General features: G+C 41.1%; 54 protein-coding genes and 1 riboswitch. Of the genes, 46 read left to right on the top strand and 8 right to left on the bottom strand.

The features are described from left to right. Window positions 1–186: 186 nt before the first annotated feature. The 13 genes from DW005_RS13850 to DW005_RS09975 all read left to right on the top strand — a co-directional run bounded on the left by DW005_RS13850 (window position 187) and on the right by DW005_RS09975 (window position 13042). Window positions 187–357: a hypothetical protein gene (locus DW005_RS13850; protein WP_022377843.1), complete on the top strand. Its 171-nt coding sequence runs from the start codon at window positions 187–189 to the stop codon at window positions 355–357. A gap of 88 nt (window positions 358–445) precedes the next feature. Further along, the gene (locus tag DW005_RS10030; RefSeq protein WP_022377842.1) at window positions 446–721 is read left to right on the top strand and encodes a hypothetical protein; all 276 of its coding nucleotides are present in this window, start codon (window positions 446–448) and stop codon (window positions 719–721) included. A gap of 420 nt (window positions 722–1141) precedes the next feature. Continuing rightward, on the top strand, window positions 1142–3286 hold the full coding sequence (locus tag DW005_RS10025) for a carbohydrate binding domain-containing protein (protein WP_117479201.1): 2145 nt from the start codon (window positions 1142–1144) through the stop codon (window positions 3284–3286). A gap of 67 nt (window positions 3287–3353) precedes the next feature. Further along, window positions 3354–4679 carry an MATE family efflux transporter gene (locus DW005_RS10020; RefSeq protein ID WP_242989417.1) on the top strand — a complete coding sequence of 442 codons (1326 nt, stop codon included), beginning with the start codon at window positions 3354–3356 and terminating at the stop codon, window positions 4677–4679. A gap of 30 nt (window positions 4680–4709) precedes the next feature. Next, entirely contained in the window at window positions 4710–5567 is an 858-nt protein-coding gene (locus tag DW005_RS10015) for an NUDIX domain-containing protein (RefSeq protein ID WP_117479200.1), read from the top strand. Between the two features lie 75 nt (window positions 5568–5642). Next, on the top strand, window positions 5643–6119 hold the full coding sequence (locus DW005_RS10010) for a TspO/MBR family protein (protein ID WP_117479199.1): 477 nt from the start codon (window positions 5643–5645) through the stop codon (window positions 6117–6119). Between the two features lie 91 nt (window positions 6120–6210). Beyond that, window positions 6211–6399, top strand: a complete 189-nt coding sequence (locus DW005_RS10005; protein ID WP_117479198.1) for a response regulator — start codon at window positions 6211–6213, stop codon at window positions 6397–6399. A 3-nt stretch (window positions 6400–6402) separates the two neighbouring features. Further along, entirely contained in the window at window positions 6403–6630 is a 228-nt protein-coding gene (locus DW005_RS10000; RefSeq protein WP_117479197.1) for a hypothetical protein, read from the top strand. Beyond that, window positions 6627–6755, top strand: a complete 129-nt coding sequence (locus DW005_RS14355) for a hypothetical protein (protein WP_278286517.1) — start codon at window positions 6627–6629, stop codon at window positions 6753–6755. Before DW005_RS10000 ends, DW005_RS14355 begins: the two co-directional genes overlap by 4 nt. Window positions 6756–6959: 204 nt before the next feature. Next, window positions 6960–8954, top strand: a complete 1995-nt coding sequence (uvrB, locus tag DW005_RS09990) for an excinuclease ABC subunit UvrB (protein ID WP_022377838.1) — start codon at window positions 6960–6962, stop codon at window positions 8952–8954. A gap of 25 nt (window positions 8955–8979) precedes the next feature. After that, a complete protein-coding gene (gene uvrA, locus DW005_RS09985) occupies window positions 8980–11814 on the top strand; it encodes an excinuclease ABC subunit UvrA (RefSeq protein ID WP_117479195.1) in 2835 nt (944 codons plus the stop codon). A gap of 1 nt (window position 11815) precedes the next feature. Beyond that, window positions 11816–12400 (top strand): 5'-deoxynucleotidase, encoded by a 585-nt coding sequence (gene yfbR, locus DW005_RS09980; RefSeq protein WP_117479194.1) that lies wholly within the window; start codon window positions 11816–11818, stop codon window positions 12398–12400. Between the two features lie 102 nt (window positions 12401–12502). Then, window positions 12503–13042 carry a hypothetical protein gene (locus tag DW005_RS09975; protein ID WP_117479193.1) on the top strand — a complete coding sequence of 180 codons (540 nt, stop codon included), beginning with the start codon at window positions 12503–12505 and terminating at the stop codon, window positions 13040–13042. A 5-nt stretch (window positions 13043–13047) separates the two neighbouring features. On the opposite strand, the gene DW005_RS09970 is transcribed toward DW005_RS09975, so the two are convergent. Both DW005_RS09970 and DW005_RS09965 read right to left on the bottom strand, forming a co-directional pair. Then, window positions 13048–14106, bottom strand: a complete 1059-nt coding sequence (locus DW005_RS09970; protein WP_117479192.1) for a hypothetical protein — start codon at window positions 14104–14106, stop codon at window positions 13048–13050. A gap of 399 nt (window positions 14107–14505) precedes the next feature. Further along, a complete protein-coding gene (locus DW005_RS09965; protein WP_022377833.1) occupies window positions 14506–14964 on the bottom strand; it encodes a ferritin-like domain-containing protein in 459 nt (152 codons plus the stop codon). Between the two features lie 433 nt (window positions 14965–15397). Here DW005_RS09965 and DW005_RS09960 point away from each other — a divergent pair, with 433 nt between their 5' ends. From DW005_RS09960 to DW005_RS09945, 4 genes are all read left to right on the top strand, one after another. Next, window positions 15398–17548 carry a M64 family metallopeptidase gene (locus DW005_RS09960; protein WP_117479191.1) on the top strand — a complete coding sequence of 717 codons (2151 nt, stop codon included), beginning with the start codon at window positions 15398–15400 and terminating at the stop codon, window positions 17546–17548. An 87-nt stretch (window positions 17549–17635) separates the two neighbouring features. Then, window positions 17636–17941, top strand: a complete 306-nt coding sequence (locus tag DW005_RS09955) for a nucleotidyltransferase domain-containing protein (protein ID WP_022377035.1) — start codon at window positions 17636–17638, stop codon at window positions 17939–17941. After that, complete coding sequence (locus DW005_RS09950) at window positions 17928–18317, top strand: HI0074 family nucleotidyltransferase substrate-binding subunit (protein WP_117479190.1); 390 nt, start codon at window positions 17928–17930, stop codon at window positions 18315–18317. Before DW005_RS09955 ends, DW005_RS09950 begins: the two co-directional genes overlap by 14 nt. A gap of 33 nt (window positions 18318–18350) precedes the next feature. Next, the gene (locus DW005_RS09945) at window positions 18351–18989 is read left to right on the top strand and encodes a hypothetical protein (RefSeq protein WP_117479189.1); all 639 of its coding nucleotides are present in this window, start codon (window positions 18351–18353) and stop codon (window positions 18987–18989) included. Here DW005_RS09945 and DW005_RS09940 read toward each other — a convergent pair. Next, window positions 18979–19722, bottom strand: a complete 744-nt coding sequence (locus DW005_RS09940; protein WP_117479188.1) for an IclR family transcriptional regulator — start codon at window positions 19720–19722, stop codon at window positions 18979–18981. The genes DW005_RS09945 and DW005_RS09940 overlap by 11 nt on opposite strands. A 169-nt stretch (window positions 19723–19891) precedes the next feature. Between DW005_RS09940 and DW005_RS09935 the strand changes: the two genes are divergently transcribed. Further along, on the top strand, window positions 19892–20530 hold the full coding sequence (locus DW005_RS09935) for a bifunctional 4-hydroxy-2-oxoglutarate aldolase/2-dehydro-3-deoxy-phosphogluconate aldolase (RefSeq protein ID WP_022377039.1): 639 nt from the start codon (window positions 19892–19894) through the stop codon (window positions 20528–20530). Between the two features lie 32 nt (window positions 20531–20562). Beyond that, window positions 20563–21588, top strand: a complete 1026-nt coding sequence (locus DW005_RS09930) for a sugar kinase (protein ID WP_117479203.1) — start codon at window positions 20563–20565, stop codon at window positions 21586–21588. A gap of 75 nt (window positions 21589–21663) precedes the next feature. Here the strand turns inward: DW005_RS09930 and DW005_RS09925 are convergent, their stop codons facing one another. After that, window positions 21664–23718, bottom strand: a complete 2055-nt coding sequence (locus DW005_RS09925; RefSeq protein WP_117479187.1) for a M56 family metallopeptidase — start codon at window positions 23716–23718, stop codon at window positions 21664–21666. A gap of 15 nt (window positions 23719–23733) precedes the next feature. After that, entirely contained in the window at window positions 23734–24093 is a 360-nt protein-coding gene (locus DW005_RS09920) for a BlaI/MecI/CopY family transcriptional regulator (protein WP_117479186.1), read from the bottom strand. A 135-nt stretch (window positions 24094–24228) separates the two neighbouring features. Here DW005_RS09920 and DW005_RS09915 point away from each other — a divergent pair, with 135 nt between their 5' ends. Beyond that, complete coding sequence (locus DW005_RS09915) at window positions 24229–24726, top strand: hypothetical protein (protein ID WP_117479185.1); 498 nt, start codon at window positions 24229–24231, stop codon at window positions 24724–24726. Here the strand turns inward: DW005_RS09915 and DW005_RS09910 are convergent. Continuing rightward, window positions 24723–25307 carry a class I SAM-dependent methyltransferase gene (locus DW005_RS09910; RefSeq protein ID WP_117479184.1) on the bottom strand — a complete coding sequence of 195 codons (585 nt, stop codon included), beginning with the start codon at window positions 25305–25307 and terminating at the stop codon, window positions 24723–24725. The two genes, DW005_RS09915 and DW005_RS09910, sit on opposite strands and share 4 nt — an antisense overlap. Before the next feature lie 185 nt (window positions 25308–25492). Between DW005_RS09910 and DW005_RS09900 the strand changes: the two genes are divergently transcribed. After that, complete coding sequence (locus DW005_RS09900; protein WP_147324433.1) at window positions 25493–26938, top strand: fibronectin type III domain-containing protein; 1446 nt, start codon at window positions 25493–25495, stop codon at window positions 26936–26938. A 10-nt stretch (window positions 26939–26948) separates the two neighbouring features. On the opposite strand, the gene DW005_RS09895 is transcribed toward DW005_RS09900, so the two are convergent. Then, window positions 26949–27941, bottom strand: a complete 993-nt coding sequence (locus tag DW005_RS09895; RefSeq protein ID WP_181975019.1) for a protein kinase — start codon at window positions 27939–27941, stop codon at window positions 26949–26951. Window positions 27942–28432: 491 nt separating this feature from the next. Here DW005_RS09895 and DW005_RS09890 point away from each other — a divergent pair, with 491 nt between their 5' ends. From DW005_RS09890 to DW005_RS09820, 15 genes are all read left to right on the top strand, one after another. Then, entirely contained in the window at window positions 28433–28957 is a 525-nt protein-coding gene (locus DW005_RS09890; protein WP_117479180.1) for a PD-(D/E)XK nuclease family transposase, read from the top strand. 26 nt (window positions 28958–28983) lie between these two features. Next, window positions 28984–29511, top strand: coding sequence for a hypothetical protein (locus DW005_RS09885; RefSeq protein ID WP_147324432.1), 528 nt, complete (start codon window positions 28984–28986; stop codon window positions 29509–29511). Window positions 29512–29859: 348 nt separating this feature from the next. Next, on the top strand, window positions 29860–31041 hold the full coding sequence (gene fliB, locus DW005_RS09880) for a flagellin lysine-N-methylase (protein ID WP_117479178.1): 1182 nt from the start codon (window positions 29860–29862) through the stop codon (window positions 31039–31041). 133 nt (window positions 31042–31174) lie between these two features. Beyond that, window positions 31175–32689 carry a ribonuclease Y gene (gene rny / locus DW005_RS09875; RefSeq protein WP_347461621.1) on the top strand — a complete coding sequence of 505 codons (1515 nt, stop codon included), beginning with the start codon at window positions 31175–31177 and terminating at the stop codon, window positions 32687–32689. Window positions 32690–32842: 153 nt separating this feature from the next. Further along, window positions 32843–34249 carry a family 43 glycosylhydrolase gene (locus DW005_RS09870; protein ID WP_117479176.1) on the top strand — a complete coding sequence of 469 codons (1407 nt, stop codon included), beginning with the start codon at window positions 32843–32845 and terminating at the stop codon, window positions 34247–34249. 1 nt (window position 34250) lies between these two features. Next, window positions 34251–34919, top strand: a complete 669-nt coding sequence (locus DW005_RS09865) for a response regulator transcription factor (RefSeq protein ID WP_117479175.1) — start codon at window positions 34251–34253, stop codon at window positions 34917–34919. Then, on the top strand, window positions 34906–35913 hold the full coding sequence (locus DW005_RS09860) for a HAMP domain-containing sensor histidine kinase (RefSeq protein ID WP_117479174.1): 1008 nt from the start codon (window positions 34906–34908) through the stop codon (window positions 35911–35913). The genes DW005_RS09865 and DW005_RS09860 overlap by 14 nt, the downstream gene beginning before the upstream one ends. Before the next feature lie 81 nt (window positions 35914–35994). Then, window positions 35995–36678 carry an ABC transporter ATP-binding protein gene (locus tag DW005_RS09855; protein ID WP_117479173.1) on the top strand — a complete coding sequence of 228 codons (684 nt, stop codon included), beginning with the start codon at window positions 35995–35997 and terminating at the stop codon, window positions 36676–36678. After that, window positions 36675–39419 (top strand): ABC transporter permease, encoded by a 2745-nt coding sequence (locus DW005_RS09850; protein ID WP_117479172.1) that lies wholly within the window; start codon window positions 36675–36677, stop codon window positions 39417–39419. The genes DW005_RS09855 and DW005_RS09850 overlap by 4 nt, the downstream gene beginning before the upstream one ends. A gap of 328 nt (window positions 39420–39747) precedes the next feature. Continuing rightward, window positions 39748–40344, top strand: coding sequence for a nuclease-related domain-containing protein (locus tag DW005_RS09845; RefSeq protein ID WP_117479171.1), 597 nt, complete (start codon window positions 39748–39750; stop codon window positions 40342–40344). A gap of 107 nt (window positions 40345–40451) precedes the next feature. After that, window positions 40452–40700, top strand: coding sequence for a hypothetical protein (locus DW005_RS09840; RefSeq protein WP_117479170.1), 249 nt, complete (start codon window positions 40452–40454; stop codon window positions 40698–40700). 12 nt (window positions 40701–40712) lie between these two features. Beyond that, complete coding sequence (locus DW005_RS09835; protein WP_022377021.1) at window positions 40713–40928, top strand: PF20097 family protein; 216 nt, start codon at window positions 40713–40715, stop codon at window positions 40926–40928. Window positions 40929–41139: 211 nt separating this feature from the next. Then, window positions 41140–41763: a DUF6088 family protein gene (locus tag DW005_RS09830; RefSeq protein ID WP_117479169.1), complete on the top strand. Its 624-nt coding sequence runs from the start codon at window positions 41140–41142 to the stop codon at window positions 41761–41763. Then, entirely contained in the window at window positions 41750–42379 is a 630-nt protein-coding gene (locus DW005_RS09825; RefSeq protein WP_117479168.1) for a nucleotidyl transferase AbiEii/AbiGii toxin family protein, read from the top strand. The genes DW005_RS09830 and DW005_RS09825 overlap by 14 nt, the downstream gene beginning before the upstream one ends. Next, window positions 42372–42857, top strand: a complete 486-nt coding sequence (locus tag DW005_RS09820; RefSeq protein ID WP_117479167.1) for an HD domain-containing protein — start codon at window positions 42372–42374, stop codon at window positions 42855–42857. The genes DW005_RS09825 and DW005_RS09820 overlap by 8 nt, the downstream gene beginning before the upstream one ends. A 164-nt stretch (window positions 42858–43021) precedes the next feature. Here the strand turns inward: DW005_RS09820 and DW005_RS09815 are convergent, their stop codons facing one another. Continuing rightward, a complete protein-coding gene (locus DW005_RS09815; protein ID WP_117479166.1) occupies window positions 43022–43483 on the bottom strand; it encodes a DUF2798 domain-containing protein in 462 nt (153 codons plus the stop codon). Window positions 43484–43930: 447 nt separating this feature from the next. Continuing rightward, a riboswitch (FMN riboswitch) is annotated at window positions 43931–44048 on the top strand. A 75-nt stretch (window positions 44049–44123) separates the two neighbouring features. On the opposite strand from DW005_RS09815, the gene ribD reads away from it, so the two are divergent. From ribD to DW005_RS09765, 10 genes are all read left to right on the top strand, one after another. Beyond that, window positions 44124–45221, top strand: coding sequence for a bifunctional diaminohydroxyphosphoribosylaminopyrimidine deaminase/5-amino-6-(5-phosphoribosylamino)uracil reductase RibD (gene ribD, locus DW005_RS09810; protein ID WP_117479165.1), 1098 nt, complete (start codon window positions 44124–44126; stop codon window positions 45219–45221). Between the two features lie 3 nt (window positions 45222–45224). After that, complete coding sequence (locus DW005_RS09805) at window positions 45225–45872, top strand: riboflavin synthase (protein ID WP_117479164.1); 648 nt, start codon at window positions 45225–45227, stop codon at window positions 45870–45872. A gap of 20 nt (window positions 45873–45892) precedes the next feature. Then, window positions 45893–47119 carry a bifunctional 3,4-dihydroxy-2-butanone-4-phosphate synthase/GTP cyclohydrolase II gene (locus tag DW005_RS09800; protein WP_117479163.1) on the top strand — a complete coding sequence of 409 codons (1227 nt, stop codon included), beginning with the start codon at window positions 45893–45895 and terminating at the stop codon, window positions 47117–47119. Between the two features lie 20 nt (window positions 47120–47139). Then, the gene (gene ribE, locus DW005_RS09795; protein ID WP_022377027.1) at window positions 47140–47601 is read left to right on the top strand and encodes a 6,7-dimethyl-8-ribityllumazine synthase; all 462 of its coding nucleotides are present in this window, start codon (window positions 47140–47142) and stop codon (window positions 47599–47601) included. Between the two features lie 31 nt (window positions 47602–47632). Then, window positions 47633–48565, top strand: a complete 933-nt coding sequence (locus DW005_RS09790) for a MoxR family ATPase (protein ID WP_117479162.1) — start codon at window positions 47633–47635, stop codon at window positions 48563–48565. Between the two features lie 5 nt (window positions 48566–48570). Beyond that, window positions 48571–49680 (top strand): DUF58 domain-containing protein, encoded by a 1110-nt coding sequence (locus DW005_RS09785; protein ID WP_242989418.1) that lies wholly within the window; start codon window positions 48571–48573, stop codon window positions 49678–49680. Then, a complete protein-coding gene (locus DW005_RS09780; protein ID WP_117479160.1) occupies window positions 49680–50777 on the top strand; it encodes a hypothetical protein in 1098 nt (365 codons plus the stop codon). The genes DW005_RS09785 and DW005_RS09780 overlap by 1 nt, the downstream gene beginning before the upstream one ends. After that, window positions 50753–52285 (top strand): glycoside hydrolase 43 family protein, encoded by a 1533-nt coding sequence (locus DW005_RS09775; protein WP_117479159.1) that lies wholly within the window; start codon window positions 50753–50755, stop codon window positions 52283–52285. The genes DW005_RS09780 and DW005_RS09775 overlap by 25 nt, the downstream gene beginning before the upstream one ends. Beyond that, window positions 52278–52598, top strand: coding sequence for a BlaI/MecI/CopY family transcriptional regulator (locus tag DW005_RS09770; RefSeq protein ID WP_117479158.1), 321 nt, complete (start codon window positions 52278–52280; stop codon window positions 52596–52598). The genes DW005_RS09775 and DW005_RS09770 overlap by 8 nt, the downstream gene beginning before the upstream one ends. A gap of 133 nt (window positions 52599–52731) precedes the next feature. Beyond that, entirely contained in the window at window positions 52732–53568 is an 837-nt protein-coding gene (locus DW005_RS09765; protein WP_347461618.1) for a DeoR/GlpR family DNA-binding transcription regulator, read from the top strand. The last annotated feature ends 51 nt before the right edge of the window (window positions 53569–53619 follow it).

The following is a 53619-nucleotide window of genomic DNA, read 5'->3' as shown; positions in this document are numbered from 1 at the left end:
TTTAATACGAGAAAAATCCACGACATTTGTCGTGGACTTTGTCTACAGTCTGATAGCATCTAACAGAAATTGTTAGGTGCTATTTTTACAATCAAAAATAAAAAGAAGATAATTGCCCCATTCACCAAAACATGCTACACTAAAACCAAACATTTCAACCCCAAAAGCACTAAGAAAGGAGCGCCTATGCCTACTTACCAAACCTTAACCGAAGGACTATACAACACAGCCGTTGGCAAATCATTTCTCGTGAAAGGAATTGAATACATAAAAATGAACGAAGCACTTCTTATGAGAAAAGACACGGGAACGTATTACACATATGGCATTGATTTTGGAAAAATGCCGGGTTTCTAAAGAAGTTAAAAAAATCTGTTCCGGTCGTTACGTCTGGAAAGTAGCAATATGCAGGTGAGCAATAGTGTATTGAAATTGGAGGAATTTCATGGATACAAGAAAAAGTGACGCAATTTACGAAATACTATTACAAAAAGGCTTTGCCGAAAGTCTGTGCCGGGAGATTGCATACAAATATATGAATACCGATTATACAGCCACACGAATGCTCGGCTATTTGTACCGCATGACCGAGCTAAAAGAAGAACAGCTTGTCGACGAAATGATAGCAATCTTAGAAGACAGAGACCGAATCATAAAAAAACATGAGATGGAACAAGCACAGGCAGCCATCAATCGGATTTATAATGAAGGGCTGGAATAAATTAGTTTCACTGTATGCTTAGCCAGAAAACGAGAATGTTGTTTCACATTCTCATTTTTTGCTAAGCATACAGCGAAATATTAAAAGCGTTGTCATACAGGGCTTCAGGTGGATGTCAGAAAAAGTATGCCCTGCCCCCCCAAAAGGCATTACAAGAACTAGTTTATATACGGTGTTAGATATCAGTTTTTCAGGATTCCAGTAAATCATCAAGAAAACGGTTGCGATAAGTGGGTACAAACACGTGGGTATCGAGCATGTGTATTTAACATGCCGATACCCTTACGCGTTTGTTTAATGGGAGTGCCCACTTAACGTAACCGTTTTCTTGATAATTTACGAAACTTGAAAAAATGCCACCTTGCAAAACTTATACAAATCCCCTATAATATAGACATAAAATTATAAAGGAGGCCAATTATGGGTTGTGCAAAAATGAAGAAGTTACTTTGCCACGGACTGGCTGTGGCGATGGTTGTGTCATTAACGGCCACGGCATCGGACAGCAGTGCGGCAGCAAAGAAAGCAAAACCTGCAAAAAAAACAATTAAGATTGAGCAGGGAAAATCAAAAAAGATTGTGGTAAAGAATAAGAAGAAAAAAGCAAAATACAAATTTACCGCATCAAACAAAAGAATTAAAGTTTCAGCTTCCGGCAAGGTCAAAGCAGTAAAAGTCGGAACTGCCAAAGTTACGGTGAAGGAAAAGTATAAGAAAAAGACAAAGAAAATTGGAACCGTAAAGATTATTGTAACAAAGAAAAAGACAGTTAAAGTGACGAAGGTACCGGTGCAGACGAGTAAACCAACAAATCAGCCGACAAGCACACCATTGGAGAAACCACTGGTGACCAAAGTGCCGATTAAGACGCCGGAACCGGTTGCGTCGGAAGTATACAGTAACTATTTTGAAGACGGGGACCTCAAAGGATTTGCGCCGATTGGTGGCAAACTGGAAGTTTCCAATTCACAGAACTACACAGAAGGCGGTATGAACAGTCTTCTTGTGAAAGACAGAACGAGTGAAACAGATGGTGCAAAACTTCCAATTTCCGCGTATGTGATTGCCGGTGAGCATTATCAGTTCAGCGTTGTTGTAAAGCAGGATACCGGAAAAAGCCAGAAGGTTGCACTTCGTATGACTTATACGGACCAGAATGGAATGGCAAGAGACGTTACGCTGATTACAAACGCAGATGCAGGAAAAACTTGCATAAGCGGTAAATGGACCACGCTCAAAGGTGAAATTACGATTCCGAAAAATCAGGGCGATGTTGCGATGACACTCACCATGACTACCGCGACGGATTCATTCCTTGTGGATGATGTTATCATTAGCGGAAAAGCACAGAATGATGTGTATAAAGTTACAGATGCTCAGTACGAGGAGATGCTTGAAAATAGTGTGTACTCAACCGGAAATAACGCAAGAATCAAGAAAGTAATCCAAAATGCGAGAGACGGAAAAGACGTCACGCTTGCCTACATTGGCGGTTCCATTACTGAGGGCGCATTAGCAAAACCAAACAGCATGTGTTATGCGGAAGTTTCCGCAAAGACGTTTGGAGCAAAATATGGAAAGAACAATGGAGAAAATGTTCACTTTATCAATGCCGGAATGAGCGGAACGCCATCCGATATTGGTGTGGTACGTTACAATCGTGATGTGATTGATCGTTTGCCGGAGGGAAGCGACCATCCGGATGTGCTGTTCATTGAATTCGCTGTAAATGATTATGGTACGGCAACCGCAGGAAAAGGTTATGAAGGACTGATTCGCCAGGCATTGAAATCCGGCTCTGCCGTTGTGCTTGTGTTCTCAGTATTTCAGAAGGCGAGTGGCGGTGTTGTCTGTGAAAACAATTATCGTCCATTTGGTACGCATTATGATTTACCGATGATTAGTATGGGAAATGCGATTTCGTCTTATTTTAATGGAAATGACCAGAAAGCATTTTATAAATGGTACTTTGGTGATTCTCTGCATCCAAACAACACTGGTTATCAGTTGATGGCAGACTGTATTACACGCATGTTTGATAAGATGGATAAAGAAACGGCAGAAGAAGATAATATCACTGATATGGATGCGATGGCACCGGTTAAGTCATCTGCTTACCAGGGAATGAAGATGTTGGATTCTAAGACTGATGTTACAAAGGACAATGCAATTACATCATTTAGCTCCGGCGGATTTAATCAAAATGATAATGCAACGGGCTCTTTTCAGTACGAGTATAAGGGACAAAAAGGCGCGGCATGGTTCCCGGATAACTGGATGCATACGTCAACAAGCGGCACGGACGCTTTGAAATTAAAAGTAAAATGTAAAGCACTTACGTTAATTTATAAATTAAGCAATTCGAAAGAATATGGTTCGGCTGATTTGTATGTAGATGGAAAACTTCAGGCAACCCTGAGTGGTTATGATACCAGTGGATGGAATAATGGTAAAGTATATGTAGCCATCGAAGAGGATGCCGAGGCAGAGCATACAATTGAACTTCGCATGAATGATGAAAGTGAATCAAAGAAGTTCACCCTGATGGCAATCGGATATAACTAGATAGTTGAAGGGAAGAAAAACCTGTGGTACACTATGTTCAGAAATGAGACGTAAGGATATGAGATGAATGATGTACACAGGAAAACAGCTAAGGGCACTTGTGATGCCTCTTATGTTTGAACAGTTTTTAAATGTAATGGTCGGCATGGTGGATACGCTGATGGTTTCTAAGGCTGGAGAAGCAGCGGTGTCCGGCGTAGCACTTACGACCAATATTAATCTATTAATTATTCAGGTTATGGCGGCACTTGCGACAGGAGGTGCCGTCGTTTGCAGTCAGTATAACGGACGACGTGATACAAAAGATGCTACGTATGCAGCAGGACAGTTAGAGACGGTGCTTTTCGTTTTTTCAATGGCGGCAGCGTTTATTTGTGCAGTCTTTGGAAAGCAGATGTTACCGGCAATCTTTGGCAGTGTGGAAGATTCGGTTATGCACAGTGCATGGATTTATATGTTTGTAACGGCACTTTCTTATCCATTTCTTGGAATTTATAATGCGGGAGCAGCCATTTTCAGAAGTGTAGGAAACAGTAAGGTCAGTATGGGACTCAGTGTGTTAATGAATGCGATTAATATTGCGCTGAATGCGGTTTTGGTGGCACTTGGTTATGGGGTGCTCGGGGTGGCACTTGCGACACTTGTAAGTCGAGTTGTCTGTGGTGTTTGTATGACAATTTTGGTTGCCCGTCCTTATAATCCGTTGCAGTTAAAAAGATTTTCTTCTCTTATTCCTAATAAGAAAATGATTCTTCGGATTCTCCGAATTGGAATCCCAAGCGGAATTGAAAATAGTATGTTTCAGGTGGGAAAATTAATGGTGGTAAGCATGATAACAGCATTTGGAACGGCAGCGATTGCAGCCAATTCGGTCAGTTATTCAATTATTGAATTTCCGAATATTCCCGGCATGTCGATGGGACTTGCATTGATTACGGTGGTTGGAACGTGTCTTGGTGCCGGTGAAGTGGCACAGGCAAAAAAATATACGAAAAAGTTGATGTTATTTGCTTATGCAGGGGACTGGATTATGAATATTTTGCTGTTTGTTTTTGCGGTTCCTGTTGTGTCTGTATTTTCGCTTTCGCCGGAGGCGACACAAATGGCAGCAGAGGTGCTTCGCTGGTTTAGTACAATTGCTGTTTTTATCTGGCCACTCAGTTTTACCCTGCCAAATGCATTGCGGGCAGCAGGCGATGTGAAATTTACGATGCTGACAGGAATTATTTCCATGTGGCTGTTCCGCGTGCTTTGCAGTTATTTACTTGCGGTGGTATGTAACATGGGTATTTTAGGTGTGTGGTTTGGTATGTTTATTGACTGGGCGGTTCGCTCGCTGTTATTTGTTGTGAGATATTTGTCCGGGCGTTGGCAGATGAAAAAAGTGATTTAAGATATTTACTGATTTTAAGGAGAACTGGTTATGATACAAGAAATTGCACCAAAAAAGTTTGATAACGCTTATCATGCAAAAAGTCCAAAACCGGATGATTTTGTGCTTGTTTTTCGTGGACATGGGAAACCGGATGACAGGATTTTGTGCCGTATTGAAGATGGAAAAATTGTGCTTCCAACCTATAGTGAATTGGGGTGTGAAAAGCATTTATTACAATATTTATTTTCGATTGATGAAACCTGTTATTTTCTTTATATGCCGGGGGATTTATCAGCGGGTTTGTTTATATCAGACATTTTTTCTTTTTCCTATGAACCAATTCGGAGTCTTCGCAGAAATGCCCCAGTATACACCTGCTTTGCCGGGATGACAGGATATCATTTGTATGTCTGGTACCGCGACAATGTTTTTTGCGGGCGCTGTGGTACAAAAACCGTGCATGATAAAAAGGAGCGGATGAAGAGGTGCCCGCATTGTGGAAATTTGATTTTTCCAAAGATTGCCCCAGCGGTGATTATCGGGTTGATTCATGAGGATTCTATTTTGATTTCCACGTATGCAGACCGTCCCTACAAAGGGCGTGCACTGCTTGCCGGTTTCTGTGAAATTGGTGAGACACCGGAGCAGACGGTCGTGCGTGAGGTGCAGGAAGAAGTGGGACTTCGTGTGAAAAATATCCGTTATTTTGACAGCCAGCCATGGGGCTTTGACTCGAATCTTTTACTTGGCTATTACTGCGAAGTAGATGGCGGTACTTCGATTACAATTGACGAAACGGAACTTGCAACGGCGCGCTTTGTTAAGCGGGATAAAATTGAAGAAGATAAAAATCTATTAAGCCTTACGGCAACGATGATTGACCGGTTTCGTAAAGGCCTGGAATAGCTTTTTATTGCGGTATATTTTCCCGGTTTGACAAATATATTGGTACAAAGAATGTGGTGCTGGAAATGAATATTTATGTTAAAAAAACAAGAGGTTAAGTTGTATCTTGGAACCGTTGTCTTGATTGAACTTTTGGGCGCATTAGGAGCATTTGTAATTCGGGATGGCATAGCAGAATATGGTATGGGAATTCGGCCGGTTATTTCTCCGCCGGCAGTGCTGTTTCCAATTGTTTGGACGATTTTGTATGCCCTGATGGGAATCGGACTTGCCCGTATTTTTAGCAGTGAAGAAAGCATGGCAAAAACAATCGGACTCAATTTGTTTTGGGTACAATTATTCTTTAATCTTATGTGGGGCGTTTTCTTCTTTAATCTGCAGGCCTATGGATTTGCCCTTGTCTGGCTTCTCATTATGCTTTTGTTGATTTTTATGATGATACTTGTATGGCGCCTCATTGACCCGGTGGCTGCATGGCTTCAGATTCCCTATCTTTTGTGGGTGATTTTTGCAGCGGTTTTAAATGCGTCGGTGTGGTGGATGAAAAAATAGTTGTTCATAGTAAATCAAAATAAATTTTCCGCCGATATAATATCTGTACCATAAAAATATTTACAAATAAGATAAGATTAAGGATAAACGAATGAAAACACTTCTTTTAATTGAAGATGATGAAATAAACAGACAGTTCCTTTTAGAAATATTGCAGGAGGACTATGTAGTGCTGACGGCTGCAAATGGGCAGCATGGACTGGATATATTAGAGAAAGAGGCTCAAAGCATATCGGCGATTTTATTAGACATTCAGATGCCGGTTATGAATGGTTTTTAGTTTTTGAAACACGTTGAAAACAATTCTGATTACAACAGAATACCGATTTTGGTTACGACAGTATTAGATGGTGAAGAGGATGAAAAAGAATGTTTAAAACTGGGTGTTTCGGATTTTATTGTTAAGCCGTACAGTCCATTACTTGTAAAAATGCGTGTGGAAAATATTATTCATATGACGGAAAGTGAAGATATGATTTCGGAGCTGGAAATGGATGCGTTGACCGGGTGAAATACCGCATTATATATAAGGATGGTACGGTGAAGACAGTGCTTGACTATGGGCGGTTTGTGCATACAGAGATGTATGGGGATGTCTATTATGTATTTATTAATGATGTTACAGAAGACTTTTAAAGTATGGAACAGTTAGCAGAAAATTTTAAGGGAGGGGAAATTAAGAAAACGAACAAATGTTCATTTTTTTCGTTGCAATACATTTTTCAATGTGCTATACTTGTATCACGAGTAGTGAACGACCTATCGATAGGGAATGAATCATATGATTTGTTCCCTATGTTGTTATACCAATTCATCCAGACGGAGGTGGACAAATAAACGATGGACCATTTCGTATTACATTCCGAATATCAGCCGACCGGTGACCAGCCGCAGGCGATTGATGCTCTTGTGAAAGGCTTTCAGGAAGGAAATCAGTTTCAGACCCTTCTTGGTGTTACCGGTTCCGGTAAAACTTTTACAATGGCAAATGTGATTGAAAAATTGAATAAGCCGACGCTTGTGATTGCGCATAATAAGACACTGGCGGCACAGCTGTATGGAGAATTTAAAGAATTTTTCCCGGAGAATGCGGTAGAATATTTTGTGTCATACTATGATTATTACCAGCCGGAAGCCTATGTGCCTTCAACGGATACTTATATAGAAAAGGATTCGGCAATCAATGACGAAATTGATAAACTGCGCCACTCGGCGACAGCGGCACTGACTGAGCGCAGTGATGTGGTTATTATTGCGAGTGTTTCCTGCATTTATGGACTGGGTAGTCCAATCGATTATCAAAATATGACGGTCTCTCTGCGTCCGGGCATGGAAAAGGATAGGGATGAAGTGATTCGGCGTCTGATTGATATTCAGTACACGCGGAATGATATGGATTTTCATCGTGGCACGTTCCGTGTGCGTGGTGATGTAGTTGAGATTTTTCCGGCATCGGCAAGTGACCGTGCGATTCGGGTTGAGTTCTTTGGAGATGAAGTGGACAGGATTCAGGAAATTGATGTTGTGACCGGAGAGGCGACGGCCGATTTAGAGCATATGGTTGTTTTTCCGGCATCCCATTATGTAGTGGCACCGGATAAGATGGAGCGTGCGATTGCGGGAATTGAAAAAGAACTGGATGAGCGCGTGAAGTATTTTAAGAGTGAGGATAAATTGATTGAGGCGCAGCGGATTTCTGAGAGGACACATTTTGATGTTGAGATGTTACGGGAGACCGGTTTTTGTTCCGGCATTGAGAATTATTCCATGCATTTAAATGGGTTACAGCCGATGGAAACGCCGATGACTTTGATGGATTATTTTCCTGATGATTTTTTGATTATTGTGGACGAGTCGCATATTACGATTCCACAGATTGGCGGGATGTTTGCCGGGGACCAGTCGAGGAAATCTACACTTGTAGAATATGGATTTCGCCTGCCTTCTGCCAAAAGTAACCGCCCTCTGAACTTTGAGGAATTTGAGGGGCATATTAATCAGATGATGTTTGTTTCGGCAACGCCTTCGACGTATGAGACAGAGCATGAGCTGCTTCGTACCGAGCAGATTATTCGTCCGACGGGGCTGTTGGATCCGGAACTTGATGTAAGACCGGTTAAAGGACAGGTGGATGATTTACTCGGAGAGATTCGAAAGGTTACCGAGAAGAAGGGAAAGGTTCTCGTTACGACGCTGACAAAACGAATGGCAGAGGATTTAACAAAATACTTAAAAGAAGTCGGGGTGCGCGTGCGGTATCTGCATTCGGATATTGATACACTGGAGCGTTCAGAAATTATCCGCGATATGCGTCTGGATGTGTTTGATGTCTTAGTCGGAATTAACCTATTGCGAGAGGGGCTTGATATTCCGGAGATTCAGTTGGTAGCGATTCTGGATGCGGACAAAGAAGGTTTCTTACGTTCGGAGACTTCTTTGATTCAGACGATTGGACGTGCGGCACGAAACTCGGAAGGACATGTTATTATGTATGCAGATAAGATTACCGATTCCATGCGTAAGGCAATTGATGAAACCGAGCGGCGTCGCAAGATACAAAAAGAATATAATGAAGAACACGGCATTGTGCCAAAGACAATTCAGAAGGCGGTGCGCGATCGAATCCGTATTTCAAAGAAAGCAGGTACGGATATTACGGAAGAAGAGAAAGATCCGGAATCCATGAGTTTTGAGGAATTGCAGCGTCATATTGCTAAGATGATGAAACAGATGAATCAGGCAGCGGCTGAGTTGAATTTTGAAAAGGCTGCCAAACTGCGTGACCGGATGATTGAATATAAAAAGCATTTAGAGGAAATCCGCAGTGAACTTTAGAAGCAAAAAAGCGATGGAGGTTAGTATGGATACAAAGCGAGAAATACGGATACGAGGTGCCAAAGAGCATAATCTTCAAAATATTGATTTGGATATTCCAAGAGATAAATTTGTGGTGTTGACCGGTTTAAGCGGTTCCGGAAAGTCATCGTTAGCGTTTGACACCATTTACGCCGAAGGACAGAGAAGATATATGGAGTCATTATCTTCTTATGCCAGACAGTTTTTAGGTCAGATGGAGAAGCCGGATGTTGAGAGTTTAGAAGGGCTTCCACCGGCAATTTCGATTGACCAGAAATCGACGAATCGTAATCCACGTTCTACGGTTGGTACGGTTACGGAAATTTATGATTATTTCCGTCTTTTATATGCCAGAATTGGAATTCCTCATTGCCCGAAGTGTGGCAAGGAAATCCAAAAACAGTCGGTAGACCAGATGGTGGATGAAATTATGAAGTTGCCGGAGCGTACGAAAATTATGCTGCTTGCCCCGGTTGTGCGTGGCCGCAAAGGAGAGCATGTAAAAGTATTAGACAAGGCAAAGCGCAGCGGTTATGTGCGCGTTGTCGTGGATGGTAATTTGTATTCGCTGGATGAAGAAATCAAGTTAGAGAAAAATAAAAAACACAACATTGAAATTGTAGTGGACCGACTTTCTATTCGCGAAGGAATTGAAAAACGAATGACCGATTCTATTGAAACGGTGCTTAAGTTAGCCGATGGTTTATTGGTTGTCGATGTGATTGGAGGAGAAAAAATTTCTTTCAGTCAGAGTTTTTCCTGTCCGGACTGTGGAATTAGTGTAGATGAAATTGAGCCACGCAGTTTTTCGTTTAACAATCCATTTGGTGCGTGCCCTGAATGTCATGGAATCGGTTACCGGATGGAGTTTGATGAGGATTTGATTATTCCGGATAAGACGCTTAGTATTGCACAGGGAGCGATTGCAGCACCGGGATGGCAGTCTGTGGTAAATCCGGATAGCTACAGTCGTGCAATTTTGGATGCGATGGCAGAGTTTTATGGATTTGATTTAGATACACCATATGGGGAATATCCGGAGGATGTTCATGACTTAATCTGGTATGGTACCGGCGGTCAGCGTGTGGAAGTTCATTATACCGGCAGACATGGACACGGTGTTTATAATATTGCGTTTGAGGGACTGCTTGGTAATTTACAGAAGCGGTATCGTGAGACCGGTTCGGAGACTACGAAGCAGGAATATGAGTCATTTATGCAGATTACGCCCTGCCATGTCTGCGGCGGCAAGCGGTTGAAAAAAGAATCCCTTGCGGTTACGGTTGGGGATAAAAACATTGCAGAAATTAGTGAATATTCCATTATAGATTTGAAGAAATTTATGGATGAATTGACATTGACCGACAGACAAAAGCAGATTGGGCGTCTTGTGTTAAAGGAAATTCGTTCGCGTCTGGGATTTTTGGTAGATGTTGGTCTTGATTATTTATCACTGGCGCGTGCGACGGCTACACTTTCCGGCGGAGAGGCACAGCGAATCCGCCTGGCGACACAGATTGGTTCGGGACTTGTCGGTGTGGCTTATATTTTGGATGAGCCGAGTATTGGTCTGCATCAGCGGGATAATGACCGGTTGATTGCTACGTTAAAGAAACTTCGTGACCTTGGTAATACGCTGATTGTCGTGGAACATGATGAGGATACCATGCGTGAGGCGGATTATATTGTGGACATCGGACCGGGAGCAGGAAAAAATGGCGGACACGTGGTTGCGTGCGGTACGGCAGAAGATTTGATGAAAGTGCCGGAGTCGATTACAGGTGCTTATTTAAGTGGGAAAAAGCAGATTCCTGTGCCAGCAAAGAGACGCAAACCAACAGGTTATCTGAAAGTAAAAGGTGCCAGCGAAAATAATTTGAAAAATATTAATGTCAAGATTCCTCTGGGGGTAATGACCTGCGTGACCGGTGTATCCGGTTCCGGAAAGAGTTCTCTTGTGAATGAAATTTTGTGTAAGAGTCTGACCCGCACATTAAACCGGGCTCGCTGTATCCCGGGAAAGCATAAAGGAATTGAAGGCGTGGAGCAGTTAGATAAGGTAATTAATATTGACCAGTCTCCGATTGGACGAACCCCTCGTTCAAACCCGGCAACTTATACCGGTGTATTTGATATGATACGAGATTTATTTGCTTCGACACCGGATGCGAAAGCAAAAGGATACAAGAAAGGACGTTTTAGTTTTAATGTGAAGGGCGGCCGTTGTGAAGCATGCAGTGGTGACGGTATATTGAAAATTGAGATGAACTTCCTTCCGGATATTTATGTCCCTTGCGAAGTTTGTGGCGGAAAGCGGTATAATCGTGAGACACTGGATGTTAAGTATAAGGGAAAAAGTATTTACGATGTGTTAGATATGACGGTAGAAGATGCCCTTGAATTTTTCCGAAATATTCCGACGATTCACCGCAAGATTCAGACGTTGTATGATGTGGGATTGTCATATGTCAAATTAGGGCAGCCATCGACTACGTTGTCCGGTGGTGAGGCTCAGCGCATCAAGCTTGCGACAGAATTGAGTAAGAGAAGTACCGGACGGACCATTTATATTTTGGACGAGCCGACGACAGGACTTCATTTTGCGGATGTTCATAAGTTGATTGAAATCTTGCAGCGGCTGACTGAAGGCGGTAACTCTGTGGTTGTTATTGAACACAATCTGGATGTGATTAAGACGGCAGATTATATCGTTGACATGGGACCGGAAGGCGGTGACCGCGGCGGCACGGTTGTTACGCAGGGAACGCCGGAACAGGTGGCAAACTGCGAAGAATCCTATACGGGTTACTATATGAAAAAGATGTTGAAGGAGAATTAGGATGTATTCATTTTTTGCGATGATGGCGCGCATGAAAAATATTGAGCGATGGGCACTTATGCGAAATTCTATTCAGGAAAATATTAGTGAACACTCGCTGGAAGTTGCGATGTTAGCGCACGGACTTTCACTCATAGCCAATGAGAAATGTGGAAAACACGTGGATTTCAATGGAATTGCTCTCATGGGAATGTATCACGATGCGAATGAAATCATTACCGGAGACATGCCTACGCCTGTCAAGTATTATGATGATGATATCAAAGAAGCTTATAAACGGGTGGAGTATGTTGCGAGTAAAAAGATGGTGGATAAACTGCCGGATTATATGAAAAAGCATTATGAGAAATTGTTTTTCCCGCAGGAGGACAAAGCATATGAGTGGCGTCTTGTGAAAGCGGCAGATAAGTTATCTGCACTGATTAAATGTAAGCAGGAATTAAATTCCGGCAATCAGGAATTTAAGACGGCATACGAAACAACGAAAAAAGCACTGCATGATATGAATATGGAAGAAGTTGAAGTGTTTATGCAGGATTTTCTGCCTGCCTATGATTTGACACTGGACGAATTGCAGGCAAAATAATCGGTCACACATTTTACACAGACTAAACACAGAGTGACCATTTCCTTTCGATACAATGTGACCATAACAATAAATCATTTGTATATGAAGTGGAGGTTACATATGGAAGGAAAGAAGATTCGAGCAATAGGCACCAGTCTGATTTTGTGTTTGGCGGCTATGAACATTTCCGGATGTAGCTCAAAGGATAGTGAGAGTTCAACAAATGCAGTAATGGGGCGTGTGACAAGTGTTTCAGACACGCAGATAGTGATGGAAGTTATGGATAAGCAGGATGACAAAAAGCCGGAAGCAGCAAGTGGAGGAGCTGCCGGAATCGAGGGGAATAAACCGCAGGGAACCCCACCGGCTGGTATGCAGCAGGATAATGATGGCAAGAAACCGGAGGGAACCCCACCGGCAGATGCGAAGGATGGTGGCAAAAAGAAAGGTGAGTCAAAGACTTACCAGATTGACAGCGATACCAAGATATATAAGAAATCCGGTGAGGAAAGTACGGAAATCTCGGTAAGTGAAATTAATCCGGGAGAGATGGTCAGTGTGGAGACAGATGGTGAGAAGGCAACAAGTATTACCGTTTCCGATATGTCTGCCATGGGGCAGCCCGGACAAAATTCGCAGGACACTTCTTCCGGTAAATAGCCATGTCAGACCTTTTGTGTAGCATGATTTGACTCGGGATGATTTTGGTCTGAAAGATTTTGGCTTGGAAGATGAATAAGCCGAATGGATTTGCTGCCGTCTGCTTCTTTGATAACGAGGTAGAGAGAATCGGCAGAACCGGAAAACATGGTTAAAATGTTGCTTTGCGGTGGTAATTGTAATTCGCGGAATGCAAGCAGTTTTTGCAGGGAACTGCTTTCGCATTCTCCGCGAAATAAGCCACGAGGTGTCAGAACATAAAGAGTATTTCCAAGATTTGTGATGTGGAAATCCTCTTTTTTTTGTGCAAAACTGCCCAGTGGAAATGTGTGTGTGACCTCACCGGAGCGGATATCATAGTCGCGCAGATAAATTTCTTCGGTCGTTTTTTTTGTTTCAATTGTTAAATAATGCAAATCATAAAAAATATTTTCCCCCGGCATACCGCTTATGGAACTGCCGCCAAATGCCAGTCGTTCTAATAAATTGTATATTGTTACATTTCCGTATTGATAGGTGATGGCGATGGAAGTGCCATTACACCGGATATCTTTGATTTCATCCGTATTTTGTTTGTTGTTTAAGTGGATGAGATTTATATTTTTTATGTTGCCGTTATTTCGCAGACAGACAATGGATTGCTTTGCTAATTTGCCTTTTGACCATTTCTTTTTGCAGGCATAGAGAGCCCCATTCGTATTATACGAAAAATGCTCTAGTGTTTCGGATTTCTTTATTTTCCATGATTCTACGTTAGTCGTCCAACCGGATTTTTCATCCCAGATATTTCGGATATATTGATTTTTTTTGCGAATAAACTGAGACAAAACACGTTCCGTCGGATGATAAACCAATGTCGATTCTTCTTCATCAGAAAGAGAAGTCACACAATAAGAAATGGATGTTGGTTTGTCCGCAGTTGTTTTTGCTGCCGTTTGCTTTTTCTTTGTTATGGGCTTGTCCGATTCTATGTAAAAAATAAGAAGAAAAGCAGTGCAGCATAAAAAAAACAGTAACAAAAATAGTTTTGTGATTTTCTTGTTTCTTTTGAAAATTTGTATCATAATATTCCTCCTTGCTGAATTGCAAACAATGATACGGATTGCTCCGTTGTTTCACAACTTCCGCAATCCTGCAAACATTCGAAATCCGCAGATTTATTGCATAAATCGCTACTTTCTCATGTTTGGCGGGTACCAAGGTCCAATCTCTTATCATGCAAGCATGAACGAGTCTGGACTTTGTGCCTTGCTGAATTGCAAACAATGATACGGATTGCTCCGTTGTTTCACAACTTTCGCAATCCTGCAAACATTCGAAATCCGCGGATTTATTGCATAAATCGCTACTTTCTCATGTTTGGCGGGTACCAAGGTCCAATCTCTTATCATGCAAGCATGAACGAGTTTGGACTTTGGTACCCTTGTATCATTGTATGCGCAGCGAGGGGAAATTATGACAGGCTATGCCATATTGTTTGCCGTTTTGTATTTGTAAATCATCTCTGCGTGATTTTGTTCTTCTGTCTGGATGTGATTTAAGAGTCTTCGGATATTGCTGGCAGAAAAACGGAAAACATCATCATTATAGGTGGATGAAACGAGTTTTTCTGTTGCAATACAGTCGGTACATAAAAATTGGTCATGTTTTTTCTCTTCGGAGTTGTTACCTGCTGCGTAACTTTCGGAAGGCGTGTATCCCTCCATACCGCTGCGGGCGGCACTTACATTTGGTACATCACCCTTGAGCACCATGCCTAAGGAGTCAAAATGTTCCTGCTCCTCATCACCAATGCGGTGAAATAAGTTTTTTAGTTCTTCGTCATGGGCAGACTGCTCATAAAAGCGGTATTTGTCAACACATGCTTTCTCCTGTGTCTGTAAATCTTTGATTACGTTGGTTTCCTGTTCTGTTAATTGCATCGTAATTACCTCCATTTCCTCTGTTAGTATGCACAAAGGATGAAAAAATATTCATGACTGATTGTGATATTAAAGGATGAATTTTACCAGTAAAAATAAGAAAAACTGAGTTTGGAATGACGGGTTTGTGACAAATGTTCGCTGCTGGTTCCTTTGGATTTCAGTAATTCCGTAGAAAAACTTTGCGACTCGTGGGTTTGAGTACGTCGGTATGTGGCACTGGTAGTTTCAGTGCCCATACCGCTACGCACTCAACGAGCGAGAGTGCCCACGAGACGCAAAGCTTTTCTACGGAATTACTGAAAACAGAAAAAGTGCCAACGAACCCTTTACACAAACCCTTGTGTAAATTTAGTTGAAAGCATGGAAATAAACAGATATAATAAGATCATACAGTTTCGTTTTGAAATTATACATAGGAAGAGGTGTTCAAATGAAAAAAATCATGAGACGGTGGGAAGCAGTGTTAATTTGTATGGCACTATTATTTTCCTTGTTTTCACTTCATACAGCAGAAGCGAAAGATGAGGAAACACCGAAAACTATTTTCCCGGTTCATGTGATTCATAAGACAGGTGATGATAAAGAAAATTTTGTCATTGTAATTATGGGAGATGGCTACACGGCAGATGAACAGGACAAATTTTTACAGGATGCGAAGCAGAAAGCACAGGGAATGTTAAGATGGTCTCCGTATAAAGAGTATTCTGACCACATAAATATATATGCAGTGCAGGCTGTATCTAACGAGTCCGGAATTAGTGTGTATGGGGGCAAGAATGCAGATACTTATTTTCACGTTAAAGTCTATGGAAAAGCAGCTGGCTTTTCAAATGGTGGGGATGAGAAGGCAAAAGAACTAAGACAAGATTTGGAGCAAAATTATCTGGACAGGGGGGCTAATGTTGCAACTATTCATGTGCTGTGTAATTCAGAGGGCAGTTATGGTGCTTCAGTAAATTCCTTGTTTTCATTTTCCACTAATTCAGAGGACAATGAAGATGGGATGGTTATGGCACATGAAACAGCTCATAGTATTGGTGGATTGGGGGATGAGTACGAGAGATACACGAATAAACCAAATACTTCGGATACCTCGAATCCGGATACGATTAAATGGAGTAAAATGCTTGGATTTCGAGGAATTGGCGTCACAATGGCAGGAACGGAAACGGCATTTGCACCGAGCCGCGAATGTATGATGAGATGGCTGGGACAGCCTTTTTGTGAAGTGTGTAAAATGGAATTGGCAAGGAAGTTAAATAATACGGATTATGTCAGTAAGCCGGCAGAAATTTATGTCAGTAATCCTGAAATTTCAATTCCGCACAGTAAAACGGGAACATTAGACCGGGATAGTGAAAAATATAGAATCAGCGAGAAAAATATAACAAAGGCAAACAATACGGATTTGGAATTTCGCACCGTGGTACAAAATCTGGTAAACAGAGAGCAGCATTTGAAAATGAGCTTTCAGATTATTGGAGCCGATGGTAAAACAGTTAAGTATCAGGAAGAAAAGACTTACACGATTCCGGCACTCAGTAATTCATACAATCCGGATGAGGCAAGAGAATCACTTTCTATTGTGTTTTCGGATGTGTATGGCTTGTCAAATGGTGATAGGCTGGATGGAAAAGTTATCAATGTGGATACGGGAGAAGTGTTGGCAACGGATAAAACGGCGGAGCAGGAATGGAGCAGAGTTAACATTCATTATCAGGTAAAGAATGCAGACGGGACAAGTACCTTGCTTCCTTGTGCAGATACGGCAACTGTGTATGTACCGAAAAATTCTACCTATATACTGCGAAATCCGGAATTGTCTGGATATATTTTGGCTGGAAACAGCCTGAATCAAGATGAATTGAAAGTGACAGAGGCGGATACCAATATTACATATTACTATCAGGTAAAGTCCGATCAGCCGGAGGAAACGCCAACGATGACACCAACAGTTACGCCTAGTGCGGTGCCAACAGCGACACCAACAGTTACGCCTAGTGCGGTGCCAACGGCGACTCCGACAATAACGCCTACTGAAGCACCGACGGTGACGCCAACAGTTACGCCTAGTGTGGTGCCAACAGTGACACCAACAGCGACACCAACAGTTACGCCTAGCGTGGTGCCAACGGCGACCCCGACAATAACGCCCAGTGAAGCGCCGACGGTGACGCCAACAATGGCACCTAGTGCAACTCCAATAAAGCAGAAGAAGGGCTTGAAAAAAACGACAAATATTGTAGTCGTGGTAAAAGTAACAGGCAGCAAAAATACTTCAAATGTCAGCCGTTCTGTCAAAAAAGCAGTTAAAAAGGCATTGAAAAAGGCAGGCAGACAAAGAAAGAATATTACGGTCAGGCTGAAAAGCAAATCAAAGAAAAACATTACTTTGAAGCTTGATAAGTCAACCATCAGGTTTTTGGCTGCAAAAAAAGTAAAAAGTGTGCAATGGGATAGAGGAAAAACAAGAGTTACCATGAGTTTGAAAAAAATAAAAAAAGTAAACAAACGGATGAAGAAAAATGTTTATCTGCAAGTAAAAAAAGGTGTTTTGGTTACTTATTATACTCGTAAATAAAATTAATTGTTTTTTTATAATGTAAATTAGTGTATAATAATTGTTAAGGTGTTTTCGAAAGAATATTACGCATAGGAGATTGTTAAAATGATGCAGTTATCTGAGAAGACAGGTATCAAACAAAACGTTTTACAGGAAATAATTAGGCTGGCGAAGGAAAATGATGTAAAAAAGTTAATTCTTTTTGGTTCGCGTGCCAGGGGAGATTATAAAGAACGAAGTGATATAGATTTGGCGTTTTATGGAGGCAATAGCAGTCAGTTTATTTTAGCGGTGGACGAAGAAACTCCAACTTTGTTACAGTTTGACGTGCTGGATTTGGATAAACCGATTCAGGCAGAATTGCTGGACTCCATAAAACGGGAGGGAATGGTGATATATGAAAAAGTTTGATAATTTGCAGGCTGCCATTCATAATTTAAAGGACATTTATTCTTATCAGGCACCATATGGAAATGTGGAAATGACAGGGATGGTTGGCTTGTATGAGATATGTTTTGAACAAGCATGGAAAGCAATGAAAGAGATTTTAACATATCACGGTTACGCAGAGGGAGCGACAGGTTCTCCGCGTACAGTACTGAAAACGGCATATAAAGCGGGAATGATAGCAGACGAAGAATTATGGTTAAGTGCACTTACATCAAGAAATAATGTTGCACATGCATATAATCAGGCGATTGCATTAGATATTATACGTCAGGTTAAAACAAAATACTACGATATGTTTGTAGAACTAGTTAATGAGATACAGAAAAACTGGTTATAAAATTAAAAATATATTTATGCAGGAGGGATTTAGATGAACGAAAACCACACAATTACATTGCAGGATAAAAAATGGGGAATGCCGGTGCGTGTATTGACGCTGATTACTTTTTTCCTGGGAGCGTTTACGTTGGTGCAGGCAATTCTTTTGTTAAGTGAATACTATAGCAATTATGATGTATCGATGCCGGTTGTCATTTTGTTTTTGCTGATTACGCCATTTGCCTTTGTGGCGGCACTGATGTTTGCTTTTGGTGTGCACAAAATTGCGCAGGGAAATGGAGCAGATAAAAATATTATCCTTGGATTTGCGATGATGCTTTTGTTAGCAGTGGATAATTTAATTTACATACCGATTCATTACCGCGGAGATAATGGAGACCCATTAAGTTTTATGATATTGGGTGCGATTGAGTTAATCTGTTTGATTATCTTTTTCCTGTATTATCAGAACTGGGGTAATAAGGCGCTGACATTTTGTGCCGGTGTTCTCTTAGTGCTTAGTTTTGGCTTTGAAATGGTTGAAGCCATAAGACTTTTGAGTGCGGCAGATATTACACTTACATTAGATACCTTTTATAATCTAATGAAAAAAGTGCTGAACACGCTGTTAGCAGTTCAGGCACTTCTGTTTGTCTTTGCATTGAACCCATCGGTTCGCGTTAAAGATTGATTTTTTTCATTGCGAGTGCATACTCGGCGATTTCTTTCATACGTTTTTCGTCCATGCGGTGAATGGGAGCTGAAATACTAAATGCGTATTGCGGCTTCTGTTCACCGTGTTTTATACTTGCAGCGATGCATCGCACGCCCAATTCATATTCTTCATTATCCATAGCATAGCCGCGTTTTCTGGTTTCTTCAATTTCTTGCATAAATTTTGAAAAATCCGTGATAGTATGCTCTGTCAGTGGCGTTTTGTTGCTCTTGTCCCAGATGCTTTTGATTTCGTCATTTGACATATCGGCAAGCAGGGCTTTTCCGACACCGGAGCAGTAGAGTGGAATTCGTTTGCCGACCATAGACACTAGCCGCACGGAATTTTCGGATTCTTCCTTGGCGATATAAATCGCATGAATCCCATCAATCTGCACGAGATGGACGGTTTCGCCGGTTTTCGCTGCGAGTTCCCGAAGGCTTGGGCGAGCCTCTTCCACAATATCAATTTTTGAGACAAATTGGTTTGCAATATCCCATATTTTAAAACTTAAGCTGTAGCGGGATGTTTGCGTGTCCTGCCGCACATATCCCATGTAAAGAAGTGAATTTAACAGGCGGTGCACGGTTGTTTTGTTCAAAGAAACTTCTCGGCATAAATCCGACAGTCCAATCGGACCGGTCTTTGCAAGTGTTTCCAGAACAAGAAATAATTTATCAGCAACCTGAATTGGATTTTTGGATTCCATAAAAATTCTCCCTTTGTTTCTTTATATTTTACTGCTTTTTTGTTGACAATAAGAAGAAATGCAGTATAATAAAATCATGGTTCACGATGTGAAATACCGTTTCACAATGTGGAACAATAGTAGAATATCATATGATACAAAAAAAGTAAAGATAAAAATGGAGGCTATTATGAACAAGGTTTTAGAAGAAATCAAAAAAATTGGTATTGTTCCGGTTGTTGTACTTGATGACGCAAAGGATGCAGAGCCATTGGCAAAAGCATTGTGCGAGGGCGGACTTCCTTGTGCAGAGGTTACATTCCGTACCGAAGCAGCTGAAGAGTCGATTCGTATCATTTCTGAGAAGTATCCGGAAATGCTTGTTGGTGCAGGAACAGTTTTGACAACTGAGCAGGTAGACCGTGCAGTTGCTGCCGGTGCTAAATTTATTGTAAGTCCTGGATTTAATCCGAAAGTTGTAAAGTATTGTATCGACCGTGACATTCCGGTTACACCTGGTACACAGACACCAAGTGAGATGGAGCAGGCGATTGAGATGGGACTTGACGTCGTAAAATTCTTCCCTGCTGAGCCGGCAGGCGGTTTGAAGATGATTAAGGCAGTTGCAGCTCCTTATACAATGCTTCAGTTTATGCCAACCGGTGGTATTAATTTGAACAATGTAGAAGAGTACCTTGAGTATGACCGTATTTTAGCATGCGGCGGAAGCTGGATGGTAAAAGGTGATTTGGTAAAAGCCGGTAAATTTGATGAGATTCAGAAAATGACCGCTGATGCAGCCGCATTGGTAAAGAAAATCCGCGGTTAATTATTAAAAAGAATTTTGGAGGATGAATGAAAATGGCAAAGAAAGTAGTTACATTTGGTGAATTGATGTTGAGACTGGCACCGGAAGGATATTATCGTTTTGTACAGGCAGATACACTTGGTGCAACTTTTGGCGGTGGTGAGGCAAACGTTGCAGTTTCCCTTGCAAACTATGGTTTGGATGCAAAATTTGTTTCAAAACTTCCTGCACATGAGATTGGTCAGGCTGCTGTAAATTCTTTGAGAAAATATGGTGTTGACACAACAGATATTGTGCGCGGTGGTGACCGTGTCGGTATTTACTATTTGGAAAAAGGTGCTTCCCAGAGACCATCCAAAGTTATTTATGACCGTGCAGGTTCTTCCATTGCAACAGCTTCTAAATCAGATTTTGACTGGAAAAAGATTTTTGAAGGTGTTTCGTGGTTCCATTTTACCGGAATTACTCCTGCACTGAATGATGAAGTTGCTGAGATTTGTTTAGAGGCTTGTAAAGCTGCAAAAGAAGCAGGTGTTACGATTTCCTGTGATTTGAACTACCGCAATAAATTGTGGAGTAAAGAAAAAGCAGGTAAGGTGATGGCTGAACTTTGCCAGTATGTTGATGTATGTATCGCTAATGAAGAGGATGCCGCAGATGTATTTGGTATTACTTCCAAAGGTACAGATGTTACAACAGGTACAGTAAACCGTGAGGGTTACAAAGATGTTGCCAAACAGTTGGCAGACCGTTTTGGATTTGAGAAAGTTGCAATTACTCTCCGTGAGTCCATTTCTGCAAATGATAATAATTGGTCCGCTATGTTGTATGATGGAAAAGATTATTACTTCAGCAAGAAATATAAAATGCATATTGTTGATCGTGTAGGCGGTGGCGACAGCTTTGGCGGCGGTTTGATTTGTGCCTGCTTGAACGAGTATGGTCCACAGGAAACAATCGAGTTTGCTGTAGCTGCGTCTTGTTTGAAACACTCCATCGAAGGAGATTACAACATGGTTTCCATGGATGAAGTTTTGAAACTGGCTGGTGGCGATGGCTCCGGTCGTGTACAGAGATAATAATTACTTTTTGATTTTCCTATATAATAATGTATAAAGACAAAGGGAGCAGATTTACTGCTCCCTTTGTCATGTTTATTTTCCTTTGGTGTAATAACCGATTTTGTAGTCACTTGTCTTCTCGTTATCTGTCGGATTAAGAAGAAGATAGAAAGAATTTTCGCCTGTGACCCACATGGCGAGTCGATCAATCTGGTAGCGGTCCAAGGTAAGGTAGTAGATGTTATCTGTTTTAAAATCAGTAACCTTTGTAAAGGCTTTGTCGCCATATTCAGCACGAAATACTCCTTTTTTTGAAACAAGAAGAATTTCATCCTCCCATACACCAAGTGCAAAATGGCAATTTGCATAGGATGCAGTGCCATTATCACAGGCTGCCGAACAATCGAGAGAGTATTTATTCTTTTCGTTGTAATCCTGCACTTCTACAGTGACAAGGTCCTCATTTCCTTGATAGGCAACATAACAGAGAAAATCATTTCCGGTCTGAATTGAGGAAATTGCATTGCCCCGGATACGATTCGACATTTTTTTAACAACGGTATCCGTAGATTCTGCAAATACCAATCCTTTTTCCGGGGTGTCGTCGGATAATGAATTTACTAAATAGCGGCCGTCCGAAAGAGGGATAAAAGCAACTGCCAGGTCTTTATTTTTTTCTCCGTTTGGTGAGGCGAGAGCGGATAAATCGATTTCTCTTGCTGTTTTCCCATCTTTTGAAATGTGGAATAACAGTGGATTCAGCTCTTCATACTGTTTTTTATATTTTTCCTGGTTCGCATTATAAATAAGAGGGTTCATGCTTGTTTCCATGATTACGACATAAAGGGATTCATCGGAGGCGTACCAGGAATCATATATGTAGCCGCTTCTGTTTTTCATTGTTTCGTTTAATGTGTCACTCCAATTTGTTTCGACCTCTTCAAATGAATTTTCCTTTTTCTCAAACATCATGTAAGAGACAAATTCATAAGAGTTTTTGTTGTATTTGGAGCCAAGCCACACGAGATTTTTCTTTGGATTCAACATAAGTCTGCTGTAATAATAAACGTAATTGTTGTCATCCATCTGCGGGCAGTTGATGGCATTCTCTACAAATACGTCGGGCGATTTTTGAGAAGGAGCATTGGTAGAGCTCTCTTCCTTTGTAACCGGCGTCGAGCCGACACCGCAGGCACACAGAAAAACCGCGATTACGGTAAAGCATGTGATAAGTTTTGTTGGTTTTTTGAATTTCATAATATGCAAAATCCTTTCTTCAATAATATCAGCGCCAAACGCTGCATTGGTGCAAAGAGGGCGGCTTTTGGCGGCTGCCATTTGCAACAGTAGATGCGAATAAGCTTTTCGTTCTTCAAAAGGCATCTGTTTAATGACTGCTTCATCGCACGAAATTTCCATGTCCTTCTGCATCAGATGCCAGGCAACCCAGCCAAGAGGATTAAACCACAGCAGCGAAAAGGCAAAGAAGGCAATTGGCTTGATACGGAAATCCTGACGGCGGATATGATATTTTTCGTGAGCGAGCAAAAATTTATAAGCGCTGTTTTTTGTGTTTTCCGGTATATAAATGCGTGGTTTGAAAAAGCCAAAGACAAATGGCGTATCAAGTCCCGAATGGATATAGCAGCAGTTTTTTGTTTTTACCGCCGTTTTTAACATTTTTTTATCCCTATAATAAGAATAAAAAAGATGAAAGACACAGACAAAAACCCCGCTAAGCCACAAAATAAATAGAAAGGCGGGAAGTTTATCCGAAAGAGAAAAGTCCCGGATTTCTTCTGGTTGTTTTTCAGGGAGCGAATGTGTCAGAACGGATGGTTCGGTTTGCTGCTTGCTTTGAAACCGTTTTTGCTGCACCGGACTTAGGCGGTATTGGTTCATGGCACCGCCAAAGGAAAGTTCCTGTTTTATTTGGGCGTTCGTGGCATTGGCAGCAGGCAGCAGGTGGTAAATGCCGGTAAAGTTTACCGGACACAATATGCGGAGTACTAAAATGACCCACAGAAAATACATGCCGTTTCTAGGCAGCTTTTTTGCCAGAGGACGGATGGCAAGTAATACTAAAATCGTAATACTGACAAAAAAAGTGCGCTCACCAAGAAAGGTTAAAAATGATGACAAATCCATAAAACTCCTCCCATCCTATTCTTCACAGTGGTCAATAAAATCCTGTAAGGCCTGAATCTGTTCTTTATCTAATTTTGTTTTTGTGGCAAAAGCAGTGACAAAATGTGAAATAGAACCGCCGAAACGCTCATTTACGATTTGCTCACTTTCTCTTGCCAAATAATCTTCTTCGGAAACAAGTACAGAAACCATGGCTTGTTTATTTTCAAAAATACCCGCCTGACAGAGATTTCTCAAAACGGTGTAAGTGGTCGGTTTTTTCCATCCGAGTTCTTCGTTGCAGCGAGTTACCAGTTCACCGGAAGGAAGTGGTGCATTTTCCCATACAATGCGGGCAAATGATAATTCACTCTCCGACATAACAGTTCCTTTCATAAAAATTATCCCCCTTTATTATTTTGTTGGTTTATAAACTATAAACTAAATTAAGTTTATAACATATAAACCAACTTGTCAAGTGAGAAAAAATTGGGTATACTAAAAGGCAGATAATAAATGGAGGAAAGTAATATGAAGTTTCGATGTGTAGATGAATTCGAGCAGTTGTCATTTGATGATTCGCCGATTGTTTCTTTTCAGATGAGCGAGGATGAGGTGACATTTACTTTTGGTGGTGCCACTGTAAAAGCTGGAAATTCGCAGAATGGCAGATTTCAGGATATGTATTGTGGAGAAATAACGCTTACGCTTTTACAGGCGCAGATGAAGCGTCTTGTAAAAGAGGGTATGAAATATTATGATGCGGATGGAAATCTGCAAAGAGAAATTCTGGATGAAGATGTGCCGGAACCGGCGGTGGAATCGGTAGTATCCCGTTTTGAAAAAGGAACGGTGTTTACGGTTGTTCTCGGTGAAATTGATGGCAGAAAAAGTGCCGAGTTTGGCATTGATGTGCCGCAGGAAGAAGACGAAGAGGAAGTTGACACATACTGGTTCTGTGTTGTGTTTGAAAAATCGGAAGCGTCTTGGGAGCGTTACTGCAGTCCGGCAGAAGGGGCAGATTCCTAGATAGTAATCCGATAAAGGCAAAATCGCTCTCTACGGTCTTTGTAAACGGCGTCAGAGGCAGCAATTTCATCTATCCTCTCAAATGTTGTATGACGCTCCAAATAAAAAACAGTGTCATCTTCCGGATAGTAGAGAATGAGTGTGATGGTTCTTGGATATTTTTCAAACGAATCCAAGATACGGTTAATAACACCGTGAAAAATTTCCGGTGAAAACGGATTAAAGAAGTAAAAAACAGTTTCTTCTTTTGAGACAAGATAATCTTCGGCTTTACAATTTACGAAGTGTATCTTGTCTTTGCTTCCGTTATATGTTTTTTTGTTTTCCAGAGCTTTATCATAATAAACGGGCGAATACTCTACGCCTGTAGAACATAGAGAATACCTCTTTTCTATATAAAAGTTCAAACGTCCCATGCCGCATCCGTAGTCAACGAAGACATCTGTTTTATTCGGTGTGTAAAAGGTGAATAACTCATCTAAAACTTCATAAGGTGTTGGTTCGTAACGATGGCAGTAATAGGTATCTTTGCCGTCGGTCTGTATTTCTTCGGTTTCTATGCATAAATCTTTATCTGTCATTGTATATCCTCATTTCTTATAATCGGTAACGCCGTTAAAACAAATTTTTCTTTTTGAGTATAGCGGATTTTTTTCGATATCACAACATTTCTTTTATAATGCCAAAAAAGTGACATTGTTTTTTCATTTGCCTGACAAATTCTTGCGTTATAGTGAGGTCATCAAATTTAAGGGAGGCTACATACATGAAGAAGAAAACATGGATGAAATGCATTGCCGGCTGTCTTACATTGGCACTTTTCGTTACGATGGTACCCGTGCAGGCAGCGGCTAACACGGAAAAAGAGGGAGGAACCGGTACCCCGGGGACAGCTAGCGGAGGTGCTGCTTCGATTGCGACTCCAACTGCAACAGCAAGTGCGACGCCGACTGCAACAGCAAGTGCGACGCCGGCTGCAACAGCCACAGTGAATCCGACATTATATGAATTGGATGCGCCGACAGTGACGGCAAGAGGTGGTTCAAACCGGGTTATGCTTTCGTGGAACAAGGTGACAGGAGCGAGTGGTTATTATATTTATTCTCGTAAGTCCTCCGAATCCGTATATCAGCAGACAGCAGTTGTGAAAGGGGCAGATACAGTTAGTTATTTGATTAAATCCCTGCCACAGAACACGACTTATTATTATCGTGTGGCTGCATACTGTGAAGTATCAGGAACACAAATTGAAGGTAAATTATCCACAGCGGTTTCTGCTAAGACGGCCGCAGTATCAGCGACATCAAAGGGTGCCAAGAAATACAGCACAAAGGCTGCGTTTACGAAATCACCGGCTTATAAGACATACAAAAAAATGAGAAGTGCCATGAATTATAATAAAAGTTTCGCAATACCGGGCATGAAGACGACAAATGTTGCCGGATTTTCCTGTACAACGATGGTACCTCAGGGATTGTGTTTGGCAGGCAGTTATTTCCTCATTACGGCATATGATTACAAAAAAGAGCTGAATTCAGTGGTTTATGTTGTAAGCCGCTCATCAAAATCATATATTACAACCATTGTTTTACCAAGTAAAGCAAAAGTGGGTGGAATTGCCTATGATGGAACGAATGTATGGATTTCTAAAGGAAAGGCGGTTGCCAGTTTCCCATATTCTGTTGTGACAAATGCAGTAAATGCGGGAACTTCTTATACAGAATTGGCAGCATACAAAAGTATTTCAACACTGGATTCAACAGCGTCCTTTATGGGATATTACAACAATGTGTTGTGGATTGGAACATTCCGTCAGGCAACATCGACGATGAAAGGTTACCAGGTTAATAATAAGGCAACATTGCCTTCTCTTTCACCGGCTTATACCATGGATGTACCAAGCAAAACTCAGGGAATCACGTTTGACTCAGCAGGTACGATGATTTTGACGAGAAGTTACCGTACGAAAAAGGCGAAAAGCGGTTATATTTCACAACTTCGCACTTATAAACCGTCCTTTGCTTCGCCAAAGAGTAATGGAAAGGTTCTCAAAAATACGGCGATGAAAGTGACGACGATGCCGCCGATGGTTAAGGGTGCAGCAGTGTATGGAACATACACATATGCCCTATTTTCATCCAGTTATTATAAGAGCTGTAAATATCCGGTTGACCGAGTAATTGCCATGAAAGAAAGTAAACTGGTTGAGTAATGTGTTCTCATTAAAAAATTAAGAAAGGAACAATCTGTGACAGCAAAGCGAGCACAAGAGCAAGAATCAGCAGCGGGAGGGCTTTGCGTGCGGTGCTGATTTGAATGTTTCGTTTTTGGAAAAATGCATGGCGTCTTGCTAAAAAAAGTACAAAATGAATGAAAAAAGCAATAGCAAACAGACACATAGCAGACGTCTGCTCCTTTTTTAAAAAGAAGCAGATAAGAATCCACTCAAAGGCAAGAATGGCTCCTTGAAAAGGAAACGTCAGCGCATAAGGAATTCCGGCGGTTTTTGAAACAATATTTTTTGGCGCACGTTCTTTTGCCTCTTTGAGGTCTTCTTTCAGCTCGGAAATGCTTTGGTAGCGCTGCTCAGGATTTTTCTCTAAGCACTTACGGATGACGGATTCGTATCGTCCTTCGTAAGTGCATTTTTTGTTTGCCGGTGCGCTGCCTGTAAGCATTCGGTGAAAAATCATGCCAAGCAGAGAAATAAGTTTCTTTTCGTGTTTTCTTTTTGGTGTTTTATCATTGACAAAATCAAGCAGTTTTACAGCGCCTGCTGAGGTGATAAAAATGTTACTTGGTTTGATATCGGAATGAATAATTGGCGGATCCGGGCGCAGTAATCCTGCAATACATTCGCAGAGTTTACTCATAATTCGGTAGGCTTCTTCTTCGGAAAAAACAGTGTTATTTTCTTTGTTCTGTTTCAGAAGTTCTTCTAAAGTATTTCCTTCTAAGTATTTTTCTACGACTAAAGTATTTCCATCAAAATATTTCACATTATAAATGTGCGGCCACTCGCTGTAATCAAGCTGATACAACCGTTTGTAAAGTGCTTCGCGGTTCTGCTGGCGGTACATTTTCAAAATGCCGTCCGGTTTGCCCGGCTCACAAAGACATTTCACATGGTAAATAATCGTGTGATCATTCTGCACGATTGGCTCGCCCATAGGGACATATTGTTTGGTTACAAATTTTTCTTTTTCCGATGGCATGATAAAACCCCCTTTGAGAATATTATAGCAGAAATGTTTGGTACAAGCCATTTTTATTTCATATGTGTTTGTGTCAAGTGTTCGTTGGCACTTTTTTGTTTTCCGTAATTCCGTAGAAAAATTTTCCGTCTTGTGGGCGTTCCCACTAATTGAGTGCGTAGCGGTATGGGCACTGAAACTACAAGTGGTCTCCGCTCCGCTTCGGTCGTTGCATAACAGAAGTCCACCGGACTTCTTGCAACACATACCGACGTATTTAAAACCAAGTCGTTTCACGACTTTTTGTGGCGCGAAAAGATACTTGACATAGCACATGTAACAATATATAATACAAATATCTAGAAAAGCAATGGTTCAGACTTAGTATCCAGATTCTATGATTATTTTATTAAAGACTCTTGCTTTATTCCGGAAAAAAAGAATAGGGCAGGATTGTATATAAATGTTCCTGCCTTTTGTGGAAACACCACAGGAAAGGAGGAAATGATTCTATGAATCAGACAATATTTGAAAACCTGCCTCGGAAGATGAATCTCATCAGTGATTTATTTTCCAGAGTAGTGTTCCGTGACAAGGAGGCCTGTCAGGACTTGGTACGGATTATTTTAGGGGAAGGCTATGAGGTCACAGAGGTGACGTCGCAGTACGATATCACCAATCTGCAGTATCGCAGTGTAGTGCTGGATATTCTGGCAGAGACGGCGGGAGAAGAGCCGATTCATGTAGAGTTTCAGATATCGGATGACGACGACCATATGCGGCGCGTGAGATACTGCAATGGAAGTATTGACACACACCTTTTGAAAAAAGGGAAATCATACAAGGAACTGCCGGATGTGTATCATATATATATCACAATGAATGATTTTATTGGAGGTGGTCAGACGGTGTATGAAATTTTTCGCACAGTACGTGACCGGGAGGAAACATACAGCACACAGTATCCTGTGGGAAATGGAGTGCATGAGTTGTATATTATGAACTGCCGGATGTGTATCATATATATATCACAATGAATGATTTTATTGGAGGCGGTCAGACGGTGTATGAAATTTTTCGCACAGTGCGTGACAGGGAAGGAACATACAGCACACAGTATCCTGTGGGAAATGGAGTGCATGAGTTGTATATTAATTTGGAAATTCCATTGGGCGATGACAGTGAATTAGACCATTTACTGCGCTACATAAAAGAAACAACAGAAGAAAATGAAGATGTATGTTTTGGACACATTATAAAAAGTGTGAAAGAGTGCCGGGAAGGAGAAGATGAGATTATGAAATACTACAGTTCACATGAATTTTTTGAGGAAGGAAAAAAAGAAGGTTTAGAGGAAGGCAGAAAAGAAGGACGAGAAGAAGGACGAGAGGAGGGAATAGAACAAGGAGAAAAAAGAACACAGAATAGCATTATTAAAAAGATGTTGTCCATGGGACAACCATTGGAATTTATCAGTGAGTGCACCGATAAACCGATAGAATATATCCGTGACATAGCGACTGAGGAACCAATGCTTGTGAGGGAAGAGAATACTTATGATAGGAATATTGAAAAAAAGAGTTTGGAGTGACGGGTTTGTGACAAATGTTCGCTGCCGGTTCCTTTGTATTCCGGTAATTCCGTAGAAAAACTTTGTGACGGGTGGGTTTTGAGTACGTCGGTATGAGTTGCAAGAAGTCCGGTGGACTTCTGTTATGCAACGACCGAAGCGGAGCGGAGACCACTGGTAGTTTCAGTGCCCATACCGCTACGCACTCAACGAGCGAGAGTGCCCACGAGACGCAAAGCTTTTCTACGGAATTACTGAAAACAAAAAAAGTGCCAACGAACACTTGACACAAACTGCCAGCAATCCTTTTTTGCCTAACTTCCCATTTTCTGCTATACTATTACCAGACAACCAAGGGAGGCATAAAAGATGATATTTCGATACCCGGATTACTATGAAAAATTTTCATGCATTGCCGGTGCGTGTGAAGATACATGCTGTGCTGGCTGGGAAATTGATATTGATGACAAAAGTTATGAATATTATAAAACAGTAGGTGGCGCATTTGGAGAAATGCTGCGTCAGAATATTAAGGAATATGAAAATGACGAGGAAGATGCATATGAAAGCCATGGTTTTATCCTCAAAGAGGACAGGCGGTGTCCATTTTTAAACGAAAATCAATTGTGTGTGATTTATCAGGAATTGGGTGAGCAGGCTCTTTGTGACGTCTGTACGGATACACCACGGGACTTTCTGGAATATGGCGGGGCAAGAGAATTAGCGTTAAGTGCCAGTTGTCCGGAGGCAGGACGTCTTATTTATAGAAATAAAGAAAAAATGAAAGTAGTGGAGAAAGAAATCAGTGAGCCATTTCCGTGGGAAGAAACGGAAGATGAGCAGGTATTAGCAGATGAAATTCAGTTGGCGAGAAATCAGGCGATTGCGATATTACAAAATCGTTCGATTCGTGTAGAAGAAAGGGTTTGTGCTTGTTTAGAATATGCAAAAAAAGTACAGGATTGTTTGAATCAAGATTCGATTGTGGATATTCATAAAATCCCGATAGAACTGTATTTTAATGACACTACTATTGTAGAAATAAAGGCTGTAACAGAAGAAAAACAGTATGGTCTGTTTTTGGAACGGCTGCGCTTATTTAGCTCGTTAGAAAGCATCCGAGCGGAATGGGACGAACTTTTGTTGAGTTTTCAGAAGCGGTATATGGATTCGGAAGTAGGACGGAAGCAATACATATCTGACAGGAAAGCATATGATGATTTGTTAAATAATGAAAATCGGGAATATGAAAAAGAACAATTAATTGTGTATTATTGTTTTTTGTGTCTGGCACGTTGTGTAGACGATTATGATTTTCTTGGAAAAATGAAACTGGCTGTGACAAGCTTTTTGATGGTGCGCGATATGAATACATTGCGGATGGCAGAGCAAAATGGTGAATTTACAGTGGATGACCAGGTGGTTACGGCGCGTATTTATGCTAAAGAAGTAGAGCACTCGGAATGGAATTTAGAGTACATGGCAGATGAGTTCTTATTTGGGGAGGCATACACACCAGAAAATCTATGTGTTGCCTTGACAAGACAGTAGATTCCGTGTAATATACTATATGTTGTATGTATGCCCTAAAGCAGCATGCATGAATAAAATAAGGAGGTGCACCCTAGTGCTTACATTAGAGGTTGCACACGTGATTGTAGCTATTGTAGTCGTTGTTGTTTTGATAGCGGCAGCAGCACTGATTTCATGGAAAAGCGCGATAAATTATCACATCAAAGTGGGAGAAGCTAAGGTGGGAAGCGCAGAGGAGAAAGCCAGAGAAATCATTGACGATGCATTAAAGACAGCAGAGACGAAGAAACGCGAGGCTCTTTTGGAAGCAAAAGAGGAAAATCTGAAAGCAAAAAATGATCTTGAAAAAGAGACCAAGGAGCGAAGAGCCGAGATTCAGCGTTACGAGAAACGTGTGTTAGGTAAAGAAGAGACCTTAGACAAAAAGCTGGATGCACTCGAGAAAAGGGAATCAAAGTTAAATTCGAGAGAAGCAAACTTTGAAAAGGAGAAGGAAAAAGTTGCCGAACTCCGTCAAAGTCATTTGCGTGAACTTGAGAAGATTTCCGGACTCACCTCCGAACAAGCAAAAGAATACTTATTGAAGACTGTAGAAGAAGATGTAAAACATGAGACAGCAGTTTTGGTAAAAGAATTGGAGCGTCAGGCGAAAGACGAGGCCAATAAAAAGGCAAAAGATTATGTGGTTACGGCAATTCAGAAGTGTGCTGCTGACCATGTATCTGAGACAACGATTTCTGTTGTGCCATTGCCAAGCGATGAAATGAAAGGAAGAATCATTGGTCGCGAGGGACGAAATATTCGTACTCTTGAGAATCTGACCGGTATTGATTTAATTATTGATGATACGCCGGAAGCCGTAATTTTGTCAGGTTTTGATCCGATTCGTCGTGAAGTTGCCAGAATTGCACTTGAAAAATTGATTGTGGACGGAAGAATTCATCCGGCCCGCATCGAAGAAATGGTTGAAAAAGCCAAAAAAGAAGTTGAAACAATGATTCGTGAAGAGGGCGAGGAAGCAGCGCTTGAAGTAGGCGTACATGGAATTCATCCAGAGCTGATTCGTCTGTTAGGTAAGATGAAATTCCGTACCAGTTATGGTCAGAATGCATTGAAGCATTCGATTGAAGTGGCACATTTGTCGGGACTTTTGGCTGGTGAGGTTGGCGTGGATGTTCGTATGGCGAAACGTGCCGGATTATTACATGATATCGGTAAATCAGTCGATCATGATATGGAAGGTTCTCATATTCAGCTCGGCGCTGAGTTGTGTCGTAAATTTAAAGAATCAGCTCTTGTTATTAATGCGGTAGAGGCTCATCATGGTGATGTGGAAGCAGAGAGCATGATTGCCTGCTTAGTTCAGGCGGCAGATGCAATTTCAGCAGCACGTCCCGGTGCACGTCGTGAAACATTAGAAACCTACACGAACCGATTGAAACAATTGGAAGATATTTCCAACAGCTTTAAGGGAGTCGATAAGTCTTTTGCTATTCAGGCAGGTAGAGAAGTTCGAGTGATGGTAATTCCGGATCAGATTAATGATGACGAGATGGTATTGCTTGCCCGCGATTTGTCCAAACAGATTGAGGCAGAATTACAGTATCCGGGTCAGATTAAAGTCAATGTGATTCGTGAATCCAGAGTAGTGGATTATGCTAAATAATTTATTTGTCTAATTAAAACGTAAGGAAAGTGTTGAGAACTAAGTATTTTCGACACTTTCTTTTTTTTAGGGTTTTCACTTTTTATTACTTGTGGTAAAATGCTTGCTATAAGAGAAAATTTGAGGGAAAGCAAGTAAAGGAGGATATTAGGAATGAAAAAACAGGCTTTGAATCCATACTTGCCATCTTGGGAGTATGTACCGGATGGGGAACCATATGTATTTAATGGACGAGTTTATGTGTATGGCTCACATGATTTTTACAATGGTTATGTATTTTGTATGGGGGATTACGTTTGCTGGTCTGCACCAGTGGATGATTTGGGTAACTGGAGATACGAGGGTACTATTTATCGAAAAACAGATGATCCGTTAAATCCGGATGGAAAAATGTGCTTGTATGCACCGGATGTAACAGTAGGACCGGATGGTCGATACTATCTGTATTATGTACTGGATAAAGTTTCAATCGTTTCAGTAGCCGTTTGCGATACGCCGGCTGGAAAATATGAATTTTTAGGATATGTCCATGATAAAAATGGTGTACGTCTTGGTGAGCGGGAAACGGATGAACCGCAGTTTGATCCAGGCGTATTGACAGAAGGAGATAAAACTTATTTATACACTGGAGCTTGTGCCTCGGGTGATAAATCGAGAACTGGGGCTTTTGTGACAGTATTAGGATCCGATATGTTGACGATTGAAGAAGAGCCCGTGCGGGTTGTGCCAGGATGTGAATATAGTGAAGGAACTGGATTTGAAGGCCACGCATTTTTTGAGGCTTCCTCTATCCGCAAGAGAGGAAACGCATACTATTTCATTTACTCATCAGAAGTTATGCATGAACTTTGTTATGCTGTAAGCGATAACCCGGTGAGTGGATTTACGTATCAAGGCGTTATTGTCAGCAATTGTGATTTAGGAATTGACTCTTATAAAAAGGCAGACCGTCCTGTGGCCTATGGCGCAAACAATCACGGAAGTATGGTGCAGATAGGCGAGGATTGGTACATTTTTTATCATCGTCACACAAATGGTTCCTGGTATAGCAGACAAGGCTGTGCGGAACTTCTTGAGATTGATGATAAAGGGAATATTAAACAGGCCGAAATTACGTCTTGTGGCTTAAATGGAGGACCATTAAGAGGCGAGGGTGAATATCCGGCATATCTGGCATGTCATTTGTATACAGATAAAGAATCGGTTTACGTTGGGGGTGATGAATTCCCAAAAGTTATGCAGGATGGCAGAGATGGCGATGAAGAAATTGGGTATATTGGTAATATTCAAAATTCAGCTACGGCAGGATTTAAATATTTTGATATACAAGGAGTTAGGAGAATTCGCATTACAACAAGAGGATATGCAGATGGCGATATTGAGGTGCGAAATGAAATTGATGGGGAAGTGCTTGCGAAATTACACATTGTTTATACGAATGTATGGGAAGATTATGAAACGGAAATTTCAATACCGGATGGTGTACAGCCATTGTACTTTACTTTTCGTGGTCAGGGAAATGCAAGTTTGAAGAGCTTTGCACTGCTGAAAGAGGCATAAAATGAGTAAACTATTACTGGTAGAAGATGATAAGACAATTGTAGAAAATCTTTGTGTGTTTTTACAGCAGGAAGGTTTTTTTGTTGAGTCAGTATTTGGACAGAAGCAGGCCATTGAACTATTAGAAGAGAAAAATTATGACCTTGTGTTGTTAGATATTTCACTTGCAGATGGCAATGGTTTTGCAATCTGTTCCTACATTAAGCAGAATACAGATATACCGGTAATATTTCTTACGGCGTCCGGCGATGAATACAGTGTTGTGACAGGACTTGATATGGGGGCGGATGATTATATCAGTAAACCATTCCGCCCACGTGAACTGGTATCGAGAATTGGTGTTGTACTGCGCCGTAGCGGTAAAACATCCGCGGTTTTAGAGTCGGGAGGTATTACGATTGATACTGGGAAAGCAGTGGTAAAGCGTGATGGTAATGAAATATTTTTATCCGCTTTAGAGTACCGGATTTTATTGATATTATTCCAAAACAAAGGGATGGTTCTTTCCAGAGAGAAGTTGTTAGAGGCAATCTGGGACGTGGCAGGTGACTTTGTGAATGACAATACGCTTACTGTTTATATTAAAAGACTTCGGGAAAAGATTGAGAAAGAACCGGCGAAACCGGAGATTATAAAAACAATACGGGGGATGGGCTATGGGGTATTTTAGAAATCCGGAAATAAAAAAAGAGGGAATTATTTGGCTGTTTGCAGTTTTGCTGACAGCCTTTTTGGGGTGGTATTTGGCATCGGTGAGGGGACTTTATTTGTGCCTTTTTTGTGCAGTTATCTTTGCCGTGATACACTTTAGCTCTTCTGTTATCCGGTATCGCAAAATCGCCGGACTGGCAGATGAAGTCCAGCATTTTCTGCATGTATTTGAATACGTCGATGTAGGGGGAGAAAAGGAAGGCGAACTTGCTATTTTGCGGACAGAAATCCGGAAAATGATGAATAAATTAAATCATCAGGCAAATCTTTTGATGGAAGATAAAAAGTATCTGCTGAATTCTATTGCGGATATTTCCCACCAGATTCGAACGCCGCTCACGGCAATAAATTTAATTGTTTCGCGTTTGCGGGGAGAAAAGAATGAGGCGGACAGGCAGAGATTATTACATGAACTGGAGCAGCTCTTAGTTCATATGGACTGGCTGATTGAAGCGTTATTAAAGATGGCGAAATTGGACGCAGGAACGGTGTCTATGAAAAAAAAGACGGTTAATGTGTCGGATTTACTGAAAAAGTCGGTGCAGGATTTCTTGATTCCGATGGAGTTAAGAGAGCAGAATCTGGTTATTGACTGCACGGACATGGTTTCGCTTTGTGGTGATGAATACTGGCTTCGCGAGGCGGTTGGAAATATTGTAAAGAATTGCATGGAACATACGCCGGCCGGTGGGGAGATTTGCATTCGGGCAGCGGAAAATCATTTATATACGGAAATTACAGTTTCGGATAATGGAGCTGGAATTGACAAAGAAGATTTACCGCATATTTTCGATCGTTTTTATAAAGGAAAAAATTCCGCAGACAGCAGTGTGGGGATTGGTCTTGCGTTGGCGCGCATGATTGTTGTGGCACAGGAGGGGACACTTTCCGCAACGAATGGGATAAATGGCGGTGCGAAATTTGAAATTCGGTTTTATAAGGGAACGGTGTAAGTGACGAAATTGTCACTTAAGAGTCACGGCAGAGTCATTCCATCCTGCTACACTAAAGAAGAATTCAAAATAATGAGGAGGATGAATATGATTCAGGTAGAACATTTATCAAAGGTATATGGAAAAGGTGAAAATGAGGTCGTAGCACTAAATGATGTTTCTTTTTCTGTAAAAAAAGGAGAATTTGTTGCAATCATCGGACCGAGCGGTTCCGGTAAATCGACACTTTTGCATATTCTCGGCGGTGTGGACCGTCCAACGAAAGGAAAAGTTTATTTCGACGGTGTCGATGTGTATCAACAGAAAGAAGACCAGTTAGCAATTTTCAGACGCAGGCAGGTTGGACTTATTTATCAGTTTTACAATTTAATTCCTATTTTGAATGTTTTGGAAAATATGACACTTCCGGTTTTGATGGACGGGCGGGAAGTGAATCAGGAATTTTTGACGGAGTTGGTTGCGACACTGGGACTGGAAGGTAAGGAGAAAAAACTTCCCAATGAATTATCCGGTGGACAGCAGCAGAGAACTTCGATTGGACGGGCATTGATGACGTCGCCGCTTGTTGTACTGGCAGATGAGCCGACGGGAAACCTTGATTCCAAGAATAGTCAGGAAATTATTCAGTTACTAAAAGCGTCAAATAAGAAGTACAATCAGACATTGATTGTGATTACGCATGATGAAAATATCGCATTGCAGGCAGACCGAATTATCGCAATTGAAGATGGCGGGATTACAAGAGATGAGGTGATTCGGGGATGAATGTATTTCATAAATTTGCAATTAAGTCATTAAAATTAAATCGTACAAGAACGATTGTTACGATTATTGGCATTATTTTATCGACTGCTATGCTGACGGCAGTAACAACAACGGTCAGCAGTGTGCAGCAATTTTTACTGGAAGTTACGGAGAAACAAAATGGCTGCTGGCATGGTGTTGTGTCGAATATTTCAATGAAGCAGATAGACGAGATTTCAAAAAAGAAGGAAGTAGAAAAACAGGTATCCATTCAGAATATTGGTTATGCGAAACTTCCGCACAGTAAAAATGAAACCTCTCCGTATTTATACATTGGTGGTTTGAACGGTGACTATGAAACTCTTCTCCCTTTTTATATGAAAGAGGGACGGATGCCAAAGAATGAAAATGAAATTATTCTGCCGGCTTCATTAGAGACAAATGCAGGTGTTTCTTATCAGGTGGGAGATGTGATTTCTCTGCCAAAAGGACTTCGGGTTTTGAAAAATAAGAATCAGCTGTGGGAAGATGATTCTTATCTCAACGAAGATGATGAGACGTTTGTAGAATCAGGGAAAACGGCATATCATGTTGTTGGTATTTATTTAAATCCGCTCTATGACCAGTCAATGTCAGCGGGCTATTATGTGTTTACGAAGGCAGCGAACGGTGGACCGGATTATGGTGGAAGTGTTTATGTGAGTTTGAAAGATGGCAGGAAGACCGCGGACTTTTTAAAGCAGATAAAACCGCAGAAAATGAAAGGGACGGTAGCAGATCCGTTGAAAGATACCAACCGTATGTATTTAATTTACAGTGGTAATGCAAGTGGTTCTGTGTTTAGAGTGCTAGGTGGACTGATGGGCATTTTAATTGCAATTATTATGTTTGGCTCAATTGCTTTGATTGGAAATTCTTTTTCTATTTCGGTCAACGAGAGAAAGCGTCAGTATGGACTTTTATCCTCCATCGGAGCGACGAGAAAGCAGCTTCGACGCAATGTATTATATGAGGCGTCGGTATTGAGCGCCATTGGAATTCCAATCGGTGTTTTGGCTGGAATTGGTGGCATGTCGGTTACTTTTTACTTTGTCAGTGATCTGATGTCCAATATGTTAAATCAAGGAATTGAGGAATACGGAGAAGCACTCAGGCTTCATATGTCAGCGGCCGGCTGGGCTGTTTTGCTGGCAGCATTGATTGGCTTTTTCACGGTTTTGATTTCTGCGTATCTGCCGGCGAGAAAGGCACTGCGCACTTCAGCAATCGAAGTAATACGCCAGTCACAGGATATTAAAATTCGTGCAAACAAAGTAAAAACATGGAAACTTACCGGCAAATTATTTGGTTTAGAGGGAACACTTGCTTCCAAGAATTTTAAGAGAAACCGAAAAAAATACAGAGCAACTGTTTTTTCCTTGTTTGTCAGCGTTGTGTTATTTATTTCTGCCACTAGTTTTTGTGATTATATGTCTACTGCTATCAATACTATGATATCGACCGTAAGCTGTGATATAAGAGTCGGTGATGATTTGACGGATGACAGTAAGGCTTTGTATGATAAACTGCGCGTGACTAAGGGCGTGACGAAATCGTCGTATTATTTTAATTTGTCGACAGAATCATCAATATCAGCCGTTGTGCCGGATTCGAGCATTTCTGAAGAATACAGAAATGGTGTTGATGGAGAAGGTGGACAGTTAAATGAGCCTGTTGATGAAAAGGGAAATGTGGTTAAATCCAAAACGCAGCTTGTGGATAATCTAACGGTTGTGTTCATGGAGAATCAGGCATTTGACGAGTGTGTAAAGCAAAATGGCGCAAATGGGAAATTTGATGCTCTTGCATATGATGCGATGTCGAATCAGACGAGAGATGGCAAAATGTACAAGTATCCATTGTTTAATAAAATACCAAATGAAGTGGAAGTGTGTTTCCCGAAAAAACTGCCAAAGCATTATGAAGATGTGTATGTGCGCAGAGTAGGAAAAAATGGCGAACTTGAGTGCCGGATGGAGAAGTATTTGAACGAAGAGGCAGAGCCTAATTCTGAACGTTTTGTGCCTTATAAAGAATTTTACAACACAAGAAAAATTACCATTGGAAAAACTTTGGACAAAGCACCGTTTGGTATGGAGAATGAGCTCGGATATGGACTGGTTCTTTTCATGCCGGAACGTGCAATGGCAAAAATCTGTCCGGCAGGGATTGAAAAACTAATGGTAATGCTTTACAATTCAGATAACCCGACAGAGACGTCTGAGAAAATGTGTCAGGTGCTTGAAAATAATGACCGCTCCACGGGAAATTTGTATAATTACGCAAGAGAAATACAGGACGTCAGAGCAATGATGTTAGTCATCAAAATCTTTTCTTATGGATTTATTATTTTGATTTCGCTGATTTCGATTGCGAATGTGTTTAACACCATCTCGACGAATATTTTGCTGCGGCGTCGTGAATTTGCTGTGCTTCGTTCTGTTGGAATGACTAGGCACGGATTTTATAAAATGATGAATTTGGAATGTATTTTGTATGGCTGCAAAGGATTATTCTTTGGACTGATTGCTTCCGTGGGAGTAACATACCTGATTTATCTTTCACTTAGAAATCAGATGATTCTCGATTTTTACATTCCGTGGTACAGTGTTGTGATTGCCGTGTTTAGTGTGTTCTTTGTTGTGTTTTGCACGATGCTCTACGCGATGAGAAAGATTCAGAAAGATAACGTAGCAGAGACATTGAAGTCGGATGTGTTTTAGGGTTATGGAACTGGTGGTGGGCGGTATGGTAGTTGCAGTTGACCGTAATATTGAAAACATATAAATAGGTCATCCGATTTTAGTGAATGGGTTGACTGGAAATGGAGATGTTGCATATTCAGTCAACCTTTTTAAGTAAAGTGGGTGACTGTAATGTTAAAAAGATAGATTCCAGTCAACGGAAAATGATAAAAAGGATGACTTAAAAAGAAAAAACAGAAATAAAGTCAACTTTTTATGCTGAATGGGTTGACTGGAATAGAAAATAATAAGTTTTAGGTCAACTAGAGAGATAAGTTAAAGTATATGACGCAGGAGGTGAGCGAAAATGGAAATGGCTTTAATTGCAGGACTTGGACCTGTTTTCGTTTTTTGCATGCTCCTGCTGGTAATTTTTCTATGTAAAAGTCAGGGGTATGAGTCTGGTCAAAAGAGAGCAGGACGTCAAGGAGAGAATTATGTCTGTGACTTAATTTGTCAAGTGCTAAAGGAAAAGGATCTGCTTTTTTCAAATGTGCCGATTGAAATTGAAGGAAAAAGGACAGAATTGGACCACATCATTGTGAATAATAGAGGGATATTTATTATTGAAGTAAAGAATTACAGTGGCAGTTTAATGGGGACAGATAATGATTATGAATGGGTGAAAACAAAGATTAGCAGTAGTGGAAATTCCTATACAAAAATCGTAAAAAATCCAATAAAGCAAGTGAACCGGCAGGTATATTTGTTGGCACAGTTTTTAAAATATTATGGTGTTGATGTTTGGGTTGAGGGATATACATTTTTTGTGCAGGGTAATTCGCCGGTGGACTGTAAACAGGTGCTGGAATCAGCACAGGACATTAACCATGTGATACATAATGGCGCAAATCGAAACTTAACGAATGCAAAAGTTCAGGAGATACAAAAGTTATTATCGTAATTTTCCCATGTCTATAAAATAAACACATTTTAATGAAAACAAAACCTATCAAAGATAATAAAACAGTTATATAATGTTAGCAAACAAAGGTTGGAAGGAGTGAAAAAATGCTATTTCAAGTGACAGCAATAATTCTTTTGCTTGTGTTTTATGGGTGTTATTTTGGAAAAATGTTTCTGCAAAAGCGGCAGGGAATCCAGACGGATCAAATTGGGAAAGGCAAAACAGGGACTGCCAAAGTGATTGAAACACTTATGAAAATTACGACAATATTAGTTCCTCTGGTAGAAGTTATATGTATTATAAAAGAAAAGTACTACGGTATTTTGGGAGGAATTTACGATGAATTTAGATAGGAGAGATGAAGTATGAAGTGTTCAAAATGTGGAAAAGAAATGAGAAAGGGATATTTGTTTTGCAGCAAGGATGGAGCATTTAGTTTTGCTAATGAGGTACCGGGAGTATTTCAAAATGCGAAAAAAGCAGATGGTTTTGTGGAGGTGACGAAATTAAAACCGAATCATAGGACAAATGTGGCAGCAAACTGTTGTGAAGAATGTCGAATAATTACCATTGAGTATTAATGGATTATTGGTTTTGAAATTAAAATATTGGAAAATAAGAAAAACAGCGCAGACAGATAATAGATGCGCTGTTTTTGAAAGTGAGAAAATAGTGACATATTACAAAGGAATATGTGGAAGAATATTGTTGACACATTTTTAAAAGAGGAATATAATATGTCTGAATGGAATAGAAAGACAAAATCTAAAACGTTAAGAAAGGAGAATGCTTATGCTATATGACTATATTATAGAGAATTATAAAGAGGCAGAACCCATTTTCTTTTCTGATTTAAAGATAGAAGATATAACGAAATCTGCGTTGAATCAGCAATTAAAAAAATTATGTGATAAAGGGTTAATTATGAAATATGATACGGGGGTGTATTATATTCCTAAGTTAACTTTGTTTCATTCATCGGTTGGACCAAATGCAGATATGGTTGCAAGATATCGTTTTATTTCGAAAGGTGACAATATAGACGGATTTTATGGTGGAAATTCGTTTGCTAATCAGATTGGAATAACAACACAGGTGCCTAGAGTAGTGGAAATTGTAAGTAATAACACAAATTCATCAAACCGGGAAATTTGTATTGGTAATAGAAAATTTTATGTGAGAAAACCGGTTGTGCCGATTACAAAGGAAAATGTTTATGTGTTACAGATGTTGGAGTTACTTAAAAATCTAGATGCATATCTCGATTTTTCATATGAAGAAGCAAAGGAAAAATTTGCTGAATATATTTCTGTCCATGAAATTAAGAGAAGCGATGTGGATTGTTACATTAGAAAGTATCCGATGTCAACATTTAAGTATTATTATGAATTGGAGTTGGATTATGTACTTGCATAAAGAAAATAAGGAGTTATTTCGCGATGCGGTTCTTTTAGCCTCTCAAAAACTTGAAGTAAGCGAAGATATTGTTGAGAAAGACTACTATGTAACTATGATTTTAAAGAAGTTATCTGCAATTGAGTATCCGATTGTATTTAAAGGTGGAACTTCACTTTCAAAAGCATTTCAGATTATTGATCGTTTCTCTGAGGATATAGATATCACGTTTACAGAGCACTTAGGGGAGGCAAGGCGGAAGAAATTGAAATACAATATACTGAAACCTATAGCGGATGATTTAGGGGTGGAAATTCGTAATTTCGAATCTATTGAGAGTGATAAAAATCTTAATCATTATGATTTTTATTATGAATCTGTTATAGGAGACAGAGTGGTTAATGCTATTCCACCTTATGTGAAACTCGAAACATCATTAATGTCGTACGCATTTCCTACAGAGGAAAAGAACTTAAATAATTATATTTTTGATGCGCTTGGAAAAGAAGATTATAAGAATGATTACAAAGAAACAACACTCAAATTGATTTCTGATTCTTTGTCCTATGAACAAGTTAAAAAACGTTACAAAGAATTGGTTGAAAAGATATTACACAAGGAGAACAAAAATGCTTAATCAATTACATTTGGCCATGCTTGAATTATACAAAGGCGATGCAAAAAGAATCCAGCATTTCTGCAAGGTGCACAGTTATGCCAAGTTAATTGCGGAATGTGAAAAAGTGGACAAACAAACATTATTTATTTTGGAGGCAGCAGCACTTACACACGATATCGGAATTCATTTGTGCGAAGAAAAGTACGGCGACTGCAGCGGTAAATTGCAGGAAAAAGAGGGGCCGGCGATAGCTGCCAGACTGCTTGGAGAATTGGGGTTTGAAAAACAAGTTTCAGAGAGAGTGCAGTATTTGATTGCACATCATCACACCTATCATAATATTGACGGTTTGGATTACCAGATTCTTGTGGAAGCCGATTTTCTTGTAAATCTTTTTGAAGACAATTTGTCAAAAGAAGCGGCGTTAAATGCATACCAAAATATTTTTAAGACAGAAACCGGCAAACGGATTTGTAAAGAGATGTTTGCTCTTTGATGAGGAAAGGAAGAAAATAGATGCAATATGTTAAACTACAGGTAAACTACAAGTGCATCTGATTTTCTTTGTTTTAATGGCGGAGAGATTATTCTGTATATATTCAAGGACTTGGAAGAGGAAGTAAAGCATTTGATGGAAAACACATGCTAACCTCCTCAAACTTATTTCCCCTTTGACCTACCAAAAATAGTTCTAAAAATTAGTCTTACAAGCGGACCACAGTAGAACATCTGATAGCAGATTGCCATTGGAAAATTCATTCCCCATGTTTGAATCCATGTTCCAAATGTTTTTGTGTCCTTGAATAAAATGGTTGCAGCAAGACTCATAATCGGGCACATAATGCAGCAGATACAAATCGAAATTGCGTAGGTGATAAACTGTGGTCTGTCATTCGGGCGCATAACAGTAAATGCCAATATTTTTGCAATTTTCCCAACGACGAAAAATTCTAAAACAAATGCGATTGGTACCATAATCGGCAATTCATGAAGGGCAGCAAGAAAAGTCTCTCCCGATACGCCTCCGGTATTTAAGGCTACGTTGTAGACCACCATTCCATACACCATAATTGTGGCCATGATAATTGTAAATATGACATCTTGAAATTTGTTTTTTGGCATAAAAAAATCCTCCTGTTTGATAACTAAAATTTTATGTGTTGTTCGTTATCATCCCGGAGGATTGTGCGTTTCCAATTCTAACCATATTCAATTGCCTGTAGCAGTATAACATACATTTTAAATTTATGTAAGCATTTTTTCTCTTAGTTATCAAAGATAGGTAAAAGAAAATAGGAATAATTTGGCTGTGGTAAATGTTCGTTGCCGGTTCCTTTGGATTCCAGTAATTCCGTAGAAACACTTTGTGACTCGTGGGTTTTGAGTACGTCGGTATGCGGCACTGGTGGTTTCAGTGCCCATACCGCTACGCACTCAATAAGCGAGAGCGCCCACGAGACGCAAAGCGTTTCTACGGAATTACGGAAAACAAAAAAGTGACAGCGAACACTTGACACAACCCATTTGACAGAACCGCCACATCGTGCTATCATAAAAATCGTGAGTAAAAGAAATCTTCAGGGCGGGGTGCAATTCCCCACCGGCGGTAAAGCCCGCGAGCGACCTTGGTTGCCGATTCGGTGAAATTCCGAAGCCGACAGTATAGTCTGGATGAAAGAAGATAAACGATTTGTGAATGTCAGAAAACCCTGAGTATCTTTTTTGGTACCCAGGGTTTCTTTAATTTGGAAAGGAGGCTGTTATGACAAATCAAGATTACATGAAACGTGCCCTGGAACTTGCAAAAAAAGCGATGGGATATACTTCCCCGAATCCGATGGTCGGCTGCGTGGTTGTGAAGGATGGCAGGATTGTCACCGAAGGATATCATGAGCGGTGCGGCGAATATCATGCAGAGCGCAACGCCCTCACAAAATGCAGCGAAGATTTAACAGGAGCCACAATGTATGTGACGTTAGAGCCGTGTTGTCATCAGGGAAAGACGCCTCCGTGTACGGATATTATATTGGAGCGTGGCATTGGAAAAGTATATGTTGGCTCGATGGACCCGAATCCGAAAGTGGCAGGAAAAGGTGTACAGATTTTAAGAGACCATGGCGTAGAAGTAGAGACCGGCCTTTTAGAAGAAGAGTGCCTTTCATTAAATGAAATATTTTTTCATTATATTACAACAAAAATGCCTTATGTGGCGATGAAGTATGCGATGACGTTAGATGGTAAAATTGCTTCGTTTTCCGGCGATTCCAAATGGGTGACCGGAGAAAAGGCGAGAGAACATACACATTTTTTGCGAAAAAAATACCGCGGAATTTTAGTGGGAATCGGAACCGTGCTTGCGGATGATCCGATGCTCAACTGCCGCATTGAAAATGGTGTGGACCCGGTTCGGATTGTATGTGATTCGCATTTGCAGATTCCACTTGAGTGCAAGCTTGTGAAAACGGCAAAGAATATCGAAACGATTGTCTGCTATGCCGAGGAAAATGAGGAAAAGCAAAAAGCACTTATGGAGGCGGGTGTTCAGTTAATTAAGGCTGAAAAAGATGGACAAGTGGACTTGGAAAAGCTGATGATGGAATTAGGCAGTATGGAAATTGACAGTGTTTTAGTAGAGGGCGGCGGCGCCATCCATGGTTCCTTTTTGACATCCGGTTTGGTGCAGAAAGTTTACTGTTATATTGCGCCGAAGATGATTGGCGGCAAAGATGCATTATCGCCGGTTTTGGGAAAAGGAATTGAAAAAATGAGTGACGCCGTGGAAATTACGGATGTTACGGTACAAAATTTTGGCAGTGACATCTGTGTGAGCGGGCATATTAAGCAAAAAAAGGAGGGATAAGCGGTGTTTACAGGAATTGTAGAAGAGATGGGAACCATTCAGAAAATTGAACGGGGAAGCCAGTCGGCGGTCTTATCGATTCGCTGTGAAAAAGTGTTAGAGGGTACGCAGATTGGTGACAGTATTGCTGTGAATGGCGTGTGTCTGACCGTGACAAGCCTGCGAAGTGATGGTTACGATGCAGATGTGATGGCAGAGACGATGAACCGGAGTTCCCTCGGTTTACTGCAGCCGGGAAGCCGTGTGAATTTAGAGCGTGCGATGCCGGCGGATGGACGATTTGGCGGACATATCGTGGCAGGACATGTGGATGGGACAGGAACTATTGTCAAAATAGAAAAGGACGAAACGGCGGTGTGGTACCGAATTGAGGCGGCACCGGAAGTGCTTCGCTACATTGTAGAAAAAGGCTCTATCACAATTGATGGAATCAGTCTTACCGTGGCGACAGTTTCCGATACGGATTTTCAGGTGTCAATTATTCCGCACACTCAGGCAAATACGGTGCTTTCTGACCGGAAAACCGGTGATGTGGTAAATCTGGAAACAGACATTATTGGAAAGTATGTGGAAAAACTTTTGCAGCCGCAAAAAACTCCTGAAAAAGAAAGTAAGATTACGTTAGAATTTTTAGCAGAAAACGGATTTTAATACAGAAAGGAACGAGAATAATGGCAGGATTTGCAACGATTGATGAGGCATTACAGGATTTAAGAGATGGGAAATTAATTTTAGTGATTGATGACCCGGACCGTGAAAATGAAGGCGATTTAATTTGTGCCGCAGAATTTGCTACGACAGAAAATGTAAATGCGATGGCAAGTCTGGCAAAAGGATTAATCTGTATGCCGATGAGTAAAGAGATGACGAAAAAACTGGGACTTGACCAGATGGTAGCGGTGAATACGGATAACCATTCAACGGCATTTACCGTTTCGATTGACCATGTGGACACAACAACCGGTATTTCTGCGGTAGAGCGTTCGCTGACGGCAATGAAGTGTGTGGAAGATGGCGTGAAACCGGAAGATTTTCGAAGACCGGGGCACATGTTTCCTCTTGAAGCAAGAGAAGGCGGCGTGTTAAAGCGTGCCGGACACACAGAGGCAACGGTGGATTTGATGCGGTTAGCCGGTCTGAAAGAATGTGGTCTTTGCTGTGAGATTATGCGTGAGGATGGTACGATGATGCGTACAACCGAACTTTTAGAATTTGCCAAAGAGCATAATCTTCATGTAATTACAATCGAGGATTTGATTAAGAAACGTTTGGAAAAAGAAAGTCTTGTAAAAAAAGAAGCCGAGGCAAAACTTCCAACGAAATATGGAAATTTTCGAATTCACGGATATCAGAATATTACAAACGGTGAGCATCATGTTGCTCTTACGATGGGAGATGTGTCGGATGGTGAACCGGTGCTTTGCCGTGTTCATTCGGAATGCCTGACCGGTGATGTATTTGGCTCCTGCCGCTGTGACTGTGGCGAGCAGTTAGAAAGTGCCATGCGCATGATTGCCAAGGAAGGCAGAGGAATTCTTCTTTATATGAGACAGGAAGGCAGAGGAATCGGCCTTTTGAACAAATTGAAAGCTTATGAACTGCAGGAGCAGGGATATGATACGGTAGAGGCAAATGTAAAATTGGGATTTGCTCCGGACTTAAGAGAGTATGGAATCGGTGCCCAGATTTTATATGATTTGGGCGTAAAAAAACTTCGTCTTTTGACGAATAACCCGACTAAAATTGCAGGACTTGCCGGCTATGGAATTGAAATTGTGGAGCGTGTTCCGATTGAAATTGCACCAAAGCCGGAGGATTATAAGTACCTTGTGACAAAGCAGGAAAAAATGCAGCATATGACGCACTATGATGTAACACGTGCGAAAAAAGATAAATAAAAGAAAGTGAGGAAATGAAAATGAAAACATTAGAAGGAAACGTAATTGGAAAAGGACTCAAAGTTGGTATTGTGGCAGCAAGATTTAACGAGTTTATTGTAAACAAACTGATTGGCGGTGCAGAGGATGCCTTAGTACGTCATGGCGTGGATACAAAGGATGTGGAACTTGCTTATGTGCCTGGCGCATTTGAGATTCCGATTGTTGCACAGAAGATGGCAGCAAGTGGAAAGTATGATGCGGTAATCTGCCTTGGTGCCGTAATCAAAGGTTCAACTTCTCATTATGATTATGTCTGCGCAGAGGTAAGCAAAGGTGTTGCAACCGTTGGTTTAAATACCGGAGTACCTACTCTGTTTGGTGTATTGACAACAGATAATATTGAGCAGGCAATTGAGCGTGCCGGTACAAAAGCAGGAAATAAAGGATATGATGTTGCATGTTCTGCCATTGAGATGGTAAACTTAATGAAAGAGTTATAAAAAGAAATAGCAAAAGGGGGCAGCAGGGGTGATGGATTTTCATCAGATTAAGTCTAACATGGAGAAGGTAATCGTTGGAAAATCAGAGACGATTGATTTGGTTCTTACGGCACTTTTAGCAGGCGGTCATATTCTGCTTGAGGATGTGCCGGGAACCGGAAAGACGATGCTTGCAAAAGCGTTAGCAGCATCACTTTCACTGGATTTTCAGAGAATCCAGTTTACACCGGATTTACTTCCGGGGGATGTGACGGGAATCCACTTTTTTAATCAGAAAAATTCAGAATTTGAATTTCGTCCGGGTGGCATTTTCACGAATATTCTGCTGGCAGATGAGATTAACCGCGCGACGCCGCGTACGCAATCAAGTCTGTTAGAGAGTATGGAGGAGCATCAGGCAACGATTGACGGTGTCACCATGGAATTACCGGACCCGTTTTTTGTAATTGCGACGCAGAACCCGGTAGAATCTTCCGGTACATTTCCACTTCCGGAAGCACAGCTTGACCGTTTTATCATGCAGATTCCGATGGGATATCCAAACCGCGAAGGAGAGCGTGAAATTCTGCATCGTTTTGCAGCAGATAATCCGCTTTTGACACTTGAGTCTGTCTGCACAAAAGAAGAATTGGCGGCGATGCAAAAGCAGTGCGAAGAGGTTTATGCGGCACCCGTGATTGAGGATTATATTTTAGACCTTGTGGAAGCTACCCGCAAGCATAATAACATTGCACTCGGCGTCAGTCCGCGTGGAGCACTTGTATTTTTGCGTGCAGCAAAATGTTATTCGGCATTAAAGGGCGAGCATTTTGTGACACCGGAGACAGTGAAGTATCTGGCGCCATTTGTACTTTCACACCGGCTGATTTTGGAAGACGTGTATAGCACAAATAAAAAAGCGTCCGATTACATTGAGGAAATTACGCATTTTGTAACAGCACCGACGGAGGATTTTGCTAAGTGATAATCATGTTATTTCTTGCCCTTGTGCTGTTTATCGTTTATTTCATTCATACGTTTCATTACAGCAGACATTGGATGGAAAACTTTGAAGTGACACTTGCCTTTTCGGAGGAACAGGCAGGAGAGGGCGATACGTTGTTTTTATATGAAACAGCAGTGAATAAGAAAAAAATGGGTCTGCCGATTATGTGTGTGAAGTATTTAGCCTCCCGCTTTTTGCAGTTTGAGGGGGCGGAGAGCGGAACGGTTTCAGACCATTTTTACCGGAATGATGTCATGAGTGTGGATGGCTTTGAGAAAGTGCGCCGAAAATTAAAGTTTACCTGCAAAAAACGTGGGTTTTATCAGATTCAGGAGGCAGAACTAGTCAGTTATGATTTGTTCTGCCGTCATACGTTTGTCCAAAAAATTCCGGTGGAAGTTTCGCTTTTGGTATACCCGTCCCGTATGAATATTCGAAAATTGATGCCGGTATTCCGGCACATGACAGGTTCGTGTAAAACGAATGTGCCACTGTTTGAAGACCCGTTCTTAAGTGGTGGTGTCCGAGAGTATACGCCGGAAGATTCGATGCGTAAAATTCACTGGAAAGCGTCGGCGAGAATGGGGAATTGGCAGGTAAAAACAGCGGAATATACGGCTTCTACTCCTGTCGTAATCCTGCTCAATCTGGAATCGCCCGGTGTTTTTGTCTCTGTTGATTTGATGGAAGAGAGTATTCGTCTTGCGTATTCCTTTGTTTATTATTTAAGTAAAGAAGGTGTAGAAACAAAGTTAGTTATTTCCGGTGATGAGAAATATTCCATGGAAGGAACCGGAAGAACCCAGATTGCGGCGGCACGCCGTGCTCTGGCATTGATTTCTTATGAGCACCCGCTTAGCAAAGGGGAAGATTTTGTGATAAGAGAGTGCGAAAAAATCCGCAGGGAGCAGCATGTGATTCTCATTTCTGCGGCAGGAAAAAAGCCAATGCAAAAGGCGGTTTCCGATATGCTGCACCGGAACGAATCTTTGACGTGGATTGCTCCAACTTTTTCGGAGTATGGAGAGGATAATGAATTTCGGGAGATACCTCCGTCAATTGCAAAATGTCTTGTGAAATGGAGGGGTATGTAGTGAAAATCCGCAGGCGGTGCCGTTTTTTGGCATTTCTTTATTACGAGCTGTTAATTCTTGGAGTGGTTACCTCTTTGGTTCACTGGTTTGATGCCGGCGATGTGTATTCTTATGGGCGTTTTGTCTTTTTTGTTTTTGTGCCAATATTATTTTACCGGCATTTTTATCAGAAAGAAAAGCGAGAGGAAAGAAAAGTTGCGTCCTGTCATGTGGGGGCACTTGTGTTAGCCGGTCTTTTTATGATGCCGGGCACTATTTTAGAGGCAGCCGATGATAGTTTCTGGCTGTGCAGTATTTTCTATCTGGCGGCGATTGTTGTTGGATTTGCCGGTGAATACTGGCGTGGGCAGTATCTTGTAGTAGGTTGCAATCCAAGTGTTTCCGAGGAGACGAAACGCCGCATAAATGTGAATCGCAAAAAGGACTGGATTCCTTTCTATGCCACGGGAATTCTTACGGTTTTGCTTTTATTTGTGACGGCAGGATATAAACCGGAGTGGAATTTTGAAAAGGATTTAAAAGAAAAGGCTGCGGTAGAGGAAACAAAAGAGAAGGAAGAGCCGGCAGTGGGACCGGAAAGCCAGTCAAGAGAGACTGTGGTACGGCAGCAGCAGGAAGAGCAAAAGGGTAATTTCTGGCTTACACTACTGCGGTATACTGTATTGATTGTACTGATTGTGACGGTAGTTATTCTGGCTGGTTATGGTATTTTTAAATTGATTTGTTATCTGGTATTTCACCGCAAAAAGCCTTCCTATGAATTTGTGGAACAGGTGACCATTACAAAAGAGAATGAGGAACATATACGGCTTGTACCGGTGGTAAAACGGGAAAAGAAGTTCCCGGCAGGTAACGATGGATTTGTCCGAAAGGCGTTTTACAAACAGATTCAAGCCGGTGCACAAAAGAATTCGGTTCCATGCTCACAGACGCCGCAGGAACTAAAGGAGACTTATTTATCTGGGGAAAAGGCGGATGAATATTTGACTCAATTATATGAAAAGGCAAGATATGCGAAAGAGTCGGTTGAGACAGAAGAAATTCGCAAATTACATGAATTGGAGGAACAGAAATGGAAGAAAAATGGAAAAAAGTAAATCCGGTGCTTTCGTTGGATTATCCGGATCCGGATGTAATTCGGGTGGACGACACATATTATATGGTAAGTACCACGATGCATTTTATGCCGGGATGTGTGATTCTGCGATCCTATAATCTGGCGGACTGGGAAATTTATTCTTATGTGTATGAGACACTTGAACCTACGGATCAAGAGTGCTTAAAGAATGGGAAAAATGCTTATGGACAAGGAATGTGGGCTGCCACACTCCGCTATGAAAAAGGTATGTTTTATTTGCTCTTTGTTGCCAATGACACGGGAAAAACGTATTTGTTCCGCGCATCGGACTTAAAAGGTCCGTGGCAGAAAAATGAAATCGAGGGCTTTTACCATGACTGCTCGCTTTTGTTTGATGAGGGAAGCGCTTTCCTTGCCTACGGAAACCGCCAGATTTATGTGATGGAATTGAATGAAGAAATGACGGCGCCCAAAGAGGGCGGTTTACATAAACTTTTGGTTGAGGACCCGGATGAAGTGTATCTTGGTTACGAGGGAACCCATTGGTACAAAATTAATGGGAAATATTATTTGTTTTTTATCCATTACCGCAAGGGGGACAATACGAGACGTTCGCAGGTTTGCTATGTAAGCGATTCGCTCGCAGGTCCTTATACCGGTGGAGAGGTGCTTGATACCGACGGCGGTTACTGCAATCAGGGAGTTGCCCAGGGAGGAATTGTGAGTACGACAAGTGGAAAATGGTATGCCATGCTGTTCCGTGACAGTGGTGCCGTGGGAAGACTGCCGGTTCTTGTTCCGGTTCATTTTGAAAATGATTTTCCAGTATTTGGCGTAGATGGAGATGTAGAAGACAAACTACTTTTAGAGGATACAAAACCGGCTCACAAATATGCACCTTTATATGGAGATGAAGATTTTTCTTCTCTTCATAATTACTGGCAGTGGAATCATGTGCCGGATGACAGCAGGTGGAAACTTTTGGACCACCGGTTGATTTTGCAGACCGGAAAAATATGCAATAATGTGACACAGGCACCAAATACGCTGACTCAGAGGATGCCGTATCCGGGAGGTGTTGTAACAGTAACCGTAGATGGTTCGGCGTTATCCGATGGCGATATAGCGGGACTTTGTATGCTGCAAAGCGATTATGCATTAGCCGGAATTACGAAAGAAAATGGAAACTATTTTCTTGTGAAACTGGCGAAAGCTGGTGTGGCAGATGGAGAGATGAACCCGAAAGAAGATGACAGTCTGCCGGCTGTGCAGGAGAAAATTCTGCTTTCTTCTGCCAAAGTTACACTTCGGGCGAGAATTGATTTTACAAGGATGAAAGATACGGCGGTGTTTGAGTGGAAGCAGAATGGTAATTGGCAGACTCTTGCAGAGCCATTTTCTCTGTATTTTAAACTGGATCATTTTTGCGGTGTGCGTCCGGGGCTTTTTTGCTATGCAACGAAAGAGTTGGGAGGCCAGGCAGCATTTTCAGATTTCACGATGAGAAAGGAAGAGACTGATGAATAAAAAAGAGGGCATTAAGTTATGTGAATCCGAGCTTAAGGTGATGGAACTTCTGTGGGAGGAGGGTGAACTCCGCGCGGGTGAAATTGTTCCGATTTTGTCAGCGCGCGTTGGCTGGAACCGCAATACGACTTATACAATTATTAAAAAGTGTGTGGAAAAGGGGGCCATAAGGCGGATTGAACCAAAGTTTGTCTGCCAGCCCCTTGTGACGAAGGAACAGACGCAGGTTTATGAAATAAATGCTTTGGCAGAGCGGCTGTTTGATGGAAGTTTGGAAAAACTGCGGAAGGTTGTGGAGGAGATGGTGGGATAATACCAATAACATAAGTAGATACCGGATAAAATAATCAAAGGACTAATTCTTAGCTGTTTATTTTATCCGGTATTTTTGTGTGAAAATTATTTTCTTTCAAAAAATGACAGAAAATGAAAGAAAATGATTGACAATGACGGAAGATGACAGTATAATACAGATAAAGAAAACAAAAAAGTCCATTTCGGGCAAAAGTAGTCAAAAAATGAAATGGAGTGATGAGATGCTGACAGAAGAAAGACTTCAGGAAATCGAGCGTATTGTGAAGGAAAAGGGGAGTGCTTCGATTCCGGAATTGATGGAACGGATGGGAATATCAGAATCCACAGCCAGACGGGATTTGACTCTACTTGATAAGCAGGGAAGGCTCCAAAAAGTTCGTGGCGGTGCGATGATAATCGGTGATGTTTATAGTACCAAAGAAGATACTGTACTCCAGAAAAAAGACCGAAATTTAGAGGAAAAAGTGGAAATTGCAAAGTATGCGGCATCGCTTATTGAGCCAAACGATTTTGTGTATCTGGATGCCGGAACGACAACAGAACTTATGATTGATTATCTGACAGAAAAGGATATCACATTTGTGACAAATGCAGTTTCACATGCTAGGAAACTTTCGATGGCTGGATATACAACGTATATTCTTGGCGGAGAGTTTAAGGCAACGACAGAGGCAATTGTTGGCGATGAAGCAATTGAAAGTCTACAAAAATATAATTTTACAAAAGGCTTTTGGGGAACAAATGGTGTACATCAGAAATTAGGTTTTAGTACACCGGATGTCAAAGAGGCAAAAGTAAAAGAAGTTGCTATGAAACATTGTGCCAAACGTTATGTGCTTTGTGATTCGAGTAAGTTTTCGCAGATTTCCTGTGTAAAATTTGGAGAGTTTGCAAAAACTTGTATCATAACGACACAGATTTTGGATGAGAGTTATAGACAATGTGACAATATCATTGAAGTAAAGTGAGGTGACAAACTATAAATAGTCAAGAGGTTTTTGAAAAAAATTATACTTGTA

The sequence above is a fragment of the Clostridium sp. AF36-4 genome, assembly GCF_003435975.1.
GTDB lineage: Bacteria > Bacillota > Clostridia > Lachnospirales > Lachnospiraceae > Eubacterium_F.
This window is presented reverse-complemented; position numbering and strand designations above follow the sequence as displayed.

Coding starts and splice junctions, on each gene's coding strand:
- DW005_RS09855 (WP_117479173.1), top strand. CDS start 35,995: ATGAATATGATTCAGGTAGAACATTTATCAAAGGTATATGGAAAAGGT.
- DW005_RS09790 (WP_117479162.1), top strand. CDS start 47,633: ATGGATTTTCATCAGATTAAGTCTAACATGGAGAAGGTAATCGTTGGA.
- DW005_RS09775 (WP_117479159.1), top strand. CDS start 50,753: ATGGAAGAAAAATGGAAAAAAGTAAATCCGGTGCTTTCGTTGGATTAT.
- DW005_RS09770 (WP_117479158.1), top strand. CDS start 52,278: ATGAATAAAAAAGAGGGCATTAAGTTATGTGAATCCGAGCTTAAGGTG.
- DW005_RS09930 (WP_117479203.1), top strand. CDS start 20,563: ATGGCAAAGAAAGTAGTTACATTTGGTGAATTGATGTTGAGACTGGCA.
- DW005_RS09940 (WP_117479188.1), bottom strand. CDS start 19,722: ATGGAATCCAAAAATCCAATTCAGGTTGCTGATAAATTATTTCTTGTT.
- DW005_RS09925 (WP_117479187.1), bottom strand. CDS start 23,718: ATGGATTTGTCATCATTTTTAACCTTTCTTGGTGAGCGCACTTTTTTT.
- DW005_RS09830 (WP_117479169.1), top strand. CDS start 41,140: ATGCTATATGACTATATTATAGAGAATTATAAAGAGGCAGAACCCATT.
- DW005_RS09835 (WP_022377021.1), top strand. CDS start 40,713: ATGAAGTGTTCAAAATGTGGAAAAGAAATGAGAAAGGGATATTTGTTT.
- DW005_RS10020 (WP_242989417.1), top strand. CDS start 3,354: ATGATGTACACAGGAAAACAGCTAAGGGCACTTGTGATGCCTCTTATG.
- fliB (WP_117479178.1), top strand. CDS start 29,860: ATGATATTTCGATACCCGGATTACTATGAAAAATTTTCATGCATTGCC.
- DW005_RS09865 (WP_117479175.1), top strand. CDS start 34,251: ATGAGTAAACTATTACTGGTAGAAGATGATAAGACAATTGTAGAAAAT.
- ribD (WP_117479165.1), top strand. CDS start 44,124: ATGACAAATCAAGATTACATGAAACGTGCCCTGGAACTTGCAAAAAAA.
- DW005_RS09915 (WP_117479185.1), top strand. CDS start 24,229: ATGAAGTTTCGATGTGTAGATGAATTCGAGCAGTTGTCATTTGATGAT.
- DW005_RS09815 (WP_117479166.1), bottom strand. CDS start 43,483: ATGCCAAAAAACAAATTTCAAGATGTCATATTTACAATTATCATGGCC.
- ribE (WP_022377027.1), top strand. CDS start 47,140: ATGAAAACATTAGAAGGAAACGTAATTGGAAAAGGACTCAAAGTTGGT.
- DW005_RS10025 (WP_117479201.1), top strand. CDS start 1,142: ATGGGTTGTGCAAAAATGAAGAAGTTACTTTGCCACGGACTGGCTGTG.
- yfbR (WP_117479194.1), top strand. CDS start 11,816: ATGTATTCATTTTTTGCGATGATGGCGCGCATGAAAAATATTGAGCGA.
- DW005_RS10005 (WP_117479198.1), top strand. CDS start 6,211: ATGAAAACACTTCTTTTAATTGAAGATGATGAAATAAACAGACAGTTC.
- DW005_RS09970 (WP_117479192.1), bottom strand. CDS start 14,106: ATGATACAAATTTTCAAAAGAAACAAGAAAATCACAAAACTATTTTTG.
- DW005_RS09870 (WP_117479176.1), top strand. CDS start 32,843: ATGAAAAAACAGGCTTTGAATCCATACTTGCCATCTTGGGAGTATGTA.
- DW005_RS09955 (WP_022377035.1), top strand. CDS start 17,636: ATGATGCAGTTATCTGAGAAGACAGGTATCAAACAAAACGTTTTACAG.
- DW005_RS09890 (WP_117479180.1), top strand. CDS start 28,433: ATGAATCAGACAATATTTGAAAACCTGCCTCGGAAGATGAATCTCATC.
- DW005_RS09850 (WP_117479172.1), top strand. CDS start 36,675: ATGAATGTATTTCATAAATTTGCAATTAAGTCATTAAAATTAAATCGT.
- DW005_RS09845 (WP_117479171.1), top strand. CDS start 39,748: ATGGAAATGGCTTTAATTGCAGGACTTGGACCTGTTTTCGTTTTTTGC.
- DW005_RS09825 (WP_117479168.1), top strand. CDS start 41,750: ATGTACTTGCATAAAGAAAATAAGGAGTTATTTCGCGATGCGGTTCTT.
- DW005_RS09895 (WP_181975019.1), bottom strand. CDS start 27,941: ATGCCATCGGAAAAAGAAAAATTTGTAACCAAACAATATGTCCCTATG.
- DW005_RS09800 (WP_117479163.1), top strand. CDS start 45,893: ATGGCAGGATTTGCAACGATTGATGAGGCATTACAGGATTTAAGAGAT.
- DW005_RS09910 (WP_117479184.1), bottom strand. CDS start 25,307: ATGACAGATAAAGATTTATGCATAGAAACCGAAGAAATACAGACCGAC.
- DW005_RS09820 (WP_117479167.1), top strand. CDS start 42,372: ATGCTTAATCAATTACATTTGGCCATGCTTGAATTATACAAAGGCGAT.
- DW005_RS09920 (WP_117479186.1), bottom strand. CDS start 24,093: ATGAAAGGAACTGTTATGTCGGAGAGTGAATTATCATTTGCCCGCATT.
- DW005_RS09965 (WP_022377833.1), bottom strand. CDS start 14,964: ATGCAATTAACAGAACAGGAAACCAACGTAATCAAAGATTTACAGACA.
- DW005_RS09765 (WP_347461618.1), top strand. CDS start 52,732: ATGACGGAAGATGACAGTATAATACAGATAAAGAAAACAAAAAAGTCC.
- DW005_RS09860 (WP_117479174.1), top strand. CDS start 34,906: ATGGGGTATTTTAGAAATCCGGAAATAAAAAAAGAGGGAATTATTTGG.
- DW005_RS09975 (WP_117479193.1), top strand. CDS start 12,503: ATGGAAGGAAAGAAGATTCGAGCAATAGGCACCAGTCTGATTTTGTGT.
- uvrA (WP_117479195.1), top strand. CDS start 8,980: ATGGATACAAAGCGAGAAATACGGATACGAGGTGCCAAAGAGCATAAT.
- DW005_RS09960 (WP_117479191.1), top strand. CDS start 15,398: ATGAAAAAAATCATGAGACGGTGGGAAGCAGTGTTAATTTGTATGGCA.
- DW005_RS10010 (WP_117479199.1), top strand. CDS start 5,643: ATGTTAAAAAAACAAGAGGTTAAGTTGTATCTTGGAACCGTTGTCTTG.
- DW005_RS09950 (WP_117479190.1), top strand. CDS start 17,928: ATGAAAAAGTTTGATAATTTGCAGGCTGCCATTCATAATTTAAAGGAC.
- DW005_RS09785 (WP_242989418.1), top strand. CDS start 48,571: ATGTTATTTCTTGCCCTTGTGCTGTTTATCGTTTATTTCATTCATACG.
- uvrB (WP_022377838.1), top strand. CDS start 6,960: ATGGACCATTTCGTATTACATTCCGAATATCAGCCGACCGGTGACCAG.
- DW005_RS10015 (WP_117479200.1), top strand. CDS start 4,710: ATGATACAAGAAATTGCACCAAAAAAGTTTGATAACGCTTATCATGCA.
- DW005_RS09945 (WP_117479189.1), top strand. CDS start 18,351: ATGAACGAAAACCACACAATTACATTGCAGGATAAAAAATGGGGAATG.
- DW005_RS10030 (WP_022377842.1), top strand. CDS start 446: ATGGATACAAGAAAAAGTGACGCAATTTACGAAATACTATTACAAAAA.
- DW005_RS09900 (WP_147324433.1), top strand. CDS start 25,493: ATGAAGAAGAAAACATGGATGAAATGCATTGCCGGCTGTCTTACATTG.
- DW005_RS09935 (WP_022377039.1), top strand. CDS start 19,892: ATGAACAAGGTTTTAGAAGAAATCAAAAAAATTGGTATTGTTCCGGTT.
- DW005_RS09840 (WP_117479170.1), top strand. CDS start 40,452: ATGCTATTTCAAGTGACAGCAATAATTCTTTTGCTTGTGTTTTATGGG.
- DW005_RS13850 (WP_022377843.1), top strand. CDS start 187: ATGCCTACTTACCAAACCTTAACCGAAGGACTATACAACACAGCCGTT.